The sequence below is a fragment of the Nonomuraea sp. NPDC004702 genome (assembly GCF_053601695.1).
On the sequence record NZ_JBSGCE010000057.1, the window covers coordinates 1 to 56,209 of the forward strand.

At 69.2% G+C, this 56,209-nt stretch carries 54 protein-coding genes and 2 tRNA genes (1 of these 56 cut by a window edge); 35 read left to right on the forward strand and 21 right to left on the reverse strand.

What is annotated here, in order from left to right; all coding sequences use genetic code 11:
• Together ACWEJ6_RS42135 and ACWEJ6_RS42140 are read right to left on the reverse strand one after the other, a co-directional pair.
• A partial coding sequence (locus tag ACWEJ6_RS42135) for a cation transporter (protein WP_452431174.1) occupies positions 1-207 on the reverse strand: 207 nt, incomplete at its 3' end.
• The gene (locus tag ACWEJ6_RS42140; RefSeq protein ID WP_387681054.1) at positions 207-590 is read right to left on the reverse strand and encodes an ArsR/SmtB family transcription factor; all 384 of its coding nucleotides are present in this window, start codon (positions 588-590) and stop codon (positions 207-209) included. The genes ACWEJ6_RS42140 and ACWEJ6_RS42135, both read right to left, overlap by 1 nt.
• A 447-nt stretch (positions 591-1,037) precedes the next feature.
• Here ACWEJ6_RS42140 and ACWEJ6_RS42145 point away from each other — a divergent pair, with 447 nt between their 5' ends.
• Positions 1,038-1,628, forward strand: a complete 591-nt coding sequence (locus ACWEJ6_RS42145) for a hypothetical protein (RefSeq protein ID WP_452431175.1) — start codon at positions 1,038-1,040, stop codon at positions 1,626-1,628.
• Between the two features lie 43 nt (positions 1,629-1,671).
• Here ACWEJ6_RS42145 and ACWEJ6_RS42150 read toward each other — a convergent pair whose 3' ends face one another.
• Entirely contained in the window at positions 1,672-2,814 is a 1,143-nt protein-coding gene (locus tag ACWEJ6_RS42150; RefSeq protein ID WP_452431176.1) for a hypothetical protein, read from the reverse strand.
• A 275-nt stretch (positions 2,815-3,089) separates the two neighbouring features.
• On the opposite strand from ACWEJ6_RS42150, the gene ACWEJ6_RS42155 reads away from it, so the two are divergent.
• Positions 3,090-3,497, forward strand: coding sequence for a DUF4279 domain-containing protein (locus ACWEJ6_RS42155; protein WP_452431177.1), 408 nt, complete (start codon positions 3,090-3,092; stop codon positions 3,495-3,497).
• Positions 3,498-3,723: 226 nt separating this feature from the next.
• Here the strand turns inward: ACWEJ6_RS42155 and ACWEJ6_RS42160 are convergent, their stop codons facing one another.
• Positions 3,724-4,635, reverse strand: coding sequence for a hypothetical protein (locus tag ACWEJ6_RS42160; RefSeq protein ID WP_452431178.1), 912 nt, complete (start codon positions 4,633-4,635; stop codon positions 3,724-3,726).
• 63 nt (positions 4,636-4,698) lie between these two features.
• Positions 4,699-10,881, reverse strand: coding sequence for an RHS repeat-associated core domain-containing protein (locus ACWEJ6_RS42165; RefSeq protein WP_452431179.1), 6,183 nt, complete (start codon positions 10,879-10,881; stop codon positions 4,699-4,701).
• Positions 10,882-11,817: 936 nt separating this feature from the next.
• Here ACWEJ6_RS42165 and ACWEJ6_RS42170 point away from each other — a divergent pair.
• The 11 genes from ACWEJ6_RS42170 (at position 11,818) to ACWEJ6_RS42220 (ending at position 24,182) form a co-directional block, all read left to right on the forward strand.
• A complete protein-coding gene (locus ACWEJ6_RS42170; RefSeq protein ID WP_387681037.1) occupies positions 11,818-12,576 on the forward strand; it encodes an urease subunit gamma in 759 nt (252 codons plus the stop codon).
• Positions 12,576-14,351 (forward strand): urease subunit alpha, encoded by a 1,776-nt coding sequence (locus ACWEJ6_RS42175; protein WP_452431180.1) that lies wholly within the window; start codon positions 12,576-12,578, stop codon positions 14,349-14,351. The genes ACWEJ6_RS42170 and ACWEJ6_RS42175 overlap by 1 nt, the downstream gene beginning before the upstream one ends.
• Positions 14,352-14,386: 35 nt before the next feature.
• The gene (locus ACWEJ6_RS42180) at positions 14,387-15,061 is read left to right on the forward strand and encodes an urease accessory protein UreF (protein ID WP_452431181.1); all 675 of its coding nucleotides are present in this window, start codon (positions 14,387-14,389) and stop codon (positions 15,059-15,061) included.
• A 41-nt stretch (positions 15,062-15,102) separates the two neighbouring features.
• Positions 15,103-15,780: an urease accessory protein UreG gene (gene ureG, locus ACWEJ6_RS42185; RefSeq protein WP_452431182.1), complete on the forward strand. Its 678-nt coding sequence runs from the start codon at positions 15,103-15,105 to the stop codon at positions 15,778-15,780.
• Positions 15,781-15,833: 53 nt separating this feature from the next.
• A complete protein-coding gene (locus ACWEJ6_RS42190) occupies positions 15,834-16,682 on the forward strand; it encodes an urease accessory protein UreD (protein WP_452431183.1) in 849 nt (282 codons plus the stop codon).
• A 532-nt stretch (positions 16,683-17,214) separates the two neighbouring features.
• Positions 17,215-18,111, forward strand: a complete 897-nt coding sequence (locus ACWEJ6_RS42195; protein WP_452431184.1) for a phytanoyl-CoA dioxygenase family protein — start codon at positions 17,215-17,217, stop codon at positions 18,109-18,111.
• 93 nt (positions 18,112-18,204) lie between these two features.
• Entirely contained in the window at positions 18,205-19,677 is a 1,473-nt protein-coding gene (locus ACWEJ6_RS42200) for an FAD/NAD(P)-binding protein (protein ID WP_452431185.1), read from the forward strand.
• Positions 19,678-19,720: 43 nt separating this feature from the next.
• Positions 19,721-21,076, forward strand: a complete 1,356-nt coding sequence (locus ACWEJ6_RS42205) for a DUF6002 family protein (RefSeq protein WP_452431186.1) — start codon at positions 19,721-19,723, stop codon at positions 21,074-21,076.
• A 31-nt stretch (positions 21,077-21,107) separates the two neighbouring features.
• Positions 21,108-21,773, forward strand: coding sequence for a pyridoxamine 5'-phosphate oxidase family protein (locus ACWEJ6_RS42210; RefSeq protein ID WP_452431187.1), 666 nt, complete (start codon positions 21,108-21,110; stop codon positions 21,771-21,773).
• Positions 21,774-21,831: 58 nt separating this feature from the next.
• Positions 21,832-23,058 (forward strand): MFS transporter, encoded by a 1,227-nt coding sequence (locus ACWEJ6_RS42215; protein ID WP_452431188.1) that lies wholly within the window; start codon positions 21,832-21,834, stop codon positions 23,056-23,058.
• Positions 23,059-23,090: 32 nt separating this feature from the next.
• On the forward strand, positions 23,091-24,182 hold the full coding sequence (locus tag ACWEJ6_RS42220; protein ID WP_452431189.1) for a hypothetical protein: 1,092 nt from the start codon (positions 23,091-23,093) through the stop codon (positions 24,180-24,182).
• Positions 24,183-24,323: 141 nt separating this feature from the next.
• On the opposite strand, the gene ACWEJ6_RS42225 is transcribed toward ACWEJ6_RS42220, so the two are convergent.
• The 3 genes from ACWEJ6_RS42225 to ACWEJ6_RS42235 all read right to left on the reverse strand — a co-directional run bounded on the left by ACWEJ6_RS42225 (position 24,324) and on the right by ACWEJ6_RS42235 (position 27,785).
• On the reverse strand, positions 24,324-25,193 hold the full coding sequence (locus ACWEJ6_RS42225) for a Cgl0159 family (beta/alpha)8-fold protein (RefSeq protein WP_387681009.1): 870 nt from the start codon (positions 25,191-25,193) through the stop codon (positions 24,324-24,326).
• A 322-nt stretch (positions 25,194-25,515) separates the two neighbouring features.
• Positions 25,516-25,764: a hypothetical protein gene (locus tag ACWEJ6_RS42230; protein ID WP_452431190.1), complete on the reverse strand. Its 249-nt coding sequence runs from the start codon at positions 25,762-25,764 to the stop codon at positions 25,516-25,518.
• An 11-nt stretch (positions 25,765-25,775) separates the two neighbouring features.
• A complete protein-coding gene (locus ACWEJ6_RS42235) occupies positions 25,776-27,785 on the reverse strand; it encodes a hypothetical protein (RefSeq protein ID WP_452431191.1) in 2,010 nt (669 codons plus the stop codon).
• A 152-nt stretch (positions 27,786-27,937) separates the two neighbouring features.
• Between ACWEJ6_RS42235 and ACWEJ6_RS42240 the strand changes: the two genes are divergently transcribed.
• The 4 genes from ACWEJ6_RS42240 to ACWEJ6_RS42255 all read left to right on the forward strand — a co-directional run bounded on the left by ACWEJ6_RS42240 (position 27,938) and on the right by ACWEJ6_RS42255 (position 29,277).
• Positions 27,938-28,297, forward strand: a complete 360-nt coding sequence (locus tag ACWEJ6_RS42240; RefSeq protein WP_452431192.1) for a hypothetical protein — start codon at positions 27,938-27,940, stop codon at positions 28,295-28,297.
• Positions 28,298-28,313: 16 nt separating this feature from the next.
• A complete protein-coding gene (locus ACWEJ6_RS42245; protein WP_452431193.1) occupies positions 28,314-28,658 on the forward strand; it encodes a hypothetical protein in 345 nt (114 codons plus the stop codon).
• A gap of 89 nt (positions 28,659-28,747) precedes the next feature.
• Positions 28,748-29,164 carry a hypothetical protein gene (locus ACWEJ6_RS42250; protein WP_452431215.1) on the forward strand — a complete coding sequence of 139 codons (417 nt, stop codon included), beginning with the start codon at positions 28,748-28,750 and terminating at the stop codon, positions 29,162-29,164.
• Positions 29,065-29,277 carry a nucleoside-diphosphate kinase gene (locus ACWEJ6_RS42255; RefSeq protein WP_452431214.1) on the forward strand — a complete coding sequence of 71 codons (213 nt, stop codon included), beginning with the start codon at positions 29,065-29,067 and terminating at the stop codon, positions 29,275-29,277. The genes ACWEJ6_RS42250 and ACWEJ6_RS42255 overlap by 100 nt, the downstream gene beginning before the upstream one ends.
• Before the next feature lie 577 nt (positions 29,278-29,854).
• Here ACWEJ6_RS42255 and ACWEJ6_RS42260 read toward each other — a convergent pair.
• Positions 29,855-31,198, reverse strand: coding sequence for a serine hydrolase domain-containing protein (locus tag ACWEJ6_RS42260; protein WP_452431194.1), 1,344 nt, complete (start codon positions 31,196-31,198; stop codon positions 29,855-29,857).
• A gap of 331 nt (positions 31,199-31,529) precedes the next feature.
• On the opposite strand from ACWEJ6_RS42260, the gene ACWEJ6_RS42265 reads away from it, so the two are divergent.
• Genes ACWEJ6_RS42265 through ACWEJ6_RS42275 form a run of 3 tightly spaced genes read left to right on the forward strand, consistent with a single transcriptional unit; the run spans position 31,530 to position 33,007 of the window.
• The gene (locus ACWEJ6_RS42265) at positions 31,530-31,907 is read left to right on the forward strand and encodes a hypothetical protein (RefSeq protein WP_452431195.1); all 378 of its coding nucleotides are present in this window, start codon (positions 31,530-31,532) and stop codon (positions 31,905-31,907) included.
• A 3-nt stretch (positions 31,908-31,910) separates the two neighbouring features.
• Entirely contained in the window at positions 31,911-32,066 is a 156-nt protein-coding gene (locus ACWEJ6_RS42270) for a hypothetical protein (protein ID WP_452431196.1), read from the forward strand.
• Entirely contained in the window at positions 32,063-33,007 is a 945-nt protein-coding gene (locus ACWEJ6_RS42275; protein ID WP_452431197.1) for an Ig-like domain-containing protein, read from the forward strand. Before ACWEJ6_RS42270 ends, ACWEJ6_RS42275 begins: the two co-directional genes overlap by 4 nt.
• 969 nt (positions 33,008-33,976) lie before the next feature.
• Here the strand turns inward: ACWEJ6_RS42275 and ACWEJ6_RS42280 are convergent.
• Positions 33,977-34,052 (reverse strand) — tRNA-Arg (locus ACWEJ6_RS42280).
• 1,735 nt (positions 34,053-35,787) lie between these two features.
• Here ACWEJ6_RS42280 and ACWEJ6_RS42285 point away from each other — a divergent pair.
• Positions 35,788-36,801 carry a D-alanyl-D-alanine carboxypeptidase family protein gene (locus ACWEJ6_RS42285; protein ID WP_352366392.1) on the forward strand — a complete coding sequence of 338 codons (1,014 nt, stop codon included), beginning with the start codon at positions 35,788-35,790 and terminating at the stop codon, positions 36,799-36,801.
• Here the strand turns inward: ACWEJ6_RS42285 and mscL are convergent.
• The 3 genes from mscL to ACWEJ6_RS42300 are packed head-to-tail and all read right to left on the reverse strand — an operon-like array spanning position 36,798 to position 38,617.
• The gene (gene mscL / locus ACWEJ6_RS42290) at positions 36,798-37,196 is read right to left on the reverse strand and encodes a large conductance mechanosensitive channel protein MscL (RefSeq protein WP_352326225.1); all 399 of its coding nucleotides are present in this window, start codon (positions 37,194-37,196) and stop codon (positions 36,798-36,800) included. The genes ACWEJ6_RS42285 and mscL overlap by 4 nt on opposite strands.
• 33 nt (positions 37,197-37,229) lie before the next feature.
• Positions 37,230-37,811, reverse strand: coding sequence for an RcpC/CpaB family pilus assembly protein (locus ACWEJ6_RS42295; RefSeq protein ID WP_452431198.1), 582 nt, complete (start codon positions 37,809-37,811; stop codon positions 37,230-37,232).
• On the reverse strand, positions 37,808-38,617 hold the full coding sequence (locus ACWEJ6_RS42300; protein WP_358301069.1) for an S-methyl-5'-thioadenosine phosphorylase: 810 nt from the start codon (positions 38,615-38,617) through the stop codon (positions 37,808-37,810). The genes ACWEJ6_RS42295 and ACWEJ6_RS42300 overlap by 4 nt, the downstream gene beginning before the upstream one ends.
• Positions 38,618-38,749: 132 nt before the next feature.
• Between ACWEJ6_RS42300 and ACWEJ6_RS42305 the strand changes: the two genes are divergently transcribed.
• Positions 38,750-40,717 carry an MFS transporter gene (locus ACWEJ6_RS42305; protein ID WP_452431199.1) on the forward strand — a complete coding sequence of 656 codons (1,968 nt, stop codon included), beginning with the start codon at positions 38,750-38,752 and terminating at the stop codon, positions 40,715-40,717.
• A 31-nt stretch (positions 40,718-40,748) separates the two neighbouring features.
• Here the strand turns inward: ACWEJ6_RS42305 and ACWEJ6_RS42310 are convergent, their stop codons facing one another.
• The 3 genes from ACWEJ6_RS42310 to ACWEJ6_RS42320 form a co-directional block, all read right to left on the reverse strand.
• On the reverse strand, positions 40,749-41,054 hold the full coding sequence (locus ACWEJ6_RS42310) for an FmdB family zinc ribbon protein (protein WP_352366385.1): 306 nt from the start codon (positions 41,052-41,054) through the stop codon (positions 40,749-40,751).
• Between the two features lie 69 nt (positions 41,055-41,123).
• Positions 41,124-42,629: a potassium/proton antiporter gene (locus tag ACWEJ6_RS42315; RefSeq protein WP_352366383.1), complete on the reverse strand. Its 1,506-nt coding sequence runs from the start codon at positions 42,627-42,629 to the stop codon at positions 41,124-41,126.
• Positions 42,630-42,652: 23 nt separating this feature from the next.
• Positions 42,653-43,222, reverse strand: a complete 570-nt coding sequence (locus ACWEJ6_RS42320) for a 5-formyltetrahydrofolate cyclo-ligase (RefSeq protein WP_452431200.1) — start codon at positions 43,220-43,222, stop codon at positions 42,653-42,655.
• Positions 43,223-43,246: 24 nt separating this feature from the next.
• Here ACWEJ6_RS42320 and galU point away from each other — a divergent pair, with 24 nt between their 5' ends.
• The 10 genes from galU to ACWEJ6_RS42370 all read left to right on the forward strand — a co-directional run bounded on the left by galU (position 43,247) and on the right by ACWEJ6_RS42370 (position 50,890).
• Entirely contained in the window at positions 43,247-44,149 is a 903-nt protein-coding gene (gene galU / locus ACWEJ6_RS42325) for a UTP--glucose-1-phosphate uridylyltransferase GalU (RefSeq protein WP_364341108.1), read from the forward strand.
• A complete protein-coding gene (gene glp / locus ACWEJ6_RS42330) occupies positions 44,136-45,311 on the forward strand; it encodes a molybdotransferase-like divisome protein Glp (protein ID WP_364341110.1) in 1,176 nt (391 codons plus the stop codon). Before galU ends, glp begins: the two co-directional genes overlap by 14 nt.
• On the forward strand, positions 45,308-45,784 hold the full coding sequence (moaC, locus tag ACWEJ6_RS42335; RefSeq protein ID WP_387683263.1) for a cyclic pyranopterin monophosphate synthase MoaC: 477 nt from the start codon (positions 45,308-45,310) through the stop codon (positions 45,782-45,784). The genes glp and moaC overlap by 4 nt, the downstream gene beginning before the upstream one ends.
• Positions 45,781-46,260, forward strand: a complete 480-nt coding sequence (locus tag ACWEJ6_RS42340; protein ID WP_452431201.1) for a MogA/MoaB family molybdenum cofactor biosynthesis protein — start codon at positions 45,781-45,783, stop codon at positions 46,258-46,260. Before moaC ends, ACWEJ6_RS42340 begins: the two co-directional genes overlap by 4 nt.
• Positions 46,261-46,318: 58 nt before the next feature.
• Complete coding sequence (locus ACWEJ6_RS42345) at positions 46,319-46,972, forward strand: GNAT family N-acetyltransferase (RefSeq protein WP_352366396.1); 654 nt, start codon at positions 46,319-46,321, stop codon at positions 46,970-46,972.
• A gap of 124 nt (positions 46,973-47,096) precedes the next feature.
• A complete protein-coding gene (sepX, locus tag ACWEJ6_RS42350) occupies positions 47,097-47,669 on the forward strand; it encodes a divisome protein SepX/GlpR (protein WP_452431202.1) in 573 nt (190 codons plus the stop codon).
• Between the two features lie 49 nt (positions 47,670-47,718).
• Positions 47,719-47,792: transfer RNA gene (locus tag ACWEJ6_RS42355), tRNA-Ala, on the forward strand.
• A gap of 526 nt (positions 47,793-48,318) precedes the next feature.
• Positions 48,319-49,263 (forward strand): WD40 repeat domain-containing protein, encoded by a 945-nt coding sequence (locus ACWEJ6_RS42360; RefSeq protein WP_452431203.1) that lies wholly within the window; start codon positions 48,319-48,321, stop codon positions 49,261-49,263.
• A 293-nt stretch (positions 49,264-49,556) separates the two neighbouring features.
• Positions 49,557-50,108, forward strand: a complete 552-nt coding sequence (locus ACWEJ6_RS42365) for an RNA polymerase sigma factor (protein ID WP_452431204.1) — start codon at positions 49,557-49,559, stop codon at positions 50,106-50,108.
• On the forward strand, positions 50,105-50,890 hold the full coding sequence (locus ACWEJ6_RS42370) for a hypothetical protein (protein WP_387676676.1): 786 nt from the start codon (positions 50,105-50,107) through the stop codon (positions 50,888-50,890). The genes ACWEJ6_RS42365 and ACWEJ6_RS42370 overlap by 4 nt, the downstream gene beginning before the upstream one ends.
• A gap of 107 nt (positions 50,891-50,997) precedes the next feature.
• On the opposite strand, the gene ACWEJ6_RS42375 is transcribed toward ACWEJ6_RS42370, so the two are convergent.
• The 3 genes from ACWEJ6_RS42375 to ACWEJ6_RS42385 form a co-directional block, all read right to left on the reverse strand.
• A complete protein-coding gene (locus tag ACWEJ6_RS42375; RefSeq protein ID WP_452431205.1) occupies positions 50,998-51,831 on the reverse strand; it encodes an SDR family oxidoreductase in 834 nt (277 codons plus the stop codon).
• A 409-nt stretch (positions 51,832-52,240) separates the two neighbouring features.
• The gene (locus tag ACWEJ6_RS42380) at positions 52,241-52,768 is read right to left on the reverse strand and encodes a CGNR zinc finger domain-containing protein (RefSeq protein WP_452431206.1); all 528 of its coding nucleotides are present in this window, start codon (positions 52,766-52,768) and stop codon (positions 52,241-52,243) included.
• Positions 52,735-53,064, reverse strand: coding sequence for a hypothetical protein (locus ACWEJ6_RS42385; RefSeq protein ID WP_452431207.1), 330 nt, complete (start codon positions 53,062-53,064; stop codon positions 52,735-52,737). The genes ACWEJ6_RS42380 and ACWEJ6_RS42385 overlap by 34 nt, the downstream gene beginning before the upstream one ends.
• A gap of 56 nt (positions 53,065-53,120) precedes the next feature.
• Here ACWEJ6_RS42385 and ACWEJ6_RS42390 point away from each other — a divergent pair, with 56 nt between their 5' ends.
• Together ACWEJ6_RS42390 and ACWEJ6_RS42395 are read left to right on the forward strand one after the other, a co-directional pair.
• Positions 53,121-53,258, forward strand: coding sequence for a hypothetical protein (locus tag ACWEJ6_RS42390; protein WP_452431208.1), 138 nt, complete (start codon positions 53,121-53,123; stop codon positions 53,256-53,258).
• Positions 53,255-54,418, forward strand: a complete 1,164-nt coding sequence (locus ACWEJ6_RS42395) for an MFS transporter (RefSeq protein ID WP_452431209.1) — start codon at positions 53,255-53,257, stop codon at positions 54,416-54,418. Before ACWEJ6_RS42390 ends, ACWEJ6_RS42395 begins: the two co-directional genes overlap by 4 nt.
• Positions 54,419-54,459: 41 nt before the next feature.
• Here the strand turns inward: ACWEJ6_RS42395 and ACWEJ6_RS42400 are convergent, their stop codons facing one another.
• Entirely contained in the window at positions 54,460-55,224 is a 765-nt protein-coding gene (locus tag ACWEJ6_RS42400; protein WP_452431210.1) for an SDR family oxidoreductase, read from the reverse strand.
• Positions 55,225-55,420: 196 nt separating this feature from the next.
• On the opposite strand from ACWEJ6_RS42400, the gene ACWEJ6_RS42405 reads away from it, so the two are divergent.
• Positions 55,421-55,942: an NUDIX hydrolase gene (locus ACWEJ6_RS42405; protein ID WP_452431211.1), complete on the forward strand. Its 522-nt coding sequence runs from the start codon at positions 55,421-55,423 to the stop codon at positions 55,940-55,942.
• Here the strand turns inward: ACWEJ6_RS42405 and ACWEJ6_RS42410 are convergent.
• Positions 55,935-56,209, reverse strand: the end of a protein-coding gene (locus tag ACWEJ6_RS42410; RefSeq protein WP_452431212.1) for an NAD(P)-dependent alcohol dehydrogenase. 694 nt of this gene lie beyond the right edge of the window; the window shows 275 of its 969 coding nt (coding positions 695-969); the start codon falls outside the window, past its right edge; its stop codon occupies positions 55,935-55,937. The genes ACWEJ6_RS42405 and ACWEJ6_RS42410 overlap by 8 nt on opposite strands.

Genomic DNA, 56,209 nt, shown 5'->3' on the forward strand with positions numbered 1-56,209 from the left:
AGCGGCGATCCTGGTGGCGACCAGCGCCGCGCCGAGCGTGACGACGTCGGCGGCCATGTGCCCGGCGTCCGACATCAGGGCCAGCGACCCGGAGATCAGCCCGTAGACCAGCTCGACCAGGAAGAATGCACCGATCAGGACGAACGAGACCGCCAGCCGCCAGCGGTGCCGGGCCCCGGCGTGCCCGTGCCCGTGACCCACGCCCATCAGCCCTCGCCCTCCCGCTCCGGGTGGATGGCCTCGGTGTGCTCGGTGTGGGCCAGCGCCAGGTCCAGCAGCATCCGGACGTGCGGATCCTCCAGCCGGTAGTACGCCATCCGGCCCGAGCGACGGGCGGCCACGATGCGGTGGGCGCGCAGCAGGCGCAGCGCGTGGGAGACCGCCGACTCGCTCTGCCCGGTCACCGCCGCCAGGTCGCACACGCACAGCTCGCCGTCCAGCAGGGCGACCAGCAGCTTCAGCCGGTTGGGGTCGGACAGCAGGCCGAAGATGTCCGCCGTGTCGGTGAGGTCCTCGGCAGCGGGCATGCGCTCGCACACCGCGGACACCCGGTCGGCATCCACCACCTTGACGGCACAACCGTCCACCATCAACACATTCTCAGCTGAAGAACTGTTCATATGTGTATTCTGTCGCCTATGCGGCGAATGTCAACAACGCGCGAGCGAGACAACAGCCGTATCCAGGGGAGCCCGTCGTTCAGTGCGCGCAGGCCGGCTGGGCAGCAATTCGCCGAGCAGCTTCACCACTCACAATCGCCGGCCCGCTCGACGTCCCCAGCCTGGCCTGGACGAAGTCGGACAGGACCACATCGACGGTTGGGTCAGCGGGAGTGGTGTACGAGCCGGCCCCTGTTGACGGCATCACGCCCGGTCGGCTGAGCCCGGCCCTCCAACAGGGAAGGAGGGGCGGTCAGTGGCCGTCCGGTCGGGATGGTCCGCGGCCAGAGTGCAACCGGTGGCGGTGCTGTCTGCAGATCAAGAACATCTGTGGGAGTCGTCCTGGACCGAGTGCGGCGGCTCGGCCACCATCAGAACATGACCGGAAGCGGATCAGCGGGGGCGGGCGGCGGGGGAGCAGGCTCGCGCCTGAACTGGACGGCAGTGAGCGCTCTGGCGGGTTCCATCGCAGCCGTGGTCGCGCTCTTCGCCTACCTGATGCCGCTCAAGACCTCGCCCGGCACAGTGGGTTCCACTCCGTCCCCGGCTCCATCCCCAACGGGTCAGGTCGTCACCCCGCACTCACCATCGCCGGTGGACTCATCGCCTGAGTCCAGCACGTCCCAACCAGCGAGTCACACGCAAGCCGTCCAGGAATCCCCTCCACCGCCGCTGAAGGTCCGGACCGTCGGCTGCGACGAGACGGCGGCGGCCCTGACCGCCTACCGCAGGGATGCCGGAACCAGCCCAAGCGGTCAGGCGGCCGCGGCTCAGCAAACGTACAGCGACTTGATGGGCGTAGCCCTCAACGCGCAAGGCGCGGTGGGGGCGAAGATCAGGCGGCTGGCCGCGGAGTTCCAGGAACTGAGCTTCCGCCTGACGGGCATGACCGGCGGCGACCCCAACCAGGTGATCGCGGATATCAATACGGACGTCGCGGAGTTCAACAGGTTGTGCGCCTCCGGTTGATCGCATGACAGGGCCCGCTCTACCGCAATGGCGGGAAGAGTGGTCAGTGAATGGCAGTGAGGTCGACGACCAGGAACTTGTCGCCGCGGCTGAAGAGGGCGATGTTGCTGCCGGCCGGGGCGCGGTAGCGGGTCCGGGTGTCGATGCCGCGGATCTCGGCGGACACGCCTGACCGCACGTCGTGGACGATCGCACGATCGGGCAGCTGGGCGGACAGGAACCGGTCCTGCTGGAGAGGCTGTGGCGCGACTCCCGTCACGTCCATCTCGTGCCGTGCTCGCCCGTCCCGGTCCTGGACCTGCGCCGCCGCGGATCGGCCGGGGTGTGTGACGCAGAGGGTGATGCCGCAGGCCACCGGGCTGCCTGGCGGCAAGGCGGTCCGGGCGCGCTTCTCGCCGGTCTCGATGTTCATGACGGACTGGAAGGGGGCTTCGTTGACGCGGAACGTCCCGGGTGATCCGACCCAGGGCCAGCTCAGGATGTGCTGTCCCTGCGTGCCGTCTACGCGCTGCGGTTGCCCGCCGTTGACGTCGACGGTGAAGACGCCTTCGTTCCCGGCTGACCAGGCCAGGCGGTCAGGGGTGATGGCGATCCCGGTGACGAAGCCGGCCGATGAGGCGGGCGGCAGGGGAGCGGAGGTGACGAGCTGCGGCTTGCCGCCGGTCGTCGGGACGATCCAGATGTCGGCGGTTCGCTTGTCGGCGGCGCCGTGTGCGGTCCACCAGGCGACCCGGCCTTGGCCTGCGGTGAAGCCGTCGGGGAAGAGGGTGGTGCCGGCGGGGAGGGTGATGTCGGCGAGTTCGGCCACCTCGCCGCTGTGCACGTCGTAGGTGTAGAGGCCGTTCGCCTTCTCGAAGCCGGCTTCGGCGGTCAGGAGAATCTTGGTGGTGTCCATCATCAGTCGCGGCCGGACTTTTCTGCCGTCGGGTAATTTGGCCGGCACTTCGTGCACTGCGGCGGGCCACAGTTTCTCGATGGGTTCAGGCGCCGAGGCTCGTGCTGAGCTGACGGAGGCGGTTCCGCTGCCGGTTGAGGAGGTTTCCGGCTTGGACAGAACATGGGTTGTGACGGTGACGACTGCCGCGACGGCTACACCGCTCGCGACCGCTGCGGTAAGCGCGGTGCGGCGGGAACGCTTGGAACGACGGCTGGGTTGAACCTGCGCGTAGTTCGATGTATCGGCCATTTGGCGTCCTTGATGAGCGGTTCGATGCCGGATATTCCTGGCCGGCAAGACTCTTGATGGAAGCGCAGACGCTGAACAAGGGCCGGTTCGATGACTGAAAGTACGCCGTCGCATGCATGACGGCCCGCGCTGGGGGACGCTACCAGCGCTACCTACATTTCCGCTAATGAACAGAATGGCGTGGTGCGCTCACTCAGTTGCCGGAGTCCACCCGAGCAGGAGTTGCGAGAGCGGTACGATCGCGATTCAAGTCGACGTGCACGTGGAAGTAGCGCATGTTCACCGTGTACCTGCGCCTTGTCGCCGATGACGGCGACCCCGAGTCGGTGACCCGGGCGCTCGGCATCGCACCCGACGAGTCCACCCGGCACGGCCGCCCGTCCCCGAGAACGGGCACGCCGTACGGGTTCAGTTCATGGACCCTCGCACTCGGCCGGCAGGTGGGGGCGGACCGGTTGCCCGAGGTGTTCGGCAGGCTGGCGGCGTGGGGCGACCGGGGCGCGCACACGTTGCGCGATCTTGCCCGCGGCCAGGGCTGGGAGACGACGTTGATCGTGGTGCAGGAGTTCCGCGACGCTGAGGAGCCCCGGGAGAAGGGCATCTCGATGGACGCGGACCTCATCCGCTGGCTGGCGGCGGCGCGGGCCGGCGTTGAAGTCGATCAATACCTCATGCTTCCGTAAGGAGCGAGCTTGATCGGCACGCGGATGTCACTGTCGAGTGGCGGACGTGGTGAAGCCCTGAGCCAAGGCAACGGAACGCGTAACCTCCACCACCCGGCGACATCGGCGCCCGGCCCGCTGGTCGCCCGGGTTCGGGATGGTGCGGCGGGTCCTGCGGCGGCGCAGGTAGAAGCGGTGGGCGTCGGAGGGATATGTCTTGTCCGCTCGGCTTGTGCTCCTGACGACCTCACTCCTGGCCGGTGGGAAAGTGCAGCCTGAGATGGTCCATCCCGAACACGCGCCGTACCTTCCCCTTGATGAGGACGGGCCGGAGCACGTGGAACACCCGCTCGATCGCAGCCTCGTCATAGTCGTCCAGGGTCGGGGTGGCCCGCAGGAACAGTGCGCCGCCGGGCAACTCGTCGACCTCGTCGAAGGCGCCCGTCGCTGCCAGAGCCGTCGGTCCGCCCAGCAGCGCTGCCGGCGCGCCCGCGCACACCGTGACCCAGGAATAGCCGCGCAGTTCGAGTTCGCAGCGAGGGACGGTGACGGCGTCCAGGGCGCCGAGCGCGGTCTCCAAGGGCGTCTCGTCGGTGAGGCAGTCGTCAGTGACATGGCCATAGCAGGCCCCGGTGACGGCGGCCCGCCGCTTCAGCGCCTCCGCCCAGCGCTGCTGGACGTCAGGCGGATGCCGGTCACCGGAACGCGGCACCTGCTCCACCCTGAGTTTGAGCCACGGCTCGGCCTCCCCGGCAGGAGCGGACACGTTGATCCAAACAGTGCCGTTGCCGGGGAACCCTCGCTCGTCGAGTGGGGTGACGATGTACTCGACCATGTGGGGGCGTCGTTGGAGCGCACGGGCGACCGCGCGCAGGCTCTGCTCGGAGTACGGCATGGTCTTGGAGAACGGGCGTGAGAGCGCGGGTTTGACGCGGAACTGCGCCCACAACCCGCCCGGCTCTCCGGAGGGCGTGCGGCCCGTCTCGTCGTCGAGGGCGGCGGGGTTCATCCGGGGGCTGCGGGCCAGCAGCGACGCCAGGTCCGGGGCGAAATCCGCCAGCGCGCCCGACAGCCAGTCCGATGTCAGGCCCGCACGGTGGTCGTCCGACTTCGCACGGACGACGAGTTCAGCCGACAACCTGTTGGAACCGAGCGACACTGTCCCTCCTTCGGAGCCATTCAGCCTAGCGGCCCGCCGGAGGTTCCGGCGGGCCGCGTCATCTCAGTAGGCCAGTCCCGGCGGCTGGTAGAGGCCGAAGCTCAGGATGGACAGGGCGATGCCTCCGAGGATGGCTGCCCCCGTGAGCGTGCCCTGCAACTGCGGCGGCAGAGCGGGCAAGCCCTTGGGCCTGTTCTCCGCGTTACGACGCAGGTCCTCGAGCGTGTAGCCCGGATCGCCCACGTGCGGCATCAAGTGCGGCGTCGGGAACGGCACGGGCTGTGGCTGGGTCTTGGGAGACACCACGGGCACCTGCTGGGGTCCGCGGCTCTTGGTCACCCAGTATTCGATCACTCCCGAGTTCTTGCCCCACTTCGCGGCGTTGGAGTAGGCGATGACGATCTCGTTGGTCTCCTTGACGTAATTGGGCACGGGAAGCAGGAGGTCGAAGCCGGGCAGGACATTGCGTCCGCCGGTCTGGTTCGGCAGCGCCTTGAGCGCCTTGATGTAGATCGCGAGTTCGTTCTGCCCCTGGGCGGCGACCGTGTTGCGCTTCACCTCCCACAGGTAGATCGCGTCCTCCGTGATCAGGGCGATGTCGGCCTTGCCGTCGGTGCCGAGCTTCTTGGCGCCGGGAATGTGGTACTCCAGCACGATCTTCCCGGACGGGTAGCCGAGCAGCGCCATCCACTTGATCAGCAGCGCCGCCACGTCGACCGCGCGGTTGTGCCTGGAGGCGTTGTACTTCCATGGCTTGTCGCCGTCCGCCGTCTTCGCGGCGCGCCGCGGCTTGAGTCCGTCGGGGTCGGACAGCGTGATGGGGTTGTTGGCGGCATAGCTGTAGGGGTTCGCCCAGTCCGGCGCTTGCAGGCTCAGCACCGGGTCGGTGCTGATGAACTTGGCGATTCCGGGGTCGTAGTAGCGGGCCGACAGGTAGACCAGCCCGCTGGCGTCCTCGGTCTTGCCGAGGAAGCCGCGGTCGGTGAAGGGCAGGGCGTCACCACCGCGCCTACCGCCGAACGGCAGGTAGCGCTGGCGTGCGACCGCGCCGTCGGCGTCGCCGACGGCAAGCTGCTGACTGTTGTTCAGCCCGGCCATCAGCCAGGTGACCGTGCCGCCCGTCCGCAGTGCGACCGTCGTGCCGTCGGCGGTGGCGTAGTACCGCGTGCCGGTCACCTGCCCGCCCGACAGCTTGAGCTCCATGACGCCGAGGTAGAGCGTCGCGGCGCCGCCTGGATCGCGCCGGATCAGCCGCTCACCGTCGGCGTCGTAGACCATCGAGGTCTGCTGGCCGTCGATGGTCACCTTGGACAGGTGGCCGAGCTCGTCCCAGTCGAACGTGCCCTGCTTGCCGCCCACCGTTCTGGAGGACAGCCGGCCGGCGGCGTCGTAGGTGTAGGTGTCCGTGCCGCCTGGGCGGCTGATGGAGGTGACCGCGTTCGGCCGCGTCGCACCGGCGCCCGCGGCCGGGTAGGTGTAGGTGGCCGCCTGCCCGTTGCTGGTCAGCGTGGCGAGGTTGCCGGCGGCGTCGTAGGTGTAGCTCTGGTCGTACGGATCAGGCCCCAGGCCGTCGCCCCCGCCGCCGCAGTCGGCCGCGGTCGTGGTGAAGGCCGCCGACAGACGGAGCAACTCATCGTAGGTGAAGCACTCCGACTGGCCCTGCCGGGCATCCTGGATGCGGTTGAGCTGGCCGGCGACGTTGTAGCCGAACCTGTCGTCCTGAACGGTCTCGGGCGTTGCCGTGTCCGCCTTGGCTGTGGTGGTCACCCGGCTGAGCCACCCGGTTGTGGCGTCGTGTTCGAGCGTGCGCCTGATCTTGCCGGTCGTGCCGAACTGACGCTCGGCGAGCTTCCCGGTTGCCGAGTAGAGGGTGTCCTTGACGTAGGTGAACCCGCCGAGGTCGGAGCTGAGGCCCTTGGCCAGGCCGTAGTCGGTGTACGTGTAGGTGAGGGTCTCCGCCGGCAGTCCGCCTGCGGCCGGCATGCCCTGCTGGCGCAGGTTGCCCGCGGCGTCGTAGACCGAGGTGAACGCGTAGTCTCCGGCCAGCGTGCCCTCGACGGCGGGGATACTGATCTTGTTGCCGGTGGGGCGGTAGTTGTCGTCGTAGGCGGTGACGCTCTGGGTGTAGGGCTGGCCGCCGACGTAGCGGGTGGAGGAGGCGGGCTGTCCCTTGGCGACGGAGTCGTAACTCCACTCGGCGAGCTTGGCGCCCGTGCCCGCCTCGCCGCTCCATTGGGTGGTGACCCGGCCCAGGTCGTCGTAGCCGATGGAGATCTTCTGACCCGTCGCGTCGGTCTTCCACGCGACTCTGCCTGCCAGGTCGTATCCGGTGGTCGTGCGCCCCGCGTCCGGGTCCGCGGCGACGGTCTGCCGCTTGAGCCAGTCGTAGGTGAACGTGCGGACGCTCCCCTTGGCGTCCGTCATCGTCAGCAGGTTGTCGTTGACGTCGTAGGTGTAGACGGTGTCCTGGTGGGAGGAGCCGTCCTTCCACTCCTCGATCTTCGTGGTCCGGTCGAAGACATCGGTGACGGTAACGGTCTTGCCGCCGACCGGAGGAACGGTCTCGGTCCTGTCCGCACCGGGATAGGCGGTGGTGGTACGGCGTAACTCCTGGGCGAGGTGGTACGAGATGATCGCGACCGGGCGCTCAAGCCCGTCGTAGAGGGTCTTGGTCCACTGGGCCGCGTTCGTCAGGGTGGGGTTGAGCAGGCCGGAGCCGGGCGCAGCGGTGTTGTGCACCGGCTCGGTCTTGGCCAGTGGCAGGCCCCTGGCGTCGTAGGTGGTGACGACCACGGCCCGGCCGCCGGAGGGGGAGGTGGCCTGCGCCTCCCGGGTGCGCCCGAGTCCGTCCTCATAGCTGTAGGTGGTCACCGTCTTCGCGGCCGAACCCGTCCCCGTGAGCAGCCGCTTGAGCGTGGTCCTGATCGGTGCGGTCGGCTGGCTCAGTCCGCCGCTGGAGGGGATGTCGTAGGCCGCGGTCGCCGTCGGAGTCCCTCCCGAGCGCGGCTGGCCAGGGGCCCACATCGCGACAGCGCGGCCGAGGGCGTCGTAGTCGAGCTCGGACTTCTTGCCGTTGGCGTCGACGATCGACACGATTTCGCCGTGCAGACGTGAGGTCGTGGCCTGGACCTGATGGTTGAGCGGGTTCGTGGTGACGACGCCGTTCGAGGGCCAGCCCGTCGTGGGGTTGTAGGTGGTGGTGGTGCGCTTGCCCAGCGGGTCCACCACCTCGGTCTGCCTGCCGTACTCGTCGAAGTAAGCCTTGCCTGCCGAGAACGTGCTCGTGTCGGCGTAGGCGCGGGTCTCGGTGGCGTTGCCGTCGCTGGGCTTGTTCGTCGCCGGGTCGGTGCCGTTGTCGTACAGGGTGACGGTCTTCCCGACGAGGGTGCCCGCGGCGCAGTCGTCTCCCGCGCGCTTCTCGACGACCGAGACGAACCCGATCAACCACTGGCCGCCGTCGGTGTTGCGCGCATACGAGATGGACGTGCATGAGTTGTCGGTCGACACGCCGTCCTGCCCGTAAGAGTTGATCTTGATGGGCAGACCGTCGGCGTTGTGCAGAGTCTTGGTGTCGCTGTAGCGCCAGCTTCCGCCGGCCGCCTTCTCCCTGGTGCGCTCGCGCACCCGCAGGACGAAGTACGGGTCCAGCGCGCCTGGGACGTCACCGTTGGCCTTGAGCTGGTACTCCCAGCGTGTCGACTCGACCTCGGCGTAGGCCCGCGGGCTGGTCGCGGTCATCTTCCAGGTCTGCCGCTGGAGCGTCTGCCCCATCAGCGGCCAGGCGTCCAGGATGGTCCCGCCGTCGAAGTCGGGGACGAGCGTGCCCATCCCTCGCAGGAACGTCTCGGACGTGACCGTGTAGCCGTCGGGGTCGGAGCCCGATCCGGTGATCGTGCGCACCTGGCCGTATCCGCGCCAGTCGGAGGAGGCTGGTTTGAGCCCCGGCTCCGCGTACTCGGTGGGGCCCACCCAGCCCGGGCCGCCCAGGTATTCGTAGGAGTGGGTGATGTCGGGTGAGCCGCCGACCAGGTCGCGCTCGACGACCTTGGTCGCCAGGTGCTTGTAGAAGCGGGCCCAGCTCTCGTTGCCCTCGATGCTGTAGTCGACCTGGAAGCAGTCACCCGTTTTGTCGGCGAAGTAGTCGGTGCCGTCCCGGCCCTTCCCGCCGGAGCAGGGGTCGGCCTGGCCGTACGTGACCTCGGTGCGGCCGCCCATGCCGTTGGCGAAACCGCTCATGTGGGGGACCATCCGCCACGACAGCAGGTCCGTCCAGTCCGACATGTCGTCGTAATCCATGCGGCCGGCCAGCATGGCGGCGTCGAAGTCCAAGGGCGGCAGCGTGATCGCGGGGCTCGCGGCCAGCCCGGTCTGCTGCGCGGTGTCCAGCCACATGACGGGATCGCGTGGCGGACCGAAGTCCGTCCTCGTGTACATCCAGGTCTGGCGCAGGTCCAGCCGTTCGACCGGATCCCATCCGCCGGTCGCGGGGTTGGCCGACTCGGCCGTCACGGAGGTGAGCTTGCGGGTGGAGAAGAAGGCGATCGCGCCGTTGTTGCAGGACGTGGGGGCGGCGCACTGCAGGTCGGTCGGCACGTCGCCGCCGTCTCTCGCCGCCGTGGTGAAGACCGTCCGGGAGGTCGGCGTCGTACCGGCCAGCTGGGAGTTGTGGCCCCATTCGACCTTGGCCAGCACGCCGCCGCTGTCGTACGGCAGCACCCGGTAGGCCTCGTGAGCGCAGGAGGGCAGACAGAAGTAGTTGGTCTCACGGGTGTAGGAGTAGTCGACCACGTTCTCGTTGCGGTCGGTCTCCCTGTCGAGATTCCAGCGCCACACCCCGGTGCAGGTCGGTGGGATGGCGTCGTTGTAGTAGCGGTCGTAGCAGGGCTCGCCGACGTCGTTGCCCACGTACGGGAGCTGCCATTGGGCGTCCTTGCGGTAGCCGAATCTGGAGACTGTGCCGTCCTGACTCGTCACCTGCCAATAGGGCTGGCTGTCCGCGCCACCCGTCAGCTGCTCGATCTTGAACCCCAGCTCGGGAACGGTCTTCCAGCCGCCCGAGGTGTCCTTGACGATGGCGGCGGACCGCCCGCCGACGTTGATGACCAGCTCGGATCCGCTCATGTCGGTCGTCGTGGGGTCATTGTCGTTGGCGTCGGGCGATTCCCAGCACACCGCCCTGCCGCCCACGCCCATCTCGTCGGCGGTCCAGATCAGCTCGGACGTTTCCGGATGGTAGAAGTTGTCGACGTAGCAGCGACGGTACTTGCGCTCGATGAATCCGGCGTTCAGGTCCCAGCCCACGCCGACCGTGCCTGACTGGTTGTTGGTCCAGCGGCCCTGCCCGTCCACGGAGGAGGAGTCGTAGCGGAGGGACAGCTCAGGGCCGTTGCCCGCGGGGGAGGGGGCTTCGGGCAACGGCAGGCTGTAGTCGAAGCCGCCGCCAGAGGTGCCGGCCTGCCAACTGCCCGACGGCTTGAGGTCGGTTGCGCCGAAGTTGCCGTCCGCGCCCGCGACTCCAGCGGCGAGCACGTACACCGAGCCCGTCCGGAACGCTTTCCCGGCCAGTTCGGCTGCCTTGGGACGGCTGCTCGGCGCCACCGCGACGGGCAGGCTCTCCCCGGTGGCCGGGTCGGGCTGGACATCGGCGATCAGCTTGCCGGCGGCCAGGTCGTTGTGCGCCGTCACCGGCTGCGGGCGCACGACGCAGTCGCGGGGACGCGGGACGGTCACCGCGCACGCCGGCAGCCTGAGCAGGCCGAGCCTGGTGTCGAAGTTGCCGCCGAAGGCGTCGCGGAAGCTCGCGTAGGAGAATTCCGCCCGTACGGCCCCTGCTCCCTCGACGCGGGTCACCCTGGCAGCTATGCCGACGCCGCCGAGTCGGTTGACGGCGTCGGCGGGCAGCGTCTCGACGCGCACCTTGCCCGAGGTCGTCTTCTTCGTCGCAGCCACGGCGACCGGCAGGTCTCCGACCTGGACCGCCTTGCCGGTGAGCGCTGCCTCGCCGTGGCCGGGGCGTGGCCAGACGGGATCGGATCGTTTGACTCTCGGCTGATCCTCCTCCGCGCCTTCTGCCACCTTCGGGACGGGCACCGGGTGACCCTTGACCGACGGTTCGGATTCGGGGCCCGAGACGGCCGCCGATGCCTCCTGGCTCAATACGAGCGGCACCCTGACATCGAAGGCCACCATGGTCAGGGCGACCAGTAATGCGACGATCGCCCGCTTCCAAGAACGCCAACCCTGCATCCTGACACCTTTCAGGCACGCTGACGCGGGCCCGTTCCGATGGGCGGGCCGTCACGTCATAAGGCGGATATAAGGTTCACGGATGATGTTGAAGAGATCTACAGAAAGGGTCAACCCGTAAAGCTGATGTCATTTTCGAACCGAGAGTGACGGGGACGGGAGAAGAGCCGGCATTTGAGCTGATCAACATGCTTGGCCTGTCCCTCGGCAGGGCGCCCTGTCGGCCCATGTGATCTATGTCATATTGACGTCATGAGGCCGTTGCGCTCGGTTGTGACGGTGGAACGCTCCTCAGTGAGATTCCTCCACGTCATTGGCCAGGAGAATGGCTTCGGGGAATCAGTGGAATGGATGTGTCGGGTTCTTGCTGGACGGCGGCACGGGTCAGTACGCGTCTCTCTTCTGAAATAGAAATCGACATCGCTGATATTTCGGGCCCGCGCATGGGCGGGCTGTTCCGCGCGAACTGACCGGCAGCCGGTGGCATTCTCGGTCCCGCCGGGCCCGATGCGACGGCATCGCTTTCCTTTCGCCGTCCGCGCCGGCCTCGTCGATCACTGCGTCGGCTCCACCGTGACGGTGGCGCTCGCTCGGGCGGGCTCGTGGTCGGTCGCGGTGCGAACGCGGTGTGGTGGCCGGGACGGAGCTGGTCATGTCGGTCAGCAGGGCGAGGTGTCGGTGTGGCTTCGGCGCGAGGCAGCCTTCCCCTTCAGGCCATATCGCGCAGAGTGTCGAATTGGTTACGCTCGGCACGCAACCGGGCGGTGACCACAGAACCCCTTCACGGCGCGTGTTTCGGGCGCATCCGCGAAGGGGGCAACCTCTCGGCGCAAGAGCGGACAGCGATATGGGCCCAGCATCGGCCATACCGGTCGATCCGCACCGTCGGCCCCGAAGGCAAGGGCCTGGGGGCAGAAGTGGAACCGAGGTGAGAGGGTGCACCTGACCCTGCATGAACAAGAACGGCTGATGATCCACGTGGCCGCGGACGTGGCCCACAAGCGCAGAGGGCGAGTGAAGCTCAACTACCCGGAGGCGGTTGCCATCCTGACCTCCTGGGTCCTCGAAGAGGCGCGCGCCGGCAGAACCGTCGCGGACCTCATGGCGAAGCAGCAGCCGCCGGTGCTCATGCCGCACGAAGTCATGCCAGGCGTCGCCGAGATGATCGCCGACCTTCAGATCGAGGCCACCTTCCCCGACGGCACCAAAATGGTCACCCTCCGCGAGCCGATCCCGTTGGCGACCACCCTGCCGTGCCCATCCGACCCGGCCCCGTCGCCGTGCGGGGCTCTGCCGCAGCCGTGCCCACCCGACCCCGAGCCCCCGCCGTGCCCGCCCGACCCCGGGCCGTCGGCCTGCGTGGCCGGGCCAGGGAGGCAGGGCCCTCCCGGCGCGATCGACTTCTCCTCCCAGGGGTGTGTGAGCTTCAACGACGGCCGCCCGATCACGACCGTACGGGTCACCAACACCGACGACCGTCACATCCAGGTCGGCTCCCACTACCACTTCTACGAGGTCAACTCCCGCCTCGACATCCACCCCGACCGTGACGCCGCCTACGGCAAGCGGCTGAACATCCCCGCCGGCGGCTCGGTGCGCTTCGCCCCCAACATGCCCCAGGACGTGGAGCTGGTGCCCATCGAGGGCCGGCGCCACGTCGCGGGCCTGAACGGCAAGGTCGGAGGCAACCTCTGATGTCCGAGCCCCTCACGCGCGAACAGTACGCCGACCGGTTCGGCCCGACGACGGGGGATTGTGTCCGCCTGGCCGACACCGATCTGTGGATCGAGATCACCGAGGACTGGGCCGGCGGTCCTGGCCGCAGCGGCAACGAGATCCTCTTCGGCGGTGGCAAGGTGGTCCGGGAGTCGATGGGGCAGTCACTCGCGCCACGCGACAGCGCGACCCCCGGTGCCCCGAAACCGCCCGACACCGTCATCACCGGTGCTCTCATCCTGGACCACTGGGGCGTGGTCAAGGCCGATGTCGCCATTCGCGACGGCCGCATCGCCGCGCTGGGCAAGGCCTACAACGACGAGACCATGGACCGGCTGCACGACGGGCATCCCGTCGCGACCGACTTCCTGATCGGCCCCGAGACCGAGGTCATCTCGGGCAACGGCAAGATCCTCACGGCGGGCGGCGTCGACACCCACGTGCACTTCATCTGCCCCGAGCAGATCCAGGAGGCGCTCGCCTCCGGCGTCACCACGCTGATCGGCGGCGGGACCGGCCCCGCCGACGGCACGACCGCCACCACCGTCACGCCCGGCGCCTGGCACCTCGACCGGCTGTTCAAGGCGCTGGACGCCTTCCCGGTCAACATCGGGCTGCTCGGCAAGGGCAGCACGATGTCCACCGAATCCCTTCACAACCAGGTCAAGGCCGGCATCCTCGGCTTCAAGATCCACGAAGACTGGGGTGCCACCCCGGCGGTCCTGCGCCGCTGTCTGGAGGTGTGCCGGGCGACCGGCGTACAGCTGGCCCTGCACGCCGACACCCTGAACGAGGCCGGCACCGTCGAGGACACCATCGCGGCCATCGGCGATCAACCCCTCCACGTCTTCCACATCGAGGGCGCCGGCGGCGGCCACGCCCCCGACATGATCAGAATGGCGGGACTGCCCAACGTGCTGCCCGCCTCCACGAACCCCACCCGCCCCTACACGCACAACACGGTCCCGGAGCACCTGGACATGGTGCTGATCGCCCACCACCTCAACCCGCAGGTGCCCGAGGACCGGGCCTTCGCCGAGTCGCGCATCCGGCCCGCCACGATGGCCGCCGAAGACCTCCTGCACGACCTGGGCGCCATTTCGATCATGTCGTCCGACGCCCAGGCGATGGGACGCATCGGCGAGATGATCACGAGAACCTGGCAGACCGCGCACGTGATGAAGCAGCGGCGCGGACCGCTGGACGGCGACCGGGGCGGCGCCGACGAGACCGACAACCACCGCGCCCGCCGCTACGTCGCCAAATACACCATCAACCCGGCCGTCGCGCACGGAATCGACCACGAGATCGGCTCGGTCGAGGTGGGCAAGCTGGCCGACCTGGTGCTGTGGGAGCCGAAGTTCTTCGGCGTCAAGCCGCACCGGGTGATCAAGGGCGGCCAGATCGCGTACGCACAGGTCGGCGACGCCAACGGCGCCATCACCACCCCACAGCCGATCCTGCCCCGCCCGATGTGGGGCGCGACGGGCCGAGCCCCCGGCGCCAACTCCGTCAACTTCGTCAGCGAACAGGCGATCGCGGCCGGCCTGCCCGGCCGGGTCGAGGTGGACAAGTCGTTCACACCCATCCGCAACACCCGCAGGGTGTTCAAATATGACATGCGCCGAAACGACGCCACTCCCGTCATCGACGTCGACCCCAACGGCTACGAGGTGCGGATCGACGGCCGGCGCATCGATTACCACGAGCCCCCCACCGAACTGCCGATGGCGCAGCTCTACTTCCTGTTCTGACCCGTCATCTCACTCAAGGAAGGTGAGTCACGCCGATGAGCCGTGCCACGCTGCTCGTCCTGGCCGACGGCCGGTTCCCGGCCGGCGGGCACGCTCATTCCGGCGGCGCCGAGGCGGCCGTCGCCGCCGGACGCGTGCGTGACGCGGCCGGTCTGGAGGCGTTCTGCCGAGGCAGGCTGCACACCAGCGGGCTGACCGCGGCCGGGCTCGCGGCCGCGGCCGCCGCCGGGTCGGACCCGCTGCTGCTGGAGGAGGCTGCCGACGCCCGCACGCCCTCTCCGGCCCTGCGGCGGGTGGCGCGCACGCTCGGACGGCAACTGCTGCGCGCCGCCCGAGCCGTCTGGCCCTGCGCCGAACTCGACGCCCTGGCCGCTGCCCGTCCGCGCGGCGTCCATCAGCCCGTGGTGCTCGGAGTGGCCGCCCGCGCCGCAGGGCTGAGCCCGTACGACGCCGCCTGCGCGGCGGCCTACGAGAGCGTCAGCGGCCCGGCCGCCGCGACCGTCCGCCTGCTGAGCCTGGACCCCTTCGACGCCACGGCGGTCCTGGCCCGTCTCGCCGCCGACCTCGACCACGTCGCGCGGCAGGCCGCTGAGGCGGCGGGCCGCGTCCACGCCGACGGTCTCGCGGCGCTGCCGGCCGCCTCGGCGCCGCTGCTCGACATCACCGCCGAACAGCACGTGACCCGCTCGGCCCGCCTGTTCGCCTCCTGACCCACCTGTACGAACGCCTGTCGTCCGACCACGGGAGCGCCATGCACCTCCACCATGACCACGACGTCTCCGCAGGCCGGGGCCATGCCCCCGGCGGCCGCCGCGGCGCGCTGCGCATCGGCCTGGGCGGACCGGTGGGCTCCGGCAAGACCGCCACCGTCGCCGCCCTGTGCCGCGCACTGCGCCAGGAACTGTCCATCGCGGTGGTCACCAACGACATCTACACCCGCGAGGACGCCGAGTTCCTGCTGCGTGAGGCCGTACTGCCCGCCGAGCGCATCAAGGCGGTGCAGACCGGCGCCTGCCCGCACACCGCCATCCGTGACGACATCTCCGCCAACCTCCAAGCCGTCGAGGACCTGGAAGAACAGCTCGGCCCGCTCGACCTGATCCTCATCGAGTCGGGCGGCGACAACCTCACCGCGACCTTCTCCAAGGGCCTGGTCGACGCGCAGATCTTCGTCATCGACGTCGCCGGCGGCGACGACATCCCCCGCAAGGGCGGGCCCGGCCTGACCACCTCCGACCTGCTCGTCATCAACAAGACCGACCTCGCGCCGTACGTTGGCGCCGACCTGGAAGCCATGGCCCGCGACGCCAGGACGCAGCGCGGCGAGCTGCCCGTCGCCTTCACCGCCCTGAAGACCGAAGACGGCGTCCGGCCCGTGGTGGACTGGGTCCTGTACCGCCTGGCGGCCCGCGCCCCGGGCCCCGCATGACCCTCGCGTCCCACGCCGTACCGGGCGCGCCGGGCGTGCGAGGTGTGGCGGCCGTGCCGGCTGTGCCGGGCGTGCGCGCCACCGCCCGCGTCACGGCGACCCGCGCCGGGGAGCGCACCGTACTGTCCGCCCTGGCCGGCGACGGCCCGTTCCACCTGCGCCGCATTCACTCGCACGGCGACCAGGCACGGGTGTGCGTGCTCGGCGCCATGAACGCCCCTCTCGGCGGCGACCGGCTGCGCGTCGAGGCCACCGCCGAACCCGGCGCCCACCTTCACGTCACCACCGCCTCAGCCGCGATCGCCCTGCGCGGCCCCACCCCCGAGCCCGCCACCTACGACGTGCACCTGACCGTGGCCGACGGAGCCAGCCTGCACTGGCTGCCCCAGCCGCTGATCTCCGCCGCCGGCAGCAACCTGCGCCAGACCTGCACCATCGACCTGGCCGCCACCGCGCGCCTCGTCCTGCGCGAGGAACAGGTTCTCGGACGCTTCGGCGAGCCTCCGGGCCGGCTGGCCATCCGCCTCATCGTCCACCGCAATGGACACCTCCTGCTGGACCAGCAGACCGCCTACGGCCCGGACGCCCCCGGCTGGGACGGTCCGGCGATCCTGGCCAGTCACCGCGCCGCCGGCCAGATCCTCATCGTGGACCCCGACCTGGAACGCCAACCGCCCCAGGTCCGGCTGTTCGGCGACGACCCCGCAGCGGGTCAAGCCGTACTGACCCCGCTGGCCGGCCCCGCCAGCCTGATCACCGCCCTGGCCCCGGACAGCCTGCACCTGCGCCGCCTCCTGGACGCGGCCCACCCCACCGAGTCACCACCCCACGACCTCGCCGCCACCCTCCGGAGCGACCGCTCGCGCCATGCGAACCCCGGGCCCACTCCCGCCCGGCGGTGACGTCTTGCACCCATTCGTGGAATCGATGGAAAACCGCGGCGCAGCGGGCGATTACACGCCGAACGCGACAAACGATCCGCCGGCATGGCCCATGTACGGGCAGCCGACACCGCCTACCGATGCGTGCAGATCTGATGCGGCCTGAAGCCGTCGATGCGCGTGGATGGCTTCCGGCGGCGAGCGCTGGTGCAAGACGCCGTCCTGGATGTGCTGGTGCATCAACCCGGCCGGGGTGGTCGGCTCATGGCCGGGGGCGGGACGGCTCGTGCGGTGGCGCCGAGGCTGCTGTGCCGGCGACGACGGGTTGGGGCCCGGCCGCGGTGTTGAAGGGGGACGACGGCGGCGGCGGCGTAAACCTGGCCGCTCTGGCGTCGATGGGGAGGATCCCCTGCTCGCGCACGCATGGGTCACCGTGCAAATCGATCAAAACAGCACTGGACAAAGCCGAATGCGGACAATACGTTGTCCTTATGTAAGGACATACCGATGTATTTAGGTCCTGAGTTCGTAGCTCTGATCGAGGAGAACAGACGTGCTGGTCGACGAGGTCCGCCGCATCACGCCCAAGATCCTGACGAACGAGCAGCGGGAGTTCTACTTCAGCAACGGCTATCTGCTTCTGGAAGAGGTGATCTCCACCGAATGGCTCACCCGGCTCCGAACGGCGACCGAGGAAATGATCGAGCGCAGCCGGACGATCGACCGCTCCGACGCGGTATTCGACATCGAACCGGGGCACTCCGCCCAAACCCCTCGGCTACGGCGCGTGACCAGCCCGGTAGACCAGCACCCGGAGTACTGGCGCTTCGCGCGGGACTCGGTGCTCGCCGACATCGCGGCCGACCTGGTGGGCCCGGACGTGAAGTTCCATCATTCCAAGTTGAACTTCAAGTGGCCTCGCGGCGGCGCCGAGGTCAAGTGGCATCAGGACGTGCAGTTCTGGCCGCACACCAACTACAGTTCGCTGACCTTCGGCACCTATTTGTACGACTGTTCCGCGGATCAGGCGCCGCTCGGAGTGATTCCGGGCAGTCATGAAGGCGAGCTCTACGACCTTTACGGCGCCGACGGCGTCTGGACAGGGGCGCTGAGCGACTTCGACGCCGCCGCGCTGCCTGCCGACCGAGCGGTCCATCTCCCCGGGCCGGCCGGGTCGGTGACCATTCACAACTGCCGCACCCTGCACTGCTCGGCCAAGAACGAGTCGGACCTCGGCCGGCCGCTCCTGCTCAACGTCTACAGCGCGGCCAACTCCATGCCTTACACCGCGAACCCGCTGCCCAGCAGCCATGCCGGCGAGATCGTACGCGGGGAGCCGGCGCGGTGGGCGGTGCACGACCCTCGCCCGTGCCTGCTTCCACCGGACTGGTCCGGCGGTGATTACACCAGTCTGTTCGTCACCCAGCAGCGGAACGTCACACGGCGCTAAGGACACGGCTCGACTCCAGGGAACGGGGGCGCGCTGACGCTCAGTGCTGCCCGGAGTTCCGTCGGCCGTACCTCCGCGCATGAAGAGGACGACATGAAGCTGGGAATCATCGGGGGCGGTGGCGCGGCCGTCGCGTTGCTGGCCGCGCTCACCCGCGACCGCCTGCCGGACCTCGACGTCACGGTGTTCGAGCCGGCGAAGAACGTCGGGCCAGGCCGGGCTTATCTCCCCGACTCCGACGTCGCGCTGCTGAACGTCTCGGCCGAGCGCATGTCCGTACTGCCGGATACACCAGGACACTTCCTGCGATGGGTGCAGGAACGGGGTGGCCTGCAAGGACGTGCGGTACCCCCGACGGCGTTCCTGCCCCGCCGGCTGTTCGGCGAGTATCTCGCCGAGGTGGCGACTGGCATCACCGATCAGCTGGCCGGACGCGGGAGGAGCGTGCGCACGGTGGGCTCGTCGGTGACGCGGCTGCGTGAGGGGCCGGCCGGCTTCCACGCGTTCACCGAGGACGGGCGGCGCTTCGGCGACCTGGATCGCGTCGTGCTGTGCGTGGGCACCGGGGGGCCGGTCGATGTGTACCGGCTGGCGCGGTCGCCGGGCTATGTCAACGACCCCTACCCGCTGAACGCCCGATTGGCCGCCGTGCCGCCCAAGGCCCATGTCCTGGTGCTGGGGACGGGCCTGACCGCCGTCGACACCGTGCTGTTCCTGCTGGAGAACGGCCATCGAGGCCGCGTCACCATGGCGTCGAGGAACGGGCTGCTGCCGACCGTGCGCACCGTCGCCACCGCGCCTGAACTGCGGTACCTCTCCCGCACCGCCGTTCACGTCGCACTGACGGCCGACCCGGTCATGACAGGAGAGCGGCTGCTGGCGCTGCTCGACCGCGAATTGCAGGAGGCCGGGACGAGCCTGGACCGCGCCTGCGCCGAGGTCACCCCGGGCGAGTCGGCCGCCCGCCGGCTGCGCCGCCAGCTCGGGCAGGCTCGCGACGGCGGCGCACTCTGGCAGCCGGTCATCATCCAGGCGATGCACGAGTCGGTGGAGCTCATCTGGCACGCCATGCCCGACGCGGAACGGCGCCGCTTCCTCACCCGCTGGCACCGGAAGTTCATCACCCTGTTGAGTCCGATGCCTCAGGAGTCGGCCATCCGGCTGCAGGCGGCCGCCGAGGCGGGACAACTGCAGGTTGTACGCGGTGTCCGCGGGATCAGGTCCGGTGTCCTGCCGCGTCCCGCCTTTCTCGCCCCGACCGCTGTGGGCGAGATCGAGGCCGACATCGTGGTCAACACGACACGCCCGGCCGCCGCGGCCATCCCTGACACGGCGACTTCGCTGATCGAGGACCTGGTTGAAGCCGGCGTGGCGCGGCGGCACGCCCTGGGAGGCCTGGACGTGGCCCGGTACACCAACAGAGTCCTCGCAGCGGACGGGAGCGAGAACCGGAACCTGTTCGCCTTGGGCCAGCTGACGGCGGGCACCCATTACTACACCAGTTCCATGCTCATCATCGGCCGGCAAGCCCGCATCGTCGCCGATCAACTCCTGCGCCATTGCTAGCTCCTCCTGCACGCCTTCCCTTCTGAGTGAAAGGTGCGACTTCATGGACCAGGGCGCGCGCAGTTTCGCGGCCAAAATCAAGACCACCGACTCCGAGAGCGTCATCACCCGCTATTACAACGGCGTGCGGGAGGCCTCCCGGCGCTGCACGCCGACCCGATCCGCCGGCTTTGCCCCGGACTTCTCCTATCCGGTGCTCACCGACGCGTGGGAGGAGTATTTCGCGGTCGCCGGAGCCTCGCTGGCTCCGCTGGGCAGTTACGCCGGCCGGAGTCTGATCCTGCTGGATCTGATGAAGAATCCGGGAACCCGTACGACCAAGACCACGGCGTCGCTGTTGATGGTGGCCCGGGCGGTGCAACACATCGATCGGACCGGCGAATCAGTCCTCCTGTTCACCCCGTCGTCGGGGAACAAGGCCATCGCCCTGCGGGACGCCGTGGCCCGGGCCTTGGAGCTGAAGCTGGCCAGCCCCGACAAACTACGCATCGTCACGCTGACGCCGGCGGCCACGTTGTACAAGTTCCGGCGCAACGTCCTCACCGAGTCCGATGAACTGCGGGCCCGCAACCCGATTCTCGTCTACGACGGGCCCGAGGCCGGCGACGTCAAGAACCTCGGTCGGTCGTTCGCCGAAGCCGCGGCCGGCAGCGCCGGGGAGAGGGTCTGGTACTCCCTCGACATCGCGAACTACAAGGTGGCCGACGCCTGCCGCGCCTTCTACGAGTACGAATTCGGTGACGCCCGGCCCGACCGGCGGCTCCTGCACGCGCATGCCGTCTCCAGCGCGTACGGCCTGCTCGGCTACCAGCACGGCATCGACACCATGGCCGCGTTGGGCATCACGCACCCGCAGCCGGGATTCCTCCTGGTCCAGCATCTGGCGACGAGCGACATGGTCCGCCACTATCTGACCGAGACCCAGGGCCACGATCCGCAGCCGGACTGGAAGCGCCGCGCCGATGACGAGGTGTACGAGCAGCGGGACTTCCCGCATTTCCCCCAGGTGACCTGGAATCCGCAGGAGAATCTGGAACCCACCTTCTACACCCGCAATCCGCCCACCGCGCCGGAGATGACCGCTTTGATCGCCGAGCACGGAGGCTCGGCCGTCGTGGTGTCGCTGCTGGAATGCGTCCAGCGCTATGGCGCCGTACGACACCACTTCCAAGCCAGTGACCGGCCCTTGCCCGCCGATCCCCGCCACCTGGCCGAGTGGTCACTGGTCATGGGACTCACCGGCGTGCTCAACAGCCTGGACAGGGGCCTGGTCAGCGGCTTCGACGGCGTGGTGCTGCACGGCTCTGGCATGTACCTCGCCAAACCGGGCCTGATGCCGGAACGGTCCCAGGTCATGGAGGTCCGCTCGGCGCAGGACATCGTCGAGGCCGTGTTGTGAGCGCCTCCGGCGGAACAGGAGAAAGGCTGACATGACGAGTACCGGGCATGGCCCGCTGTCACCGACGGAACGCAGCACCGTACGCCGCTACAGCGAGCGGGCCGCGGCCGACCGTCAGGTTCTGTACGACGTGCTGGACGCCGGGCTCGTCTGCCACCTGGGGTTCGTCGCCGACGGGGGACCGGTCGTGCTGCCCAGCGTGTACGGCCGCGAGAGCGACACGCTGTATCTGCACGCATCGGCCGGCGCCCGCAGCGCCCGCGTCCTCGCCGCCGGAGCACCGGTCTGCGTGACCGTGACCCATCTCGATGCCATCGTCTACGCGCGTTCGGTCTACCACAACTCGGTGAACTACCGCTCGGCCGTCGTTCACGGAACCGGACGGCTCCTGCGCGAGGAGGAGGAGAAGCGGCACGGCATGCGTGTCGTGGCCGAGCATCTCGCACCGGGTGCCTGGGACTACGGGCACGAACCGGACCGCAAGGTGCTGGCCCGGGTCGCCGTCATGACGCTGGACCTGGCCGAGGCGTCCGTCAAGATCCGCGACGCGCCGCCCAATGATCACGGCGACGACGTCGACCTGGACAAGTGGGCCGGCCTGTTGCCGATACGCACGTCCTTCGGCGTCCCGCGTCCTGAAGCGCGGGTGCCCGACGGGCTGCCGGTGCCGGAGCACATCCGCCTACGCCGGATGTGAGCAGCGTGCCCGCCCTCCGCCATCTCAGCAGGGTTCCAGAAAGCGCAGGTGAGTGACCATGTCGATGCCCGAAACGCCACCGGCCGCGGTCGGGGCAGGACGTCCGCTCGTGCCCGCTCCCGCCGCGGGCATTCGCGACTCGCGCCGCGCGTGGCTGGCGGCGGCGGGAGCGACGCTCGCGGCGTCCGTGGTCTACGGGCTGGCGTACAGCTACGGGCAGTTCTTCGGGCCGATGGCTCATGCCTTCCACGCCGGTGACGGCGCGGCGTCCGTGGTCTTCTCGATCACGACCTTGCTGGGTTTCGGCCTGAGCGCCGTCACCGGCCCCGTCGCGGACCGGACGGGGCCGCGCGTGATGCTGCTCATCGGCGCGTCCTGCCTGGGGCTCGGCCTCTACCTCACCGCGATCTCGGACGCTCTCTGGCAGGCGTACCTGGCCTACGGGCTCGGTATCGGGCTGGGGGTCGGGTGCGTGTACGTTCCGGTGGTCACCGCCACCGGCCGCTGGTTCGACCGCTACCGAGGGGTTGCCACCGGCAGCGTGGTCACGGGCGTGGGGATCGGCACGGTCGTCAGCTCGCCGCTGTCGGCCTGGATGGTGAGCCACTTCGGCTGGCGGCACGCCTACGAGTACTACGCCGTCGGCGGGGCGGCTCTGCTGCTGCTGGCCGCCATCCTCGTCGGCCGGCCACCACAGGCGCCGGACTCCCCGGTAGCCGCGCAACGGCCGCCCACCCGTGGATTCCGTACCCTCTACATGGCGTCGCTGCTCGTCTGCATGGCCAACTACGTCCCGTTCGCCCACCTTGCTCCTTCCGCGCAGCGCCTGGGCATCAGCGCTCTGGCCGCCGCGGCCCTGGTCTCGGCCATCGGCATCAGCAGCATTGCGGGCCGTCTGATGATCACCGCCCTCACCGACCGGTTGGGATCGCTCACCCTCTTCAAGATCTGTCACGTGGGCATCGGCTTGGGCCTGCTGGTGTGGACGACCGCGCGGGGCTACGGCGGATTGCTGGCGTTCGCCATCATCCACGGCGCCATGTACGGCGGCTACAGCGCTCTCCTGCCCATCGTGCTCGCCGACCAGTTCGGCCTGGCACGCCTTGGCAGGTTGCTCGGCCTCCTGTTCACCGCGCTCGGCGCGGGCTCCGCCCTCGGCCCCGCGCTGACCGGCTACCTCGTGCAGAGCACCGGCGGGTACGGGACCGCCCTGACGGTTCTGAGCGTGCTCGGGCTCGTCGGCGCCGGCATCGTCATGAGCTATCGGGAGCGGAGAACCTCGTGATCTCTACCACGACACAGCCGGAAGGTGACGTGATGGCCGAGCCCGGCATCGTGATCCTGGGCAGCGGCTCGCTGGCCCGTTCGATCTGCTACTCCCTGGCGATCCTTTGTGCCACGAAATGCGTCGTGACCGTCGTGTCGACGACGCCGCAGAACTCGGCGGAGGTGTGTTATGTCGCGGATGTCCGGTCGGCGGCGAGCGGCACGCCGGTACGGTTCCGTGCCCTGTCGGTGGACCGGTACACGACCGAGTCCATTTCCTCGATCCTGCGGCAGTCCCGTCCGCGCATCGTGCTGAACTGTGCCTCGTACCAGTCTCCCTGGGAGAGGACCCGTTCGCCCTCGGCGTGGACCGCGCTGACCACCAGAGCGGGCTTCGGGCTCACCCTTCCGCTGCAGGCGGCCGTGGCCATCGAGGCGGCGTCGGCGATCACCGCCCTGGCCCCCCGCCCCCTCTTCCTCAACGCCTGCTTCCCCGACGCGGTGAACCCGCTGCTCAAGGCGCTCGGACTGCCGATCTTCTGCGGTGTGGGCAACGTGGCGTTGCTCGCCGCCTCGCTGCGGGAGTCGCTCCGACCGGCCCGCGGGGAACGCCTTCAGGTCCTGGGACATCACTGGCACCTGCACACCCCCGACGACGCCGCCGACGACGCGCTGGCCTGGCTGGACGGGACGCCGGTCCGCGAGGTCGGCCCGCTGCTCCGGCGTCAGCGCGCCGCGGACCGGTCCGAGTTGAACGCGGTGACCGGCCACGTCACCGCGCTGCTGCTGGCGGACCTCGTCATCGGGCGCGAAGTGCGAACCAGCCTGCCGGGTCCGCTGGGGCTGCCGGGTGGTTACCCTGTCCGCATCCACGAGCGGAGCCTCACCTTGGAGCTGCCCCCGGGCATGCCGCCGGCGCAGGCCATCGCCTTGAACCGCGCGTGGGCGCAGCAGGACGGGGCCAGCGTCGAGGAGAACGGGGAGGTCAGGTTCTCCACGTCGGCCTCGCTCGCGATCAGGTCCGAGCTGCCCGATTTTCCGGGCTCGGTGCACGCGAGGGACATCCCGGAGCTCTGCTCGCGCCTCCTGGAGCTGAGAGGCCGGCTGCGCCGGTCCCAAACGCCCTCAGCGGGCCACCGTTGAAGAACCCGCCGTGCTGGATCCGCCTTGCCGCAGCCTGCCTGTCCAACTGCCTGCCCGCTCAGGGGTGTCCCTGAACGGGCCGTCTTGAACGCGTCGCCACCTCACGCAGGGCGACCTTCATGCGCCAGGGGAGCCCCTGGATCACAACAGACTGACCGCCTTGTCCACGGCGCCGGCCACGTCCCCATCGGGGGGATAGAGCAGCGTCCGGCCGGGCACCAGCCCCAGCGCGGTGGGCAGCTTCAGGGCGCGTTCCCACCTGGCGAACACCTGCTCAGGATCGGGACCGTCGCCTCCGAGCAGCAACACGGGCAAGGTGGAGGCCGCGAGAACCTCGGTCATGTCCTCGATGGCGGGGAGCTTCAGCCAGGTGTAGGCGGTATTCCGTCCCAGCGCGCAGGCGATGGTGACCGACTGGATCACAGCCTCCGGCGACAGGTCGTTGCAGATCTTGCCGTTGGTCCATCGGGAGATGAACGGTTCTACCATCGCGATCAGCTTGCGGTCGCTGAGTTCGTTCACGGCCCGGGCCGTGTTCTCCAGGACGGAAGGCGTCGCCGCGTCCTCCAGCGCGATCCTGGTGAGCGTCTTGCCCCCGTCGAAGCCCATGGCGGCGATGGTCTCCGCGTCGTAGGCGGTGAAGCGGTCATCGATCTCGAACGCCGAGCCGGCCAGGCCGGTCCGGTTCATCGATCCGAACACCGACTTGCCGTCCAGCACGCCGAGCAGCAACAGATCTTCCAGGATGTCGGCCGTGCCCATGACTCCGGTCACCCCAGGGCGTTCCAGCGCCACGCAGAGCCGGTCCAGGAGCGCGCCCCGATCGGCCATGGCCATCGCATCTCCGCCGGCGCCGAGCGCACCGCGCGCCGGATGATCGGCTGCGATGATCATCGCACGGCCGTGCTCCCCCACCACGGAAGACGCCGGCACGCGGCGCTTCGCCGCCTCGGCGATCGCCTCGGGGTTGTGGACCCGCGTGCGCACGATGTCGGCCACCCTAGCAGCCATGCCACTCCTCCGCCGGAGACTTTGTAAGGACATAGTGTTTGTCCTGACAAAATTACCAACCGGGGCTGTGGGAGTCAACGCTCACTCTGGGCGGCGGAACCCGTGTGCCGCTGCACCATCGATCGCGCTGTGCTGGACCTGAGAGTCTCCGCGTGTACAAGACCGGGCAGACCGTCGTCGAGCCCAGCGTGCCGGCCGGTGCTGCCGTCCGGCTCCGCAGGCGTTGGCCGTCTGGGGCGACACCCGCGAGGTCGTCGTCGACCCCGCCGGCGCGCTACTTCGGCAGCGTGCTCGGCGAGCGGACCAGAGCTGGGCTGCGACGCTAGGGTACGGCCGTCCAGATCCACGGTCTTGAGCCACGCTCACCACGTAGACATGCCAGCCGCAGCATGACCTCGTCGTGCCGGCCGGGATTCTCGGCGGCCACTTGGGCGGCCACGCAGGTCATGCGGAACTCGCGGATGTCCCGGCGCGTCTCGAATCCAGCCCATGAAGTGACGTCGTTCCCATACGTGCGAACGAAGCTGTCGTAGTCGTCGCTGGTGATTCCAGCCAAGGCGAAGGCCTTCACGGCTGTGGAGGTCAGGTCCCATTCGGGTAGGCCGATTGAGCAGCGTTCCAGGTCGAGCAACAGGACTTCGCCGTCGCAGTGGTTACTGCACTGCCGATCCATGCGTCGCCGTGCACGACTGTATCTGGCAGGCATGCGGGGAGCTCTGTGTACCGCGCCTTCAACTCGCCCAGATGGGTGCGCATCCAAGCCCGGTCTGCCTCGGTGAGGGTGACGGCACGGGTGATTCGCTCGGCGAGCCGTACGAACGGGTCCAAGCGGCCGATGTCGAAGTTTGTCGATGGGGCGAGGTCGTGGAGGCGGCGTAGCGCGGTTGCGACCGTGAGCGCCGTGCCGGGCCGGTGGGGTGGGAGCTCTTGCCACCAGGTGACTGCTTGACCGTTGACCTCGATGGGCTGGTCGATGTCTGGCCATGCCTTAACGGCGGGTACGTAGTTGGCTTCGAGCGAGCGTGCTACTGCTATTTTCGCGTTTGCGGCGGCGAGTTGGCCGGGACGGGAGACGCGGGCGACGATGCCGCCGGAGAGCCGGAAGAGGGCGTTCTCGCCGAGGCGCATCAGCTCGGTGCCGGATGGGTCGAGGCCGGCGCGGCGGCTGGCCGTGTCGAGGACAGTCCGCGCGGCAGTCTCGGCGCTGTTGGTCCGGGTCATGTCTGGACGACCTCCCGGATGCGGTGGCGGAGTAGGGCCAGTGGTGTCCGGTTCTTGTGGGGGAGGGCGAACTTGACGAGTTCCTTCATGTCGTCCTGGGCGCGACGGGAACGCGCGGTGCCGGCGTCGGTGACGGCTCGTTCTCCGATGGAGGCTACCTCCTCGGGATCCCCTCGCCATGGTGAGGGAGGCCAGTTTGATGCCACTGCTGGCGCGGGAGCGGACGTAGGCGGGGGTGTGGCCGGCCACGGCGTTCGCCGGCCTCGTCGACGCCTCACCGAGGTACCTGTTGTCGATCGCGTCGCCGGTCGGCCTTCCGGTCGTTGTCCTGTCGAGGATGACCAGGTCGAACAGGGCGTGGCCGGTGTCGCCTGAGTGCTGGGCGGCGTCGTAGTACCGCATCCAGGGTTGCTCTTCGCCGGGGTGGATGTGGTCGTACTCCGTGTCCGCCTCTGCGACGGCCTTCAATGCTTCCTGTGTCCGGCCGAGCTTGGCGAAGGCGCGTGCCTGGGCTCCGCGCAGCATGGCTCGCTCGGCCGGGGTCAGGCGGTCGGCTCGTACCATTGCGAACTCGACAAGGGTCAGCCCGTTGTCGGCGTCGCCGCACCAGATCGACTGTCGTGCCATGGAGGAGAGCACCTTGGCTCGGAGGTGCCAGTCGTTCGCCTGTTCGGCGCAGGTGAGGGCGAGGGCGAACATTCTGCGGGCGTCCTCGTGCGCGTAGGCGTCGAAGGCCATGAACGCGGCGGCGTGGGCCAGCCAGCCGACTGCGGCGTACAGGGGAGCGTGCAGCTTGGACGGGCAGCGGGACTGCTTCAGGAGGCCGACCGCGAAACGCAGTTGCCCGACGACGGCTTCGCGGACCAGGCCGCCGCCGTAGGTGTGGTCCCAGGTGGTGAAGACGTGGGCGATGTTGCGGAGTTCGGCGATGTCAGATGGCTGGATGACGGACGGTGCCGCGATGGCCTGCGCAGGTAGGGCCAGTTCGGCAAGGGGGATGGCGGCGGCTGCCCCGAGCGCAGTGCGAATGAAGCCTTTGCGATCCACATCTGTCACGGTAACGACCGAGTTGGCACGTCGGGATCTGTTGAAGCCCAGGTCCCTGTCACGTTCGGCGCCGAGAATGGCACGGAACGCTTCCCGATAGTGGGCGTTGGGCCAGCGCACTTCGCCGCGTTCCAGCTTGCCGATGTACTCCTGGGTCAGGCCGCCGTGTCGGTTGTGGTTCTCGAACAACCAGGCGTTGACCAGGTCTGCGAGCTCCTGGCGCGAGGCGTGCTCGCCGGGGTCGGCAGGGGATGGGCAATCGCTCTCGCGCCTGCTGCAACTGCAGATTCGGGTCTGACATTGGCTGCCTCCCTCTGTGCGCATCGTCGCATAGTGGTGCGTCCGCGGCCTCGCCTAACTGACCGAGATCTGACCGCGGTCTGACTCTTGACTGCCTGTCTCGCTGGTGTTCCCGCCTGAGCCGTACGAATCCAGGGTGGAGGAGAACCGTCACCGTACGTGAGGAGCGGAACACGATGCAGGCCCTCAACGCGGCCCTCCGCCCCGCCTTCCATCAGCCGGCCGAGGCGTCCGTGTTACTGAGGCGTTCGACGCTGCTCGCTCTTCTCGTGTCGAGCGATGCCGGCCGGACATGGCAGCTGAGCGGCACGCTCGATCTGCCCACTGACCGGTACGACGCCGTCGCGCGACTCTTCCTCATGACCGCGATGAGTACGTCGGCCAACGAGGGCGTCACCCAAGTGGTCTGGCAGGCACAGGTGTGGGCCGTCGACGAGGGCGAAGCGCCCACTGCGGACACGCCGCCGGTCGTCTCGCTGCGCAGCGACGGCCAGCTTCCGCAGATGGGGCTCTCGCATCAGCTTCCGTCCCCATGACATCCGCTGAGGTTTCATGAACACCGACCCTCCATCCTTCGCGAGCGGCCTGTCGTTCGTCCCGGACGAACTCGGATGGGCGTGGGCCGCCCACCTGCAACACCACGCAGGTGGCCAATGGCTCGTACGTTGGGAGTCCGGCAGCCAGCGGTTCACCGCCGCATATCTCGGCGAAACGGCCGAGGACGGTGGCTACCGCAAGGCCCTTACGCCTCAAGGGCTATGGGAACGCATCCTCGCGTTCGACCCCCTACATCCTCTCGTGGACCTGGGGAGCCGCGACCACGTCGACGATGCTGCCGCCTGGCAGCCGCGCATCGGCGCAGCACGGCGTTCCGATTCACTACGGAGGGCCGGATGATGCGGCCATTCATGACGGGACTGGAAGCCGGCAACTCCGCACCGATCTGCCCGATGACCTCACGGGCTACTCGGGTCGGAGGTGGCGGCGTGACGGTGCGTACCTTCGATGAGCCGCCAGGCGGGTGGGGCCACTGGACGGTCGTGATGTGCAAGCCCGACGCGACGGACCGCAGACTCGTCGAACCGATCCTCGAATGGATCGCCGGCACCGTGACCATCGTCCGGACCCGACAAGTCATCGTCACAGCCCGGCAGATCCTCGCGCACTACGCCGACATGCTGGAGCTGCGGCATCGCTTCCCGTTCGACCTCCGTGCCGACCTCATCGATCACTACGTCGGCTCCACCGTGACGGTGGCGCTCGCGCGCGGGAGACGAACGACACCGCCCAGCAGGTACGGGACCTGCTCGGTCACTACGACCCGTCTCGCGCTCCGTCCATCACGATCCGCGGCTTCTACGGTGATGACAGTGCCGAGAAGGCCGCCGCCGAGGGGCGGCTGATCCGCAACCTCGTCCACTCCAGCGACAGTCCCGCCGATGCCGCGGCCGACTTCAAGATTTGGTTCGGCGAGCCTTACCGGCACATCCTGCACCAGGAGGCGCATCCCCGATGAGCAACGCCGCCGCGCTGACCAGATTCTCGGCCGGAGAGCTGGAGTGATGGATGCCCTCCAAAAGCCTCAGAAGACCCGGGAGGGCCTCTGCCGGTGCCCCCTACTCAGCCTCCGGTTCCAGATGAGGACGGGTGGCCGTGCCCGGGGTTCGCTCCGCATCCACCATGCCTGGCCAACGGCAGGACAGCGTCCCTCACCTGGACCACGGACACGCCGGCTCAGTCCCGAACGCTCGACTACACATGTGCATGCCAGCCCATCGTCTACGAGTTACTGGCATGCGGCGGCAGCTATCGAATCCGTCGAACGGAGCGGACGGCACCTCCTCGCGTGATGTACGCCGGCCCCTGGCGCCGAAAGGCGGTGGGTGCCATCTGGGCGCAGCTCCTCTCGGGGGAGGTGACGCGACGTCTCAGCGTCCCGTTACGATCAAGCGCAAGGCCCATGCGAAGGCCCACAAACGCCTTCGGGGACGTGCCCGGCACCAAATGGCGAAGAGGCTCCACCACCTGCACCGCAGTCCGTGCAGACGGTTCGAGGGATTCAGGGCGCGAGTGTGCAGAAGCCTCTTCGACGTTCATGGCTGAGCGTCGGCAGGGTGGAGAGGAGGCTGGGGATGGGCTCTGGAGCACCTAACGCTCCAGAGACCGGTCGAAATGGCGCTTGCCCGCCGCCAGCAGTTCCTCTGGGGCCGGCAGGCGTATCGGCATGGTGTAGTCCTGCAATGGATGCTCAGGACGCCTGGCGCGGGGCTGCGCGGCGCCCGGAGCATGGCCAACGGCCTGGGAACGTCGCTTCTGGTGCTCCTGCGGAATGACGCGGTCAGACAGAACTCGACTTCCATGAGGTGGTTGATGGCCTGGTCGGTGGCGGCGTCGTCGCGGGAGTGGAGGGCGTTGGCGGTGACGGTGAGGTCGCGCCGGTCGTTGTGGAAGGTGTAAGTGACGTAGCCGGGGATGTGGCCTTTGTGTCCCCAGACCTGGGTGCCGCAGGGGAGGGTGAGCTTCATCAGGCCGAGGCCGTAGTCGAGGCCGGGGCCGGGCACGGTGTGCTTCATCTGTGCCAGCAGGGTGCGGGGAAGGATCTCGCCGTGGGTGAGGAGGAAGTAGAACTGGTTGAGGTCGGCGGCGGTGGAGATGACGGCGCCGGCTGCCCAGGCGTGGGAGGTGTCGGAGCGGGTGATGTCTTCCAGGTTGCCGTTCTCGTCGGTGGTGTGGCCGTTCAGGTGGGGGCCGGGGATGGTGCGTTCGGTGGTGGGCAGGAAGGTGTCGCGCAGCAGGTAGCGGCGGAAGATCCGCTCGTTGAGGGCCTGGGACAGGCTCTGGCCGGTGATCTTCTCGGCGAGCAGGCCGAGGGCGATGTAGCCGGTGTTCGAGTAGGCCCACGGGCCGCCGGGAGTGGAGGTGGGTGGCAGGGCGGTGCCGCGGTCGATGAGCTGCTGGGGCGTGTACGTGGTGGTCGCCAGGCGGCGGAAGCCGCTCGGGGTGTCTTCCCAGGTGGCGGCGTAGTCGCCGATGCCGCTGGTGTGGTTGAGCAGCATGCGGACGGTGATCTCCCGGCCGCGTGGCAGCAGGCCGGGCAGGTATTCGGCGATCGGGGCGTCCAGGCCGAGCCTGCCCTGCGCGACCAGTTGCAGGATGAGGGTGGCGACGAAGGTCTTGGTGACGCTGCCGATGCGCCAGCGTGCGCCTGCCGGGACCGGGGTGCCGTGGAGGTCGTTGCTGCCGCTGGTGCCGGACCAACGGCCGTTCTCGTCGCGTACTTCTGCCAGGGCGCCGGGGGCTCCGCTGGTGGCGATGGCGTTCAGCGCGGTCTGCAGATCGGTGCGCTGGGGGGCGGCCTGGGCCGGCGCGAGCCTCAGCAGGAGGGGCAGGGACAGGACCAGGGACAGGGGGAGGGCGAGCAGGGCGCGAGGTGTCATGTCTGCTGGTTCTCCAGGGGGCAGCCCGCCGTGGCGAGCACGGGACGAAGTGAAGGCGAGCGTGGAACAGCGGGACCCGACGTGTGGGGCGCGTGGTCTTGTGACTGACCGAAGTGTTGCGTCCGACATCCCCAATCTTCACTCACCGTATTCAAGTTATTGCGAAGAGTGACAGTCTGGATAGGGTTCGCCGTCGTTCCGGTATTGAGGTTCGCCCCTTCCGGTGTCACGGCCCGGCCGTTGCCTCCGCTTGAGAAGACTGGGTGGATCCTCTTGTGTTCCCTGGCCAATTACAGACAGTTATTTGTCAACTACTCACAGTGAGGACGACATGTTGAACCCCGCACAGCGTCTCCGACGCCGCCTCGCCTCCCGAGCCAAGAGCGTGGCGACGGCGTCCATCGCCGGAACCCTCCTGCTCCCCCTCCTCGCCGTCGCCTCCCCGGCGCAGGCCGATGACCACACCAGCACACACAGAGCCGTCCATCAGGCCGCCGGCCCCTGCGTCCGGCACGGCCAGGCCAACTACCCCGTCGAGTACTACTGGAAGAACATCGCCGGCTGGCGACTGGGCAACGGGAACATCTCCGTCACCACCTCGCCCAGCCTGCGGGGCGGCCAGATCGCACCAGGCAGCACCTTCACCCTCACCCTGCGGCACCAGACGGCGAAATGGCCGTTCGTGGTCACCTCCTACACCACCACCTGAGACGTGTCGTCCCTGGTCGCCAACGCCACCGTCGTCGGTATCCAGAACGGCTCCATCGGCGGCAACACCCTGACCGTCCGATCGCCGGGAGGCAAGGCCGATCCCGGTCCGACGGTCATCACCTTCCGCGTCAAGCCCGGACCGTCGGGCGCAGCATGACCATCCGGCCGAGTGGCATCAGCAGCGTCATCGCGCTCCCCGGCCAGCTCGGCAACAACGCGGCGGCCCCGCCCATCCAGATCGTCAGCGGCAACTCCATCTCGCCCACCAACGCCGCCGACGACACCGCCTCCACCACCGACAACACGCCCGTCACCGTGCCTGTCCTGGCCAATGACACCGGGGCGTCGCCGACGATCAGCGCCGTCACCCAGCCCGCCTACGGCAAGGTGACCATCTCGGGCGACAACCTGATCTACACCCCGGACACCGACCGCGCCGGCACCGACACCTTCACGTACACCATCGAGACCGCCTGCGGCACCAGCACCGCCACGGTCACCGTCACCGTCGAATGCACCCGCGAGCCCATCAACCTGGTCAACGGCAGCTTCGAGGCCCCGCCGGTGGCCGGCTTCCAGATCCTGCCCGACGCCTCCACCAACCCCGCCGTCGGCTGGCACGCCACCGCCAGCGACCGCAAACTGGAGTTCTGGCACTCCGGCTTCCAGGGCGTCCCGGCCGCCGACGGCCAGCAGTTCGCCGAACTCAACGCCAACGAGGCATCCACCCTCTACCAGGACGTCCCCACCGTCCCTGGCACCGTGATGACCTGGTCGCTCTACCACCGGGGCCGCGCCGGAACCGACGTCATGCACGTGCTCATCGGCGCCCCGGGGGCCACGACCCCCCAGAACCCGGACGGGGCCTCCTCTCCTGACATCTCCGACGGCAACACCGCCTGGGGTCGCTACACCGGCACCTACGTCGTCCCCGCCGGGCAGACCGTCACCCGCTTCGCCTTCGAATCGGTGTCGGCGGCAGGCGGGAGGCCGACGTTCGGCAACTTCCTCGACGGCGTCGTCTTCCAGACTCCGCCCTGCCTCCCCATGGACGGCAACGCCGCATCCAGGAACGCCGCCAAGGCTCACCGCCGGTAAGGCGCGGGCTGGACAGGCGCAGGGCTGAAGCCGGCAGTTCGGCAAGAAGACCCGCTGCGCAAGATCTGCGCATTCCGGCCACGCGGCTATCACCCTGCGGCTAGTGCAGCGCCCTGACCAGCTTCGACTGCTGCGTATGACGGGCATTCGGCCGTGGAGGGCAAGAACCGTCCTCCACGGCCCCCACTGCCTCACTCTTGCCTCCCGCTACTCCCACCGCAAGTAGCTACGACCTGACCACCGGCCTGTGGAACGTCGGCCCGATGGACCTCGGCGCCACTCAAACCCTCACCTGGCTGGCAAGGCCACCCGACCCTGCCCGGTCACCAACACCGCCACCGCCAACGAGACCGACGGAACCGTCACCAACGAGATCACCGTCTGTGTCCGGCCGTCGGCTCCCTGCCCACCCTGTGGCGGCGGGTGCGGCTGTAAGGGGGGCTGTGGCGGCTGCTGAGCCATGAGGGCCGGATCGCCCGGCCTTCTGATCGTTGAGGCGCCTCGTCCCGCCGACGAGGCGCCTTAAGGCTATCCGGACCACGTCCTGATCAGTGTGCGAGCCCAGGCGGGGTAGGCGCTGCCGCATAGGTGATCAAGCCAGGTCTCGAGAGCATCGGTAGTCCGTGCACAGCCGTCAGCCGGGGACCATCGATGCGGGCGCCGAACGGCTGGCGGAGGCAACAGCGTGGTCCCTGGGTCCGCCGGTGTGGGTGGCGCGTGACGAGCGTGGCAGAGAGGCGGTCGCTGATCTCGGACTCATAATTTCGTCTACTTCATGTCCCGGAAGGCCATGCGGATGAGGCTGCTCCGAGCTGGAGTATCCGTTGTCATCCTGGCGGACGTCATGTGGGATGGCATTGGGAAGGATCAGCCGCAAACGATCGTCGACAGTCGTACGGCGCCGGACACATCAAGAAGCCCTTGACTAGCGTTGCTGCTGGTCAAGGGCGCTTTGCTGCTGGTAGAGACTGGTGCCCCCGGCAGGATTCGAACCTGCGGCACCCGCTTTAGGAGAGCGGTGCTCTATCCCCTGAGCTACGGAGGCGGACTCTCGTAAGCCTAGCGAAAGTTGGGTAGTGCGTGGGCCGCCGGGCCGGGGTCAGTTTGGTGAGGTTGGTTATGGGTGCTCTGAGCTGCGGTAAAGGCATGGCAAGCGGTCGGATTCCGGTGCTTCGTGCGTGGCTAGCTTCTGCGTGTGACCAGGAGGCGATCCACGCAAGCTCGTAGGCGGCCCGTTGTGTTGTTCGGGGCGTTGCTGGCGCCGGCGATTCTTGCTGGCGGACTGTTGGCGGGGGAGATGCGGGGGTTCGAGGGAGTTGGTGCGCCGGTGGGGATGGAGGAGCGGAGGGCGGTGCGGTTGGCGTTCGAGCCCGTGTGGATGCCCGCGCCTGCGCATCCTGATCGGCGGTACGAAGGGGTGATTCCGGCACCCGTGCGGAAGGTCGCCGAGGTGTCTGAGGCGCTGGAGGTGCGGTCCTCGGTGCCCGCGCCTGCGCCGGAGCCGGATCCTGTGGTGGAGGAGGAGCCGTACGCGCCTGAGGCTTCGCGGTCCTCGCCCGGGTGTGCGGGGGAGTGGGAGGACACCTGGCTGTGGGACATGTGCCGGGAGCGGGAGCAGGAGGCGGCACAGAATGCCCGCTATGGCTGGTTGTCGGGTTTGTGAAGTTGACGAGGGGCGTTGGCTGAGGAGGGTGTGGTCGCGGGGTGCGGCGGCGCCCCCAGGCCGCCGGTGGCTGGCTAGGCCAGTGAACTTTCTCCCCGTGTTGCTGTGTCTCGGGGCGGTTAGGCGCGGGAGTGGCTTGGGGGTTGGTGTTGGTTGCGGTTCGGGTTTCCCGATCAGAGGGCGCTGCGCTGCTGGGGCAGGGGGCGTCGGCTTTGGTGGGCACGCTGGAGGTCGTTGCGGATGGCCTGGTCACTCTTGGTGGCGGGCCTGCGTGCGGCGGCGCAGCTGGGGTGGAGGTTCCGAAGCCAAGGGCTGAGGTGAGGTCAGGAATGGCTCGGCGGCGTTGCGCGGCGTGTGGAGGACTGTAGGTCGAGTGGCGCAGCTCTTGGGATGACCTCCCGTCGTGCCCAACGGGCCGCGACAGACTCGGAGGTCTGGAGACGCCGTCGGCGGTGATCTCAGAAGGGACTGGTCGCAAGGGTCTGGTGAGCACCGTTCCTGGAGGAGGACGAGCCGCCGAAGCTCAGAAGGTGGAGGAGTCCGCAAAGGGGGCGTCGCGGGTCCTTGTAAGGGGCCGCGGTCCTCGTGACAAAAGACGCCGAAGGCCTCGGAGAGGTGAGAAAGGGTGCTGTAGCGGACGGCGGAGATGAACCGCCGCAAGAGAGCTCAGGTGGAGTCGTGGGGGGCTATGTCATGCCAGGACGCCCGGAGGTCTGGGTGTGTGCGGTGCGGCGGTGCACGAGGAGGGCAACCGTGCACGACAGGCAGGGGTGCGGTTGGTCCGGCTGGCCAGGGTGCGCGCTCTCGCAGCCGTCTCCGGGTTGCGCAGTGACAGCGCCTCACGGGTCGCCTGAACACCGACAGAGAGGTCAAGGCGCACTGTTCGGTAGGCGAGGGTGGAGGTAGGGATGCGATGCCGCTGGTGGGGAGGGGGAGCCGTACATAGTGCGCTTTTTGTCTCATAGCAGCTCTTCGGAGTTCGGTCCGGACACTCAGGGGGCTGTAGTAACGTGCGTGCCTGACCCGGGTAACGAGTGTGCAAACGGAGGAGTCGAACGTGCCATCCCCTCGATCAGCGGGTCTGATCGCGGTCGTCATGGCGATGGCTTCTCTCTTCGTGCCATCAGCGGTTCAGGCGCAGGCGCGGACCCAGGTGGAGCGGCGGGATCCGAGCAATCTGGCGGAGCTGCGCAAGGAGGCCGAGAAGTCGGCCAAGGAGCTTGAGGACGCCACCAAGGCGCTGGAGAAGCGGCGTGCCACGATCGCGGCGTCCGAGAAGGAGCTCAAGACCAAGCTGAACGGGCTGCAGGATCTGGAGCGCAGGCTCGCGGTGATCCGGCAGCCGGTCTCGCAGCTGGCAGAGCTGCTCTACGAGCAGCCCGTCGGGGCGGACGGCGTGGTGCCGTTCCTGTCGGGGGACGCCGGCGTCGGCACTCTGCGGGCGCTCTCGGACTCGACGGAGATGGTCCGGGTGCGGCAGCAGGCCGTGGAGCAGACCAGCACCCTGTACAAGGAGGCCGAGCGGCTGGCCGCCGAGGCTCAGGAGCTGAGGGCGGGCAACCTGCTGGCCGAGGCCCAGATGGCGGCTGAGATCGACACGCTCAGGCAGCGTTCGGACAAGATCGTCAAGTCGCTCACCGCGGCGCTGGTGAAGCTGGGCATCAAGATCGACAAGGTCGGACGGGCGGCGCTGGGCTGCAACCCCCTCCAGGCCGCCACGGCCAACAACTACCCCAACGGGCTCATCCCCAAGAGCATGCTGTGTCCGTTGCAGCAGAAGGGCTTCAGTCTGCGGGCGGACGCCACCATCGCCTTCGTCAGCCTGAACGAGGCCTACCGGAGGCGGTTCGGCAAGGCGATCTGCGTGACGGACGCCTACCGGAGCCTGGCCGAGCAGCAGTCCGTCTACTACCGGCGGCCGGGGTTCGCGGCCGTGCCGGGGCGGAGCAACCACGGTCTCGGGCTGGCTGTGGACCTGTGCGGCGGCGTGGAGCGGTTCCGGTCCACGGAGTTCGTGTGGATGGAGAAGAACTCCAAGAGGTACGGGTGGTTCCATCCGGCCTGGGCCTACAGCAGCCCGTTCGAGCCGTGGCACTGGGAGTACGACCCGAAGATCGACTCGCAGCTCTAGGCGGGCACGACCTCGGCGCTGCAGAAGGCGCAGCGGGAGGCGGCCTTCGGGATCTCCGACAGGCATTCGGGACAGTCGCGGGTCTTGGCCTCGACCTGGGCCGCCGCGCGCTCCTTGAAATGCGTGTACGGCTTGACGACCAGGAAGTAGATCACCGCCGCGATCATCAGGAACGAGATCACCGCGTTGACGAACTTGCCGTACATGAAGTGGGACGCGCCGACGGTGACCTTCAGCGAGGAGAAGTCGGGCAGGCCGCCGAAGGCCGAGATCAGTGGGGTCAGCAGGTCGGCGACGAACGACTGCACGATCGAGTTGAAGGCCGCCCCGATGACCACCGCGACCGCCAGGTCGAGGACGTTGCCCTGCATGAGGAACTTCTTGAATCCGTTCATGGCCAAGAATCGTAGTCGAACGATTACTCTCAGCTAACTCTTGAAGGTGATGGAGAGGCGGCCCGATGTCTGGGCGCCCGCCAGTTGGGCCGCCTGGTACGGGGTCGCCGCCAGCACCACCAGCGCGCCGCCGGTACGGGAGTCGTCGGCGGGACGCGGGATGGTGATCACGCGGACGTCGTCGGCGATGAGCTGGGCCGGCTGACCGCCCTCCCCGGCGGCCAGGACGCCGATGGTCGAGCCGGGGGAGATGAGGGCGACGGCGTCGGGGTCGGCGATGCGCACGGGGGTGGCCACCGTGCCCGGCGGCAGCGGCACGGGATGGAGCAGGCGGGCGTCGGTCAGCGGCTCGCCCCGGCGCATGGGTCCGGCGAGGTAGCGGCCCGCCGCGTACGACCGGACAGCCCCGTCGGGCGGATGGGCGAGCGGCGCCGGACGGAGGTCACCGGGACGCAGGGGGCCGGGGGCGAGGTCGCGGGCGGCGACGAGGACCTCAGGGCCCGCAGCAGGACGGAGCGCGACAAAGGCCGACAGGACGCCCACCGCGGCGAGGGCCGCCGCGGTCGGACGACGCCGCCGGGCCCACGGCCGCAGCCAGGCCGGCTGCCTGCTCACGGCAGCTCGAAGGGCAGCTTGATGCCGTCGAGAGCCGAGCCGCAGGGACACGTGCGGTCGGTGGGCAGGGCCTGGACGGTCTCGGCGATCAGCGTGCGCATGCGGGTGACGTTGCGGGCGAAGAACTCCAGCACCTCGTCGTGGGTCACGCCCTGACCGGCCTCGACCCCGGCGTCGTGATCGGTCACCAGGGAGAGTGAGGTGTAGCACAGGGCCAGCTCGCGGGCCAGCACCGACTCGGGATAGCCGGTCATGCCCACGATCGACCACCCGTTGGCGGCGAACCACTGGGACTCGGCCCGGCTGGAGAAGCGGGGGCCTTCGATGACCACCAGCGTGCCGCCGTCGACGACGTCGCCCCAGCCGGTGGAGCGGGCCGTGGCCACGGCCGCGGCTCTGCCGGACGGGCAGTAGGGGTCGGCGAAGGAGACGTGGACGGCCCCCGAGACGTCGTAGTACGTCTGCGGCCGGCCCGAGGTGCGGTCGACGATCTGGTCGGGCACGACGATGGCGCCGGGGCCGTACTCGGCCTTGAGTGAACCGACGGCGCTGGGGGCGAGCACCTGCGTCACGCCGAGCGAGCGCAGCGCCCACAGGTTGGCGCGGTAGGGGATGCGGTGGGGAGGGAAGCGGTGGTCCCGGCCGTGCCGGGGGATGAACGCGACCGAACGCGAGCCGATGCGGCCGACGGTGACGACGTCGCTGGGGGGCCCGTAGGGGGTGGAGAGCTCGATCTCCTCCGCGTCGTCGAGCAGGGAGTAGAAGCCCGAGCCGCCGAGGACGCCGATGTCTGCGCGAGTGACCATGGCGCCGAGAGTAGCCGGACGACCGAGGGCCGCGAGAACGCCGAACGCCGTTCTGTGGACAACCGCACGGGCGCGAGAGCGGCGCCTGAACGCGGAGCGTACGCACACCAGTACGAAGAGTAGGATCGCCGCATGCGGCAAAAAGGGCTGGGCCTCATCATCCTCGCGCTGATGCTCGGCATGCTGCTGGCCTCCCTCGACCAGACCATAGTCTCCACGGCCCTGCCGACGATCGTGAGCGACCTGGGCGGGCTGGAGCAGCTCTCCTGGGTGGTGACGGGCTACATGCTCGCCTCGACCGTCTCCACGCCGTTGTGGGGCAAACTGGGCGACCAGTACGGCCGCAAAAGGCTCTTCATCGCCGCGATCATCATCTTCCTCCTCGGATCGGCCCTGTGCGGGCTGAGCCGGAACATGGGGGAGCTGATCGGGTTCCGGTCGATCCAGGGGCTGGGCGGCGGCGGGCTCATGGTGCTCGCGCAGGCGATCGTGGGCGACGTGGTCTCGGCCCGCGAACGAGGGCGCTACCAGGGCTTCTTCGGCGCCGTCTTCGCCGTCAGCAGCATCGTGGGGCCGCTGCTCGGCGGGCTGTTCGTCGACCATCTGTCCTGGCACTGGGTGTTCTACGTCAACCTTCCCCTGGGCGCGATCGCCCTGGGTGTGATCGCGGCGGCGCTGCCCGGCGACGACACGCGCACCAGCCATCGCATCGACTACGCCGGGGTGGTGCTGCTCGGCGGCGCGACCTCGTGCCTGGTGCTCATCACGACCTGGGGCGGCACGACCTATCCCTGGGCGAGCCCGGTCATCGCCGGCCTGGCGCTGGGGGCGGCGGCGCTGGTCGCGGCGTGGGTGGCCGTCGAGCGGCGGGCCGCCGAGCCGGTGCTGCCGCTGGGGCTATTCCGGGTGCGGGCGTTCGCGATGTCGTCCGCGGTGGGGTTCGTGGTGGGGTTCGCGATGTTCGGGGCGCTCACGTACCTGCCGCTGTTCCTGCAGGTCGTGCATGGGGTGAGTCCCACCTTGTCCGGGGTGTACCTGCTGCCGATGATGGCCGGGATGCTCACGATGTCGATCGTCAGCGGGCTGGTGATCTCGAAGACCGGCAGATACCGCTTCCTGCCCATCGCGGGCACGGCCGTGGCGACGGCGGGGCTGTTCCTGCTGTCCGGGCTGAGTGAGCGCAGCAGCCTGCTGACGATGGGCGGCTACCTGCTGGTGCTCGGCGTCGGGCTCGGGATGACCATGCAGGTGCTGGTGATCGTCGTGCAGAACGCCGTCGACTTCAAGGACCTCGGCGTGGCCACCTCGGGGGCGACGTTCTTCCGGTCGATCGGCGGCTCCTTCGGGGTCGCCACGCTGGGGGCGGTCTTCACCGGCACGCTCAACGGCGGTCTGCGGGAGGTGCTGGCCAGGGCCCGGTTGCCGGCGGGGTTCGACCCGTCCAGGATCCAGCGCGACCCGACCGTCATCCAGCGGCTGCCTCCCGCGCTGGCCGGTCAGTTCCTCCATGTGTACGCCGACGCCATCGCCACCGTCTTCCGGGTGGCCGCGCCGGTGATGTTCGGCGCGTTCGCGCTGAGCTGGTTCATCCCGCAGACGCGGCTCAGGGAGACCACCAAGGCGGCGGACCTGGGCGAGGGGCTGGGCGCCACGTCGGCCGAGCGGTCGTCGCTGGAGGAGGTCGAACGGGGGCTCATGCGGCTCGCCGACGCCGACCTGCGCAGGGGTTACTACGAAAGGCTGGGGGCGCTGGCCGGGCTGAGCGGCCTCGCGCCGCAAGGGGTGTGGGTGCTCGCCAGGCTCAACGGCAAGGGCTGGGTCGGCGCGGGCGAACTGGCCGAGTGCGCCAAGGTGAGCAGGGCGCACGGACGGCCCCACGTCGACCGGCTGGTGGACGAGGGGCTCGTGGAACGTTCTGAGGACGGCGAGCGGCTGCGGCTCACGCCGAAGGGGGACCGGGCGGCCCTGGGGCTCGTGCGCTGCTCACGCGAGGGGCTGAGCAGGCTCGTTGCCGACTGGGGGCCCGATCCACAGCTGACGCGGCTCGTCGATCGCATCGCGCCGGAACTGCTCGGTGCGTACGCCGACCGGCCTCGATGAGGCCCCCGCCCGTACGGGCGGGGTGACGCGCCTAGTTGGAAGCCGCGGCGGGCGCCGGCGCCGGGGTGGACGACGACGAGGACGACGCGGACGACGACTCGCTCGACTTGCTCTCGGCCGGCTTCGACGGGGTGGTCGAAGAGGCGGAGGACGTCGAGGACGAGCGGTTGTCGGTGCGGTAGAAGCCCGAACCCTTGAACACGATGCCGACGGCGGAGAACACCTTCCGCAGGTTGCCCTGACAGTTGGGGCACACCGTCAGCGCATCGTCGGTGAACTTCTGCACGACTTCGAGCTGCTCGCCGCAGTCGTTGCAGGCGTACTGGTAGGTCGGCACGCGCTCCTCCTTATACGTTCTGGCACTCGAGCGATGCGACTGCTAATGCTAACCGATTGGGCCAAACACCTATTCCAACCCCCGCTCCCCGTACCAACCGGCCAGCTTGCCGCTGCGGCTCACCGCGCGCAGGCGGCGTTCGACCTGGTCACGGCAGGCGGCCGTGGTGACCACCAGGAGCTGGTCGTCGGCCCGGACGCGGGTGCTGTTGTCCGGTACGAACGATTTGCCGTCGCGGACCACGAGCGTGACGGCCGCTCCGGCGGGCAGGCGCAGCTCGAAGACCTCCACGCCGTGCAGGCGCGACCCGACCGGCACCTTGACCTGGAGCAGGTCCGCCTTGAGCTCCTCCAGCGGCGCGGACTCCACCTCCAGGTCGTGCGCCTCGCCCGGCGCGCTCACCCCGAGCAGCCGGGCCGCGTACGGCAGTGTGGGCCCCTGCAGCAGCGTGAACACGATCACGATCACGAAGACCTGGTTGAAGATCTCCTTGGAGCCCTGCACGCCGGACGCCCACGGGATGGTCGCCAGCACGATGGGGATCGCGCCGCGCAGCCCCGCCCACGACAGGAACGCCTGGTCGCGCCAGCTCACCCGATCCAGCCGCAACGCCCGGGCCACGGTCGAGCTGACCAGCACCGACAGCGGGCGGGCCACCATCACCAGCACGGACCCGGCGATCACGCCCGGCACGATGGCCGACGGCAGTTCCTTGGGGCTGGCCAGCAGCCCGAGCATGACGAACAGCCCGATCTGCGCCAGCCACGCCGCGCCCTCGGCGAACCCTCTGGTCGCGGCGCGGTGGGGCAGGCGCGAATTGCCCAGGATGAGGGCCGTGAGGTAGACGGCCAGGAAGCCGGAGCCGTGCAGCAGCACCGCGCCGCCGTACGAGACGAAGGTGAGGGCGAGCACGGCGATCGGGTAGAGGCCGGAGGCGGGGAGGGCGACGCGGCGCAGCGCGTACGCGCCCGCCGGTCCGACCGCGAGGCCCACGGCCGCGCCGATGACCAGCTCGATGGCCGTCTCCAGCAGGAACGTTCCCACGGACGCCGGCCGCCGGGACGCCCCGCTGAGCAGGACGACGGCGATCACCGTGGGGGCGTCGTTGAATCCGGACTCCGCCTCCAGAACCCCCGCCAACCGGGTCGGGAGCGGCAACCTGCGCAGCACCGAGAAGACGGCGGCAGCGTCCGTCGAGGCCAGCACGGCGCCGAGGACCAGCGCCGCGGTCGGATCCATGCCGAGCAGCCCCTGGACGGCCAGCGCCACGACCACGATGCTCACCGTCACGCCGACGGTGGCCAGGATCAGGGCGAGAGGCACCGATTTGCGGACGTGCGACCAGGTCGTGGTCAGACCGCCCTCGGCCAGGATCACCGCCAGCGCGATCAGGCCGATCTGCTGGACGGCCTGCGGGCTCTCCAGCTTGGCGCCGAACCCCGAGGCCCCCAGAACCAGGCCGAGGGCCAGGAAGAGGAGGAGGCTGGGCAGGCCGCTGCGATGTGCGATGCGTACGGACGCGATGGCCGCGATGACAATTCCGGCGCCGATCAGGAGCCAGACATCAAGCGTCATCCAGCCCCCTCTCGTCCCTTCGGTCACATAAGCCTAGTGAGTCCGCGCGGGGTCATCGCAAAACGGACCCGGTGGTCGTGCGGCTCGGCGGGCACGTCGTCGATCAGCTCGCCGTCGTGCAGCAGGGCCACCGTGGGGACGTTGGGCCCCACCCTGGCCAGCGCGCGGTCGTACGAACCGCCGCCGCGGCCGAGCCGCACCCCCGTGCGGCGGTCGACCGCGAGGGCGGGCACGATCACCAGCGCGGCCGTGCGGACGGCGTCGACGCCCCGGCGCGTGTCGACCGGTTCCATGATGCCGAAGCGGCCAGGGGCGAGCGTGTCCGGGCCGTCGTAGACCGCCCAATCCAGGTCATTGTCCTCTTTCAGCACCGGAAGGATCACCGTCGCGCCGTGTTTCCACAGAGCGAACACGAGACCGTGCGTCTCCGGCTCCGGCCCCGCCGACCAGTAGCAGGCCACCAGACCGGCCATCTGGACCCACGGCTGTTCGAGCAGCGTCTCGCGAACCTTGGTGGCGTTTGCCCGCAGTTGTTCGGGGGGGAGAGCGGTACGCGCCGCGAGCAGTCGGCGACGCAGGTTCAGCTTGTCCACAGGTACCTCCACTAGGGTCTACTCATGGCTGACTTCGACCCTGTGACGAAAGCCGTCGTGCCCGCCGCGGGTCTGGGCACCCGGTTCCTCCCGGCGACCAAGGCGACACCCAAAGAGATGTTGCCCATCGTCGACAAGCCCGCGATCCAGTATGTCGTCGAGGAGGCGGCCTCCGCCGGGCTCCTCGACGTCCTCATGGTCACCGGCAAGAACAAGCGGTCCATCGAAGACCACTTCGACCGCGCGTTCGAGCTGGAAGAGGCCCTGGAGGCCAAGGGCGACGAGCAACGGTTGTCCCAGGTCCGCGAGCCTGCCTCGCTCGCCACGCTGCACTACGTGCGGCAGGGCGAGCCGAAGGGGCTCGGGCACGCGGTGCTGTGCGCCAAGCAGCACGTCGGCGACCACCCGTTCGCCTGCCTGCTCGGTGACGACCTGATCGACTACCGCGACCAGCTGCTCAAGCGCATGATCGAGGTGCGTGACACGTTCGGCGGCAGCGTGGTGGCGCTGATGGAGGTGCCGAGGGAGCAGGTCTCGCTCTACGGCGTGGCCACCATCGCCGGCACCGTCGAGGACGACGTCGTGCGCGTGACCGACCTGGTGGAGAAGCCGCCGGTGGACGAGGCGCCCTCCACATGGGCGGTCATCGGGCGATACGTGCTCGATCCCGCCATTTTCGAGGTCCTGGAGAACACCCCGCCGGGGCGCGGCAACGAGATCCAGCTCACCGACGCGCTGCGCACGCTGGCCGGCCGCGGCTCCGAGCAGGGCGGGCCGGTGCACGGCGTGCTGTTCCGCGGGCGGCGGTACGACACCGGCGACAAGCTCGACTATCTGCGCACGGTGGTGAAGTTCGCCGCCGATCGCGAGGATCTGGCGCCGGAGTTCGTGCCGTGGCTGCGGGAGTTCCTCGATGAGATCGGTTGACGCGCATCTGGCCGAGATCCTGGCCACTGTGCGTCCGCTGGCGCCTCTGGAGCTGGAGCTGGAGCGGGCGCTAGGCACGACGCTGGCCGAGGACGTCTCCTCGCCGGTGCCGCTGCCGCCGTTCGACAACTCCGCGATGGACGGCTACGCGGTCAGGGCCGAGGACGTCCCCGGCACGCTGCCGGTGATCGACGACGTCGCCGCCGGCTCCGACGAGCTGCGGGCGGTGGGCCCCGGGCATGCCGTCCGCATCATGACCGGGGCGCCGATGCCGGCCGGGGCGGACTCCGTCGTACCGGTGGAGTGGACGGACGGCGGCACGGTCTCCGTCCGGATCAATCGGGATGTCCCGGTCGGTAACGCGATTCGCCGGGCGGGCGAGGACGTCCAGGCGGGCGAGGTGGTGCTCAAGGCCGGCACGGTGATCGGGCCGGCCCAGCTCGGGATCATCGCCGGTGTGGGCCGGCGGCGCGTGTGGGTGCGTCCGCAGCCGCGCGTCGTCGTCATCTCGACCGGCGCCGAGCTGGTCGAGCCGGGGGCGCCGCTGAACCGCGGGCAGATCTGGGACTCCAACAGCTTCACCCTGACGGCCGCGGTCCGCGAGGCGGGCGCCGAGGGGTTCCGTGCGGGGTCCGTCGGTGACGATCCCGCCGTGCTGCTCGACCAGCTCGACACCCACCTGGTGCGCGCCGACGCGATCATCACCAGCGGCGGGGTCTCCATGGGGGCCTACGAGCCCGTCAAGGAGGCGCTGTCGCCGCTCGGCACGGTCCGGTTCGAGAAGGTCGCGATGCAGCCCGGCATGCCGCAGGGGTTCGGCGTCCTGGGCGACGACCGGGTGCCGATCTTCGCCCTGCCGGGCAACCCGGTGTCCTCCTTCGTGTCGTTCATGCTGTTCGTCCGCCCCGCGCTCGACAAGATGCGCGGCCTGCCCACCGACACGGCCCCGGTGACCGCCTACGTCACCGCGGCGCTGCGCTCGCCGTCGGGCCGGCGCTCGTACCTGCGCGGCGTGCTGTCCTCCGACGGCACGGTCGCGCCGGTCCACGGGCAGGGCTCCCACCAGCTCGCGGCCCTGGCCTCGGCGAACGCGCTGATCGTGGTGCCGGAGGACGTGACCGAGGTGCCCGGCGGGTCCGAGGTGGAGGTGATCCGGATTTGAGCGAGTTCACGCATCTCGACGAGACGGGCGCGGCGCGCATGGTCGACGTCTCGGCCAAGGACGTCTCGGCCCGTAGCGCGACGGCGTCCGGGCGGGTGCTGCTGTCGTCCGACGTGGTGGCGCTGCTGCGGTCGGGCGAGGTGCCCAAGGGCGACGCGCTGGGGGTGGCCAGGATCGCCGGGATCATGGGGGCGAAACGCACGCCCGACCTCGTCCCGCTCTGCCACCCGATCGCGTTGCACGGCGTCAAGGTCGTGCTCGACGTCGAGGACTGGGGCGTGGCGATCACCGCCCGGGTGCGGACGGCCGACCGCACCGGGGTGGAGATGGAGGCGCTGACCGCCGTCACCGTGGCCGCGCTGGCGCTGATCGACATGGTCAAGGCGGTCGATCCGGCCGCCGTGATCACCGATGTCCGGGTGGAGGAGAAGGTGGGCGGCAAGACCGGTCTGTGGACCAGGGAAGCCACGTGATCAGGGCGCTCGTGGTGACCGTGTCGAACCGCGCGTCCGCCGGGATTTATGCCGACAAGTCAGGGCCGTTGCTGGCCGAGCTGCTGGCGTCCGACGCCGGCTGCGAGGTCTCGGGGCCTGTGGTCGTCCCCGACGGCGACGCGGTCGAGGCGGCGCTGCGGGACGGCGTCGCGCGGGGTTACGACGTGATCGTCACCACCGGCGGCACCGGGCTCACACCCCTCGACCTGACGCCGGAGATGACCGCCCGCGTGATCACCAGGGAAATTCCCGGTATAGCGGAGGCCATTCGCCTGGCGAATCGCGACAAGGTGCCCACGTCGGTCCTGTCCCGGGGGCTGGCCGGTCAGGCGGGTGACACGTTGATCGTGAATCTGCCCGGCTCGTCCGGAGGCGTCCGGGATGGGGTGGCGGTGCTCGCCCCCGTCCTGCGGCACGCCGTCGAGCAGATGAAGGGCGGCGACCACCCCCGCTGACCAGGTTTCGGTCTGCCGATCGATGATCCGTGGCGACATCGAGCCCGATGGGGGGATGATGAGAGGCGTGGATCGACTTCGTGGCTGGCCGGCGATTCTGAACGAGGGCCCGGTAGGCCTGCGGCCGCTGCGGCTGAGCGACGTACGCGTCTGGCGCGAGACCAGGTTGCGCAACGCCGACTGGCTGCGTCCCTGGGAACCGAGCAACCCCGAGACCCCGCTGTTCAGGACGGGGCTCGGCCCGTACATCTCCATGGTCGGCACCCTGCGCCGCGAGGCCAGGCAGGGGCTGGCGCTGCCGTGGGTGGTCACCTACGGCGGCCGCTTCGCCGGGCAGCTCACCGTGGGGGCCATCGTGTGGGGATCTGCCCGTTCCGCCCAGGTCGGTTACTGGGTGGACGGCGCGCTGGCCGGGCGGGCCATCATCCCCACCGCCCTGGCCCTGGCCGTCGATCATTGCTTTTTCACCACCGGATTGCATCGGCTAGAGGCGAACATCCGTCCTGAGAACCAGGCCAGCCGTAGGGTGGTGGAGAAGCTCGGGTTCAGGGAAGAAGGCATTCGGCGTCGCCAACTCCACATCGACGGGGCCTGGCGCGACCACATCTGCTACGCGCTGACCGTCGAGGACGTCCCCGGCGGCCTGCTCGTACAGTGGCGGCGCGCCCGTGAGGCGGCCGCTCACGGCGGTTCTCCGATCGAAGAGGTTTGACGATCTCGCGACACACCGCACCGAATGCTCGTCAATCAGTGACACACGGTCTTACGGTGCGTGACGTGAGCACAATGAAGGCGCGACGAGCACAGACGCGCTTTCGTGCTGCCCGGAGGTGGTCGTGAGCAGCGTCTTCCTCTATGTCGCCATTGTGGTGATGTGGCTGTGCGTCCTGATCCCGATGTGGTTGCGCCGGGACAAGACGAACCTCCAGGAGCTGGCCGAACTCGAAGAGCACTACACCGGCGAGCACGCCCTGCCCGACCTGGACAACCTCGACGCCACCCTCGGCGACGAGGACGCGCCGGAGGTCGAGAAGGTCGATGTCCGGCAGTTCCGGTTTCGGCGTAGGGCGATCATCGTAGCGCGCCGCCGGAGGTTGTTGTTCTTCACCGCGCTGCTCGTGCTCGCCTCGGTGGTCACGGCCGGGGTCGAGATGATCCCGTGGTGGGGTGTGGCTCCGTCCGTGGTCGTCATGCTGTCGTACATGGCCTTTCTGCGGATCGCCGTACAGGTGGATCGCGAACGCCGCGAGCGGGCGCTCCAGGCGCGCTCTGAGCGGCTGCGACGGGCCCGCGAGCGGCGCCGGGCGGCGGCCGAGGTGGAGGCCGAGGTGATCGACCTGACCGCGCTGCACGCCGACGTCCTGTTCGACCAGTACGCCGAACCACCCAAACGGGCGGTGGGGGACTGAGAGGATGGCGCGAGGACCCTTGGGAGTTTGCTAATCTGGTCGAGTCCTTGGGGATGTAGCGCAGTCCGGTAGCGCACTTCGTTCGCATCGAAGGGGTCAGGGGTTCGAATCCCCTCATCTCCACCCAGGTCAAAGGCCGCTTCCCCATTGTGGGAGGCGGCCTTTCGCGTTGCTGGGTGACCAGGTACTGATCGTCTCTCCGAGCTCAGCTCCGGAACGTTTGAGCCGCTCGCATGATCTGGCGCATTGGGACCTGCCCCGTTACTCTCGGCCATCTGTGATCGCATGACTCCTCCGGCCGCTCCCGAGGCAGGAGCCGGCCACAAGGACGGTGAGCGGTGTCTGATCTGGTGCGGATGGGCCTGGAGGATCCACGCGCGTCCGGACTTGGTTCGGGCAGGCAGGCGCGAGCGGTCCCCTGGCGGACGACCAATCTGTCCCGTTTACTTGGCCTGGCACTGTAGGTCGCCAGGCTGATGGCTACACGATCCCTGTCAGCAGGAGCGTCGGTACGTCGGTCGTATCGAGGCGGTCACCATTCTTTCGAGACCTCCCGTGGATTGTCGCGCTGGCACTTGTGGCAGCGTTGACCGTCGCTGTGTGGCCTTCCTCGCGTCTGCTGGGGCATCATGACGACCCTGTCGTGGCGATGGCGGTTGGGGAGCTGGAAGGCCGGCCGGTCGCCGTAAGCGCTGGTAGTGGCTACGACGACACCACCCTACGGGTGTGGGACCTGACCACAGGCGACCGCATCGGCGAACCGATCGTCGCTCACCCGGTTGGTGTCGTGACGCTGGCGCTCGGGGAAGTGGCTGGTCGGCCGGTGGCTGTCACAGGCGGCCACGACGACGCTGTTCGGGTTTGGGATCTGACCACACGCGAACTCGTGGGCGAACCGATGAGGCTCAGTAACACTGACCGCGTCGATGCGGTGGCAGTCGGGGAGGTGAACGGTCGAGCCGTCGTGGTCGCTGCGGGAGATTGGGGCGACGCCTCCCAGAAGTTGCCTGTGCGGGTGTGGGACCTGGCCACGCATGAGCCTGTCGGCGAACCGTTGGTCGGACACACCGACCTCGTCCTGACCTTGGCGCTTGGAGAGGTGAACGGTCGAGCAGTTGCCGTCACCGGCAGCGTTGACGGTACGACACGTATATGGGACCTGGCCACCCGCAAGCAGATGGGCGATCCAATAGTCAGCGGTACCGGTGTCGGGGTGGTCGCACTTGGGCGGGTGGACGGCAGGCAGGTCGCCGTCTCCAGCGACGACGACAACTTGCGGGTGTGGGACCTGACCACCCACCAACTCATCGGTGTGCCGATACCGACGGGGCTCACTTACGGGGTCAGGACAGTGGTGGTTGGAGAGGTTGATGGCCAGCCAGTCGTCTTCGCCGGTGGTGGTGACGACGAAGACGGCGGAGGCGCCGTGCGGATCTGGGATCTCAGCACGCACGAACCGCTGGGCGGACGGATGAGATACGCCAACTGGGTTGGGAACGTGGCGATCGGACATGTGGATGGAAGAGTGGTCGTCGTCACCGGAGACGGTGACGGCGACGTCCGAATGCGGGACGTGAGGGGCCACACGCAATAAGTCAGCGACGGTGGACGGTCTCGGTGACGCTGGTGTTTTGGTCGCTGCCGCCTTGCCGGGCAGAGCACCGGGCCATGCTGTTCGGCAGCGTGCTGTCGAGGTTGACGTGTGACCGGTGACTCCTCGTCCTCCAGCTTTCCCTCTGGGACTACAGGGCTGCTGGATGGCTCGAGCGACGAGTCCTGGTCAGTGGTCGAATGCCCCTTCTGTGCGTGTGAGCAGGGCGGGAAACACTGGCGGAGATGCCGGACATCTAGTGAGATGTTCCGCCACTCTTCGACAAGGAGACAGCTGTGCAAGATCCGCGCGTGTCCTGCGGCACGCGAGATCGTTTCGACGCGCTCTACCGCTCCTGCTATCAAGCAGTGCATCGCTATGCGCTCCGTCGTACTGATTCGGTCGACGACGCCGCCGATGTGATCGCGGAGACCTTTCTCGCTGCATGGCGGCGGCTGGACGACGTTCCAGACGGGGACGCCGCCCTGCTGTGGCTGTACGGCGCGGCCCGCCGTGTTCTGGCCAATCACCGGCGTGGGGAGTCGCGCCGCAGTGCGCTGGCCGCGCGGCTCCGCGGCGAACTGGCCGTCCGACGGGAAAGCGCGTCCGCCGATCCGCGAGCTGAGGCGATTCGCGCCGCTTTCGCTGCTCTGAATCCCGCCGACCGGGAGGTGCTGGCCCTGGCCTCGTGGGAGGGGCTGACGGGCCCCCAGATCGCCATGGTGCTGGGCTGCAGCAGTACCGCCGCCCGGCTCCGGCTGCACAAGGCACGTAAGCGACTGGCCCGGTTGCTCGGCACGACGGATGGGATCCCTGTGATGACCCCGCTGAGAGGAGAAAATCGATGAACAAGATCGACCGCATGCTGGCCGCCATCGACCCGGCCGCCGATCACGACGACGCAGTCCTGAGCCAGGGTGTGCACGAGCTTCTGGAGGAGATCGTCGCGACGCCGCCCGCGCGCCGCCGCGCGTCCTGGCTGCCCGGCAGGCGCGCTGCCGAGCCGGAGCGCGCCTACCCGTCCCCGGCGATCAGCGCGGCGGCCGCGCGGCACGGTCCTTCCCCGTTGCGCCGACGCCTGCTGGCAGGAGCGACGGCCGCGGGCATCGCCGCCGCCGCGCTGATCGCGGTGCCGGTGGTGTCCGGATCACAGAGCGTGGCGTACGCCGTGGTGACGAGGTCCGACGGCACCGTCCAGGTGACGGTCAGAGAGTTCCGGGACCCGGAAGGGCTGGAGGCCAAGCTCAGGGATGAGGGAATCGTGGCCGATGTGACGTTCACGGAAGCGAACAAGCAGTGCGCCCCTGGCCGCTTCGCCGGCGCGGACCTGGCCTATGATTCGCCGAACCCCAAGAACATGACCGACCAGGAGCGCAAGGAGTTCGACAAGCCGGAGAACTGGCGCTCCCGGGACGCCACCAGGCCGATCGGCCAGGACACCTTCGTGATCTCCCCGAGTTACATCCGCCAGGGCGAGACGCTGGTGCTGGAGTTCCGGCCGGGCAACTACCCGGGAACGGCCTGGTCTCTCGGCACTTGGCTGGCCAAGGCCGGCAGCGCGATCGCACCTTGCACCCTCGTAGCCGCGGAATCCGATGAGGCTCTGGTGAAGGAGATGGCCGGCCGTTGATCATGAGCCGGTTGGGGTGCCCGGCGTACTCCGACCGGCAAGTGGGACGAAATCACCACGGCCGACGAGCCCACAGCCGTGTCCTCGGAGCTCACAGGTTCAGGCCGTCAGCGGAAGGCTGCGGCGTTGCGGTGGGCCCAGTCGGCGAAGGTGGCGGGGGCGCGGCCGAGGATCTTCTGGACATCCGGGCTGACGGTCTGCTCGCGCAGGGTCGGGGTGCCGAGAATGTCGAGGGTGGTGTCGGCCACCGGGGCGGGCATGAAGGTGAGCATCTGGGCGAGGGCCTCTTCCCGGGTCTGGTCGATGAAGGCGACGGGCTCGCCGATGGCGTCCCCGATGGCGGCCGCGCGCTGGCGTGGGGTGGTCGGCGTGGGGCCGGTCAGTTCGTAGATCGCCTTCGTGTGGCCCGGCTGGGTCAGGGCGGCGGCGGCCACGGCGGCGATGTCGTCGGGGTCGATGACCGGGAGGCCGACCTCGCCGAAGGGTGCGGCGATCGTGCGGCTCGCCTTGACGGACGAGGCCCAGGCGTAGGCGTTGGAGGCGAAGCCGCCGGGGCGCAGGATGGTCCAGTCGGTGCCGGACTCCATGACGACCTGTTCGAAGGCGGCGAAGGCCTGCCCGTGTGACATGGAGTCCGGGCGGGTGGCCACTCCCTGGGAAGAGAGCAGGACGATCTTTCCGGCGTCCGCGAACTGGGCGACGACCCGAGCGGGGTCGCCGGCCATCATCAGGTCCCCGCCGACGAGGAGGAAGACCGCATCCGCCGCGGAAGGCATGCCGGCGGACGATTGGGAGAGGTCGGCGGCGACCGTGCGGACGCCGGGCGGCACGTCGCCGTTGGTGATGCGGCGGGAGACGGCGGTCACCTCATGGCCCTGCTCCGCGAGGATGCGGACCAGCGTGCGGCCGACATTTCCGGTGGCTCCGGTGATGACGATCACGATGAATACCTCGATCTGACAGTTAGTTGGCTGACTGACTAATGAGAACCTAGCATGGTCGTACTCCCTCTAGTTAGTCAGGTGACTGACTTTTTGGGTTCGTCAGAGTTCAGGAGGTCGGCGGCCGAGAGGAGGGGCTCATCAGGGCGGCGGTCGAAGACGTGCGCCAGCAGGGCGCTGAGCGCGCCACGACCTCGCAACGAACGCCAGGACCCGCGACTCGGCCGCCTTGCGCCGCATCCCGGTCGGTGAGGAGGGGCGGCGTTGGTTCAGCCGGTTGAGGTGACCGGGTGAGGGCGCTCGGCGCCGCCTCCGCAGTGGCTCAAGCCGGCTGGGGCAGTCGTGGGGGCTCACTCGTACGGAAGAGGGGCCCTCGCCGGAGCGGCGGTTGCGCTCGCCTGCCGGGCGGTCAGCCGGCAGGCGTGGAGTGACGGGCGCGGTGGCGGCGTACCGCGTCTCTGTTGGCGCAGGAGGGGGAGCAGTAGCGCTGACATGCGGTGCGTGAGGTGTCCGCGAAGATCGTGTCGCAACCGGCGGCGGCACACCGTCCGAGCCGGTCCATGCCCCGGCTGACGAGGTGCATCGCCGTGCCGACCGAGATGAGGGCGAACAGCACCGCGCCGAGCGGCTGCAGGTCGTCGCGATAGTGCAGGTGCCAGCCATGGGCGTGGTCGGTCAGCCGGGGGTAGGCGGCCGACCGGGCCAGCATCTCGTTGACCAGCTCGGCCTTCTCGCGCTCGCCCGTGGCGTCGACGACGTTCGTCCAGGCGGCGATGACGGCGAGGGTCTGGTCGAGATCCGACGGTTCGACCGGGCGTTCCAGCACCAGACCGGCCGTGCGGCAGCGGTGGGCGAGTTCCTCGGCGCTCGCCGGTGGGCGGTTCGCCAGTTCCGCGGCGAAGTTCACCACGTCCGCGCCGTAAGGGTTGAGGTGCACAAGGTCATTACATCAGCCTGTACGTCATGACGCGAACAGCAACGGAGCAGGATGTTCCGGAACTCGTCCGCCTGAGGGCGCTGCTCTTCGACGACCTCGGCGGCGACTTCTTCCACCCCGCGGACGCCGATGACGACTGGCGCGACGCGCTCGCCCGGGTCTTCAGGCAGAAGCTGGCCGAACCCGACTGCCGGATCCTGGTCGTGGACGGCGACACCGGCCTGGCCGCCTGCGGCATCGGCACGATCGAACAGTGGTTCCCCGGCCCCCACTCCCGCAACGGGAGGATCGGCCACGTCATCGGCATGGTCACCGACCCGTCGTACCGGCGCGTGGGCACAGCCGGGCGATCATGCTCGGTCTGCTCGACTGGTTCCGCGACCGGGACGCCGTACGGGTCGATCTCACCGCCTCCCGCGAGGCGGAACCGCTCTACCGGCGACTCGGCTTCGCCGACCACCCCGACCCCCTGCTGTGCTGGAAGCCGTGAGGACGTCGCGATACCGCTGGATCATTCTGGGGATCGCGACTTTCACACAGGCCGCGGCCGCGTTCTTCGTGCAGGGCATCGGCGCGATGAGCATCCACCTGCAACGGGACCTGAGGCTGAACACGACCCAGCTGGGCCTGCTGCAGTCGGCGGCTCAGCTGCTCCCGCTGGCCGGGCTGCTCGTGGCGGGACGGCTGCTGGACCGCCACGACGAGCGCTGGGTCGTCGGGATCGGCGCTCTCGTGGTCGCCGCCGCGCTGGCCGCCGGCAGCGCGGCTCCGGGGTACGTCTCCTTGCTCGTCGTCCTGCTGGTCGTCGGTGCCGGGTACAGCGCCATTCAGCCGGGCGGCAGTAAGTCGGTGGCGTCCTGGTTCGATGCTTCGAAGCGGGGTTTGGCCATGGGCATTCGTCAGGCGGGGCTTCCGCTCGGCGGCGTCCTCGCCGCGTTCGCGCTTCCCGCACTGGCGACGAGCTTCGGCTGGCGGTCGACGCTCGTGGCCGGCGCGCTCGTCGCATTGTCGGGTGCCGTCGTCTTCATGGCCTTCCACCGCCGCCCGCCGGACCGGCGTCCGGTGCCGGCCGCGTCCCGCGTGCGGCTGGAACTGCTGCGCGAACCGTACCTGAAGAAGATCGTCTTGTCCGGCACGAGCATGGTGTCGGTGCACAGCGGCGTGGGCGTTCTCACCGTGCTGTACCTGCACGAGGTGGCGTCCATGGCCGCCGCCTCGGCGGCCCTGGTCTACGTCGCGGTCCAGTGCGCGGGCGCGCTGGGCCGCGTCTGCCTGGCGGCGTGGAGCGACCGGCACAGGTCCGGCCGCTACGCCTGCGTCCTGACCTGCCTGGCCGCCGTGATCACCGGGATGACGCTGCTGGCCACCCCCGTCGGCCGATCCCCTGTCGCGGCCTGCCTGCTGTTCGTCTGGCTCGGCTTCTTCGGAATCGGCTGGTACGGCCCCTGGGTCGCCTACGCCGCCGAATCGGCGCCGCCGGACCACACCGGATTCGCCCTCGGCCTGGCCATGGCCGTCAACCAGGTGGCGGTCGTCCTGGCGCCGCCCGTGCTCGGCCTGCTCACGGACCTGACCGGCAGCTTCGCGCCCGCCTGGGCCCTGCTCGCCGCGCTGACCGCTGTCACCATGGCGACGACCGCCCGGTTGTGACCGGTTCGGACGGTCGTCGGCCGGGTCCTCTCGCCGGATCGTCACCAGGGCAGTGGGCCGTCCTCGCTGAAGAATCCGCCGGTCGGGCCGTCCTCGCCGAGGGTGGCCAGGCGCACCACCAGGGCCGCGCCCTGCGCCGGCGTCAGGAAGCCGCTGTGACCGTTGATGTCGGTGTCGACGTAACCCGGGGCGGCGGCGTTGACCAGGATGTTCTCCTTGCGCAGCTCGTTCGCGTACTGCAGGGTCAGCGCGTTCAGCGCGGCCTTGGACGGCGAGTAGGCCGCTGACGGCAGCCCCGACAAGGGCCCGTCGACCTCGGCGGTCAGCGCCAGCGAAGCGGCGTGGCTGGAGAGGTTGACGATCCGGGCGGCGGGGGATCGCCGCAGCAGCGGGAGCACCGCGTTGGTCACGTTGATCACTCCGAGGACGTTGGTCTCGAACACCTCGCGGACCAGCTCCACGTCCACGGCGCTGGGGACGCGGTCGAGGGCGTCCTGGGGTGCGGCCTGGCCCGATCCGGTGATGCCGGCGTTGTTGACCAGCACGTCCAGACGGCCGAAGCGGTCGTCGATCCAGGAGGCGGCCGCCTGGGCGGTGGAGGGTTCGGTGACGTCCAGTTGGAGCGCGTGCGCGTCGCCTCCCGTGGCGCGGATCGCCGCCGCGGTCTCCTCGCCGCGGCCCGCGTCACGGGCGCCGACCAGGACGGTCACCTTCTGTGCGGCCAGCAGTTCGGCGACCGCGCGGCCGATTCCCTTGTTCGCGCCGGTGATCAGGGCCACCTTCGGCTGTGACGTGTGCTCGTTCATGGGTGGGGCTTCCTTTCGTGCTGGGCGGGTGATGTGTCCGTGTTGTCCATGGAGACTCCGCTCCCCGGGATCCTGTGACGCTGTGACCGTGTGGTGTGCGTCACCGGGCGGGAGGCCGCTGGAAAACAGGCTGCCGAGCGACCCGAATGTCGTCTTGAATGTCTGGAAGCGATCAGACGTGTCCGGGGAGAGTCGTATGGCAGCTGTCGTCCCTGCCCGTGACGGGGAGCGGATGCCCGTGCGTTCGAACGGCCAGGACTGGCAGGTGTCCTGGCACCCGGCCGACGACCCGCCGGCAGGCAGGTCTCACGGAGCCGCCGGCATCTGCGTGACGGCCGCCGATGAGCTGGTCCTCATCAGCCATGACGGTGAGCACTGGGGTTTCCCCGCCGGGCGGCCCGAAGGAACGGAGACCATCGAGGAGACCCTGCGCCGGGAGATGCTCGAAGAAGCGTGCGTCACGGTCATCGGCAGCCGGCTGCTCGGGTATGCCCGCAGCGAATGCGTGCGCGGGCGCGAGCTCGGCCTGGTCCTCGTCCGCTCCTACTGGCGTGCGGAGGTCCGGCTCGGGGAGTGGGCGCCGGAGTTCGAGGTGCGGCACCGGCGGGTGGTTCCGGAGTCCGAGGCGAAGAAGCACGTCCGCGATCCCGACCTGGCCGCGACCCGGATCTCCTTCCGCGCTCTGGAGGAGGCAGGGGCCGGTACGGCTCTCAGGTGATGCGCACGACGACCTTGCCGCGTACGCCGCCCGCCTCCAACGTGCGGTGCGCCGCGGCGATGTCGTCGAGCGGGAAGACCGTGTCCACGACCGGGCGGATGGCGCTGCCGTCCACGTACCGGGCGAGGTCGGTGAGGAGCCGGGTGGTGGGGTTGCCGCTGAAGAAGCGCACGCGCCGCCGGCCGTGGACGGCCGAGGCGGCGATGTACGCCACGGACCCCGCGATCCTGCGCGGATCGAAGGCGATCGCCACCATGCGGCCGGACG

What these genes read in the sequence shown, in the direction of transcription:
- ACWEJ6_RS42140 (WP_387681054.1), bottom strand. Translation starts at nt 590, where the DNA reads ATGGTGGACGGTTGTGCCGTCAAGGTGGTGGATGCCGACCGGGTGTCC.
- ACWEJ6_RS42145 (WP_452431175.1), top strand. Translation starts at nt 1,038, where the DNA reads ATGACCGGAAGCGGATCAGCGGGGGCGGGCGGCGGGGGAGCAGGCTCG.
- ACWEJ6_RS42150 (WP_452431176.1), bottom strand. Translation starts at nt 2,814, where the DNA reads ATGGCCGATACATCGAACTACGCGCAGGTTCAACCCAGCCGTCGTTCC.
- ACWEJ6_RS42155 (WP_452431177.1), top strand. Translation starts at nt 3,090, where the DNA reads ATGTTCACCGTGTACCTGCGCCTTGTCGCCGATGACGGCGACCCCGAG.
- ACWEJ6_RS42165 (WP_452431179.1), bottom strand. Translation starts at nt 10,881, where the DNA reads ATGCAGGGTTGGCGTTCTTGGAAGCGGGCGATCGTCGCATTACTGGTC.
- ACWEJ6_RS42175 (WP_452431180.1), top strand. Translation starts at nt 12,576, where the DNA reads ATGTCCGAGCCCCTCACGCGCGAACAGTACGCCGACCGGTTCGGCCCG.
- ACWEJ6_RS42180 (WP_452431181.1), top strand. Translation starts at nt 14,387, where the DNA reads ATGAGCCGTGCCACGCTGCTCGTCCTGGCCGACGGCCGGTTCCCGGCC.
- ureG (WP_452431182.1), top strand. Translation starts at nt 15,103, where the DNA reads ATGCACCTCCACCATGACCACGACGTCTCCGCAGGCCGGGGCCATGCC.
- ACWEJ6_RS42200 (WP_452431185.1), top strand. Translation starts at nt 18,205, where the DNA reads ATGAAGCTGGGAATCATCGGGGGCGGTGGCGCGGCCGTCGCGTTGCTG.
- ACWEJ6_RS42205 (WP_452431186.1), top strand. Translation starts at nt 19,721, where the DNA reads ATGGACCAGGGCGCGCGCAGTTTCGCGGCCAAAATCAAGACCACCGAC.
- ACWEJ6_RS42210 (WP_452431187.1), top strand. Translation starts at nt 21,108, where the DNA reads ATGACGAGTACCGGGCATGGCCCGCTGTCACCGACGGAACGCAGCACC.
- ACWEJ6_RS42215 (WP_452431188.1), top strand. Translation starts at nt 21,832, where the DNA reads ATGTCGATGCCCGAAACGCCACCGGCCGCGGTCGGGGCAGGACGTCCG.
- ACWEJ6_RS42220 (WP_452431189.1), top strand. Translation starts at nt 23,091, where the DNA reads ATGGCCGAGCCCGGCATCGTGATCCTGGGCAGCGGCTCGCTGGCCCGT.
- ACWEJ6_RS42225 (WP_387681009.1), bottom strand. Translation starts at nt 25,193, where the DNA reads ATGGCTGCTAGGGTGGCCGACATCGTGCGCACGCGGGTCCACAACCCC.
- ACWEJ6_RS42235 (WP_452431191.1), bottom strand. Translation starts at nt 27,785, where the DNA reads ATGCGCACAGAGGGAGGCAGCCAATGTCAGACCCGAATCTGCAGTTGC.
- ACWEJ6_RS42240 (WP_452431192.1), top strand. Translation starts at nt 27,938, where the DNA reads ATGCAGGCCCTCAACGCGGCCCTCCGCCCCGCCTTCCATCAGCCGGCC.
- ACWEJ6_RS42245 (WP_452431193.1), top strand. Translation starts at nt 28,314, where the DNA reads ATGAACACCGACCCTCCATCCTTCGCGAGCGGCCTGTCGTTCGTCCCG.
- ACWEJ6_RS42260 (WP_452431194.1), bottom strand. Translation starts at nt 31,198, where the DNA reads ATGACACCTCGCGCCCTGCTCGCCCTCCCCCTGTCCCTGGTCCTGTCC.
- ACWEJ6_RS42265 (WP_452431195.1), top strand. Translation starts at nt 31,530, where the DNA reads ATGTTGAACCCCGCACAGCGTCTCCGACGCCGCCTCGCCTCCCGAGCC.
- ACWEJ6_RS42275 (WP_452431197.1), top strand. Translation starts at nt 32,063, where the DNA reads ATGACCATCCGGCCGAGTGGCATCAGCAGCGTCATCGCGCTCCCCGGC.
- mscL (WP_352326225.1), bottom strand. Translation starts at nt 37,196, where the DNA reads ATGAACGGATTCAAGAAGTTCCTCATGCAGGGCAACGTCCTCGACCTG.
- ACWEJ6_RS42300 (WP_358301069.1), bottom strand. Translation starts at nt 38,617, where the DNA reads ATGGTCACTCGCGCAGACATCGGCGTCCTCGGCGGCTCGGGCTTCTAC.
- ACWEJ6_RS42305 (WP_452431199.1), top strand. Translation starts at nt 38,750, where the DNA reads ATGCGGCAAAAAGGGCTGGGCCTCATCATCCTCGCGCTGATGCTCGGC.
- ACWEJ6_RS42315 (WP_352366383.1), bottom strand. Translation starts at nt 42,629, where the DNA reads ATGACGCTTGATGTCTGGCTCCTGATCGGCGCCGGAATTGTCATCGCG.
- galU (WP_364341108.1), top strand. Translation starts at nt 43,247, where the DNA reads ATGGCTGACTTCGACCCTGTGACGAAAGCCGTCGTGCCCGCCGCGGGT.
- glp (WP_364341110.1), top strand. Translation starts at nt 44,136, where the DNA reads ATGAGATCGGTTGACGCGCATCTGGCCGAGATCCTGGCCACTGTGCGT.
- ACWEJ6_RS42345 (WP_352366396.1), top strand. Translation starts at nt 46,319, where the DNA reads ATGAGAGGCGTGGATCGACTTCGTGGCTGGCCGGCGATTCTGAACGAG.
- ACWEJ6_RS42360 (WP_452431203.1), top strand. Translation starts at nt 48,319, where the DNA reads ATGGCGGTTGGGGAGCTGGAAGGCCGGCCGGTCGCCGTAAGCGCTGGT.
- ACWEJ6_RS42370 (WP_387676676.1), top strand. Translation starts at nt 50,105, where the DNA reads ATGAACAAGATCGACCGCATGCTGGCCGCCATCGACCCGGCCGCCGAT.
- ACWEJ6_RS42390 (WP_452431208.1), top strand. Translation starts at nt 53,121, where the DNA reads ATGCTCGGTCTGCTCGACTGGTTCCGCGACCGGGACGCCGTACGGGTC.
- ACWEJ6_RS42400 (WP_452431210.1), bottom strand. Translation starts at nt 55,224, where the DNA reads ATGAACGAGCACACGTCACAGCCGAAGGTGGCCCTGATCACCGGCGCG.
- ACWEJ6_RS42405 (WP_452431211.1), top strand. Translation starts at nt 55,421, where the DNA reads ATGGCAGCTGTCGTCCCTGCCCGTGACGGGGAGCGGATGCCCGTGCGT.